This window comes from Paenibacillus sp. V4I9 (assembly GCF_030817295.1).
GTDB lineage: Bacteria > Bacillota > Bacilli > Paenibacillales > NBRC-103111 > Paenibacillus_E.
This window is the reverse complement of record NZ_JAUSZE010000001.1, coordinates 1670700-1728370: the sequence shown is the minus strand read 5'-3', so window position 1 is coordinate 1728370 and position 57671 is coordinate 1670700. Positions and strand designations below refer to the sequence as shown.

Annotated in this window: 55 protein-coding genes and 7 pseudogenes (2 of these 62 cut by a window edge); 22 read left to right on the top strand and 40 right to left on the bottom strand. The window is 42.4% G+C overall.

Annotation, left to right across the window (positions count from 1 at the left end):
- Positions 1-319, bottom strand: partial view of a LysR family transcriptional regulator gene (locus QFZ81_RS08135; protein WP_307445780.1) — the 5' end (the start) only. The gene continues 560 nt to the left of window position 1, outside the view; 319 of the gene's 879 nt are visible here — the first part of the coding sequence; it begins with the start codon at positions 317-319; its stop codon lies off the left edge, out of view.
- Between the two features lie 85 nt (positions 320-404).
- Between QFZ81_RS08135 and QFZ81_RS08130 the strand changes: the two genes are divergently transcribed.
- Positions 405-1292 (top strand): transposase, encoded by an 888-nt coding sequence (locus QFZ81_RS08130; RefSeq protein ID WP_307445782.1) that lies wholly within the window; start codon positions 405-407, stop codon positions 1290-1292.
- A gap of 305 nt (positions 1293-1597) precedes the next feature.
- A complete protein-coding gene (locus QFZ81_RS08125) occupies positions 1598-2482 on the top strand; it encodes a LysR family transcriptional regulator (RefSeq protein ID WP_307445784.1) in 885 nt (294 codons plus the stop codon).
- Positions 2483-2599: 117 nt separating this feature from the next.
- Here the strand turns inward: QFZ81_RS08125 and QFZ81_RS08120 are convergent, their stop codons facing one another.
- Genes QFZ81_RS08120 through QFZ81_RS08110 form a run of 3 tightly spaced genes read right to left on the bottom strand, consistent with a single transcriptional unit; the run spans position 2600 to position 4895 of the window.
- Positions 2600-2794, bottom strand: a complete 195-nt coding sequence (locus QFZ81_RS08120; protein ID WP_047685744.1) for a CDGSH iron-sulfur domain-containing protein — start codon at positions 2792-2794, stop codon at positions 2600-2602.
- A 52-nt stretch (positions 2795-2846) separates the two neighbouring features.
- Positions 2847-4679 (bottom strand): amidohydrolase, encoded by a 1833-nt coding sequence (locus QFZ81_RS08115; protein WP_307445787.1) that lies wholly within the window; start codon positions 4677-4679, stop codon positions 2847-2849.
- Positions 4680-4724: 45 nt separating this feature from the next.
- Complete coding sequence (locus QFZ81_RS08110) at positions 4725-4895, bottom strand: DUF1427 family protein (protein WP_084595459.1); 171 nt, start codon at positions 4893-4895, stop codon at positions 4725-4727.
- A 266-nt stretch (positions 4896-5161) separates the two neighbouring features.
- Here QFZ81_RS08110 and QFZ81_RS08105 point away from each other — a divergent pair, with 266 nt between their 5' ends.
- The 8 genes from QFZ81_RS08105 (at position 5162) to QFZ81_RS08070 (ending at position 11684) form a co-directional block, all read left to right on the top strand.
- Positions 5162-5803, top strand: a complete 642-nt coding sequence (locus QFZ81_RS08105) for a hydrolase (RefSeq protein WP_307445790.1) — start codon at positions 5162-5164, stop codon at positions 5801-5803.
- Positions 5804-6070: 267 nt separating this feature from the next.
- Complete coding sequence (locus tag QFZ81_RS08100) at positions 6071-6661, top strand: hydrolase (RefSeq protein WP_307449985.1); 591 nt, start codon at positions 6071-6073, stop codon at positions 6659-6661.
- 303 nt (positions 6662-6964) lie between these two features.
- Positions 6965-7555 (top strand): hydrolase, encoded by a 591-nt coding sequence (locus QFZ81_RS08095; RefSeq protein ID WP_307449985.1) that lies wholly within the window; start codon positions 6965-6967, stop codon positions 7553-7555.
- A gap of 116 nt (positions 7556-7671) precedes the next feature.
- On the top strand, positions 7672-8565 hold the full coding sequence (locus QFZ81_RS08090; protein ID WP_307445792.1) for an S-layer homology domain-containing protein: 894 nt from the start codon (positions 7672-7674) through the stop codon (positions 8563-8565).
- A gap of 12 nt (positions 8566-8577) precedes the next feature.
- On the top strand, positions 8578-9897 hold the full coding sequence (locus QFZ81_RS08085; RefSeq protein ID WP_307602205.1) for a multicopper oxidase family protein: 1320 nt from the start codon (positions 8578-8580) through the stop codon (positions 9895-9897).
- A 48-nt stretch (positions 9898-9945) separates the two neighbouring features.
- Positions 9946-10116, top strand: a complete 171-nt coding sequence (locus tag QFZ81_RS08080) for a hypothetical protein (protein ID WP_307445797.1) — start codon at positions 9946-9948, stop codon at positions 10114-10116.
- Between the two features lie 12 nt (positions 10117-10128).
- Positions 10129-11079 carry a ring-cleaving dioxygenase gene (locus tag QFZ81_RS08075; protein ID WP_047685668.1) on the top strand — a complete coding sequence of 317 codons (951 nt, stop codon included), beginning with the start codon at positions 10129-10131 and terminating at the stop codon, positions 11077-11079.
- The gene (locus QFZ81_RS08070; RefSeq protein WP_307445800.1) at positions 11076-11684 is read left to right on the top strand and encodes an alpha/beta hydrolase; all 609 of its coding nucleotides are present in this window, start codon (positions 11076-11078) and stop codon (positions 11682-11684) included. Before QFZ81_RS08075 ends, QFZ81_RS08070 begins: the two co-directional genes overlap by 4 nt.
- Positions 11685-12015: 331 nt before the next feature.
- On the opposite strand, the gene QFZ81_RS08065 is transcribed toward QFZ81_RS08070, so the two are convergent.
- From QFZ81_RS08065 to QFZ81_RS08055, 3 genes and pseudogenes are all read right to left on the bottom strand, one after another.
- The gene (locus QFZ81_RS08065; protein ID WP_307445802.1) at positions 12016-12939 is read right to left on the bottom strand and encodes a LysR family transcriptional regulator; all 924 of its coding nucleotides are present in this window, start codon (positions 12937-12939) and stop codon (positions 12016-12018) included.
- Positions 12940-13154: 215 nt separating this feature from the next.
- Entirely contained in the window at positions 13155-13343 is a 189-nt protein-coding gene (locus QFZ81_RS08060) for a hypothetical protein (protein WP_307602203.1), read from the bottom strand.
- A 34-nt stretch (positions 13344-13377) separates the two neighbouring features.
- A pseudogene (locus QFZ81_RS08055) lies at positions 13378-13560 on the bottom strand (fibronectin type III-like domain-contianing protein); the annotation flags it as partial.
- A gap of 154 nt (positions 13561-13714) precedes the next feature.
- Here QFZ81_RS08055 and QFZ81_RS08050 point away from each other — a divergent pair.
- Positions 13715-13990: pseudogene (locus tag QFZ81_RS08050) on the top strand (IS5/IS1182 family transposase); the annotation flags it as partial.
- 158 nt (positions 13991-14148) lie between these two features.
- Here the strand turns inward: QFZ81_RS08050 and rbsB are convergent.
- The 8 genes from rbsB to QFZ81_RS08010 form a co-directional block, all read right to left on the bottom strand.
- Positions 14149-15102: a ribose ABC transporter substrate-binding protein RbsB gene (gene rbsB, locus QFZ81_RS08045; RefSeq protein WP_307602201.1), complete on the bottom strand. Its 954-nt coding sequence runs from the start codon at positions 15100-15102 to the stop codon at positions 14149-14151.
- Between the two features lie 23 nt (positions 15103-15125).
- On the bottom strand, positions 15126-16037 hold the full coding sequence (locus tag QFZ81_RS08040) for an ABC transporter permease subunit (RefSeq protein ID WP_047673457.1): 912 nt from the start codon (positions 16035-16037) through the stop codon (positions 15126-15128).
- 34 nt (positions 16038-16071) lie between these two features.
- Positions 16072-17580, bottom strand: coding sequence for a sugar ABC transporter ATP-binding protein (locus tag QFZ81_RS08035; RefSeq protein ID WP_307602199.1), 1509 nt, complete (start codon positions 17578-17580; stop codon positions 16072-16074).
- A 14-nt stretch (positions 17581-17594) separates the two neighbouring features.
- Positions 17595-17990 carry a D-ribose pyranase gene (gene rbsD, locus QFZ81_RS08030; protein ID WP_056839153.1) on the bottom strand — a complete coding sequence of 132 codons (396 nt, stop codon included), beginning with the start codon at positions 17988-17990 and terminating at the stop codon, positions 17595-17597.
- On the bottom strand, positions 17987-18928 hold the full coding sequence (gene rbsK, locus QFZ81_RS08025; protein WP_307602197.1) for a ribokinase: 942 nt from the start codon (positions 18926-18928) through the stop codon (positions 17987-17989). Before rbsK ends, rbsD begins: the two co-directional genes overlap by 4 nt.
- Entirely contained in the window at positions 18921-19919 is a 999-nt protein-coding gene (locus QFZ81_RS08020) for a LacI family DNA-binding transcriptional regulator (RefSeq protein WP_307445819.1), read from the bottom strand. The genes rbsK and QFZ81_RS08020 overlap by 8 nt, the downstream gene beginning before the upstream one ends.
- A gap of 283 nt (positions 19920-20202) precedes the next feature.
- The gene (locus QFZ81_RS08015) at positions 20203-20679 is read right to left on the bottom strand and encodes an extracellular solute-binding protein (RefSeq protein WP_307445821.1); all 477 of its coding nucleotides are present in this window, start codon (positions 20677-20679) and stop codon (positions 20203-20205) included.
- Between the two features lie 104 nt (positions 20680-20783).
- Positions 20784-21464: an alpha-L-rhamnosidase-related protein gene (locus tag QFZ81_RS08010; protein ID WP_307445823.1), complete on the bottom strand. Its 681-nt coding sequence runs from the start codon at positions 21462-21464 to the stop codon at positions 20784-20786.
- Between the two features lie 162 nt (positions 21465-21626).
- On the opposite strand from QFZ81_RS08010, the gene QFZ81_RS08005 reads away from it, so the two are divergent.
- Positions 21627-22016 (top strand): helix-turn-helix domain-containing protein, encoded by a 390-nt coding sequence (locus tag QFZ81_RS08005; RefSeq protein WP_307445826.1) that lies wholly within the window; start codon positions 21627-21629, stop codon positions 22014-22016.
- On the opposite strand, the gene QFZ81_RS08000 is transcribed toward QFZ81_RS08005, so the two are convergent.
- The 4 genes from QFZ81_RS08000 to QFZ81_RS07985 all read right to left on the bottom strand — a co-directional run bounded on the left by QFZ81_RS08000 (position 21982) and on the right by QFZ81_RS07985 (position 25426).
- Positions 21982-22350, bottom strand: a complete 369-nt coding sequence (locus QFZ81_RS08000) for a carbohydrate ABC transporter permease (protein WP_307445828.1) — start codon at positions 22348-22350, stop codon at positions 21982-21984. The two genes, QFZ81_RS08005 and QFZ81_RS08000, sit on opposite strands and share 35 nt — an antisense overlap.
- A 271-nt stretch (positions 22351-22621) precedes the next feature.
- Positions 22622-23302, bottom strand: a complete 681-nt coding sequence (locus QFZ81_RS07995) for a DUF4405 domain-containing protein (RefSeq protein WP_307602195.1) — start codon at positions 23300-23302, stop codon at positions 22622-22624.
- A 25-nt stretch (positions 23303-23327) separates the two neighbouring features.
- Positions 23328-24008 carry a cytochrome P460 family protein gene (locus tag QFZ81_RS07990; protein ID WP_307602193.1) on the bottom strand — a complete coding sequence of 227 codons (681 nt, stop codon included), beginning with the start codon at positions 24006-24008 and terminating at the stop codon, positions 23328-23330.
- Positions 24009-24487: 479 nt separating this feature from the next.
- Positions 24488-25426 (bottom strand): AraC family transcriptional regulator, encoded by a 939-nt coding sequence (locus QFZ81_RS07985; RefSeq protein WP_307602191.1) that lies wholly within the window; start codon positions 25424-25426, stop codon positions 24488-24490.
- A 164-nt stretch (positions 25427-25590) separates the two neighbouring features.
- Here QFZ81_RS07985 and QFZ81_RS07980 point away from each other — a divergent pair.
- Both QFZ81_RS07980 and QFZ81_RS07975 read left to right on the top strand, forming a co-directional pair.
- A pseudogene (locus QFZ81_RS07980) lies at positions 25591-25821 on the top strand (MFS transporter); the annotation flags it as partial.
- Positions 25822-25885: 64 nt separating this feature from the next.
- Positions 25886-26734 carry an aldo/keto reductase gene (locus QFZ81_RS07975; RefSeq protein WP_307445837.1) on the top strand — a complete coding sequence of 283 codons (849 nt, stop codon included), beginning with the start codon at positions 25886-25888 and terminating at the stop codon, positions 26732-26734.
- A 77-nt stretch (positions 26735-26811) separates the two neighbouring features.
- Here the strand turns inward: QFZ81_RS07975 and QFZ81_RS37280 are convergent.
- From QFZ81_RS37280 to QFZ81_RS07960, 3 genes and pseudogenes are all read right to left on the bottom strand, one after another.
- Positions 26812-26874: pseudogene (locus QFZ81_RS37280) on the bottom strand (hypothetical protein); the annotation flags it as partial.
- A gap of 130 nt (positions 26875-27004) precedes the next feature.
- Entirely contained in the window at positions 27005-27214 is a 210-nt protein-coding gene (locus tag QFZ81_RS07965; RefSeq protein WP_307445839.1) for a hypothetical protein, read from the bottom strand.
- A gap of 533 nt (positions 27215-27747) precedes the next feature.
- Positions 27748-28326, bottom strand: coding sequence for a DJ-1/PfpI family protein (locus QFZ81_RS07960; protein ID WP_307445841.1), 579 nt, complete (start codon positions 28324-28326; stop codon positions 27748-27750).
- A gap of 387 nt (positions 28327-28713) precedes the next feature.
- On the opposite strand from QFZ81_RS07960, the gene QFZ81_RS07955 reads away from it, so the two are divergent.
- Positions 28714-29625 (top strand): LysR family transcriptional regulator, encoded by a 912-nt coding sequence (locus QFZ81_RS07955; protein ID WP_307602188.1) that lies wholly within the window; start codon positions 28714-28716, stop codon positions 29623-29625.
- Positions 29626-29798: 173 nt separating this feature from the next.
- Here QFZ81_RS07955 and QFZ81_RS07950 read toward each other — a convergent pair whose 3' ends face one another.
- From QFZ81_RS07950 to QFZ81_RS07935, 4 genes and pseudogenes are all read right to left on the bottom strand, one after another.
- Positions 29799-30278, bottom strand: a complete 480-nt coding sequence (locus tag QFZ81_RS07950) for a hypothetical protein (RefSeq protein WP_307445845.1) — start codon at positions 30276-30278, stop codon at positions 29799-29801.
- A 307-nt stretch (positions 30279-30585) separates the two neighbouring features.
- A pseudogene (locus QFZ81_RS07945) lies at positions 30586-32384 on the bottom strand (reverse transcriptase/maturase family protein).
- Positions 32385-33149: 765 nt separating this feature from the next.
- Positions 33150-34577 (bottom strand): group II intron reverse transcriptase/maturase, encoded by a 1428-nt coding sequence (gene ltrA / locus QFZ81_RS07940; protein WP_307602173.1) that lies wholly within the window; start codon positions 34575-34577, stop codon positions 33150-33152.
- A gap of 1087 nt (positions 34578-35664) precedes the next feature.
- On the bottom strand, positions 35665-35802 hold the full coding sequence (locus QFZ81_RS07935; RefSeq protein ID WP_307445847.1) for a hypothetical protein: 138 nt from the start codon (positions 35800-35802) through the stop codon (positions 35665-35667).
- 488 nt (positions 35803-36290) lie between these two features.
- Between QFZ81_RS07935 and QFZ81_RS07930 the strand changes: the two genes are divergently transcribed.
- From QFZ81_RS07930 to QFZ81_RS07920, 3 genes and pseudogenes are all read left to right on the top strand, one after another.
- Positions 36291-38645: an outer membrane protein assembly factor BamB family protein gene (locus tag QFZ81_RS07930; RefSeq protein ID WP_307602186.1), complete on the top strand. Its 2355-nt coding sequence runs from the start codon at positions 36291-36293 to the stop codon at positions 38643-38645.
- A 137-nt stretch (positions 38646-38782) separates the two neighbouring features.
- Positions 38783-38908 (top strand): annotated as a pseudogene (locus QFZ81_RS07925) (oxidoreductase); the annotation flags it as partial.
- A gap of 199 nt (positions 38909-39107) precedes the next feature.
- Positions 39108-39455, top strand: a pseudogene (locus QFZ81_RS07920) (AAA family ATPase); the annotation flags it as partial.
- A 599-nt stretch (positions 39456-40054) separates the two neighbouring features.
- On the opposite strand, the gene QFZ81_RS07915 reads toward QFZ81_RS07920, so the two are convergent.
- The 7 genes from QFZ81_RS07915 to QFZ81_RS07885 form a co-directional block, all read right to left on the bottom strand.
- Positions 40055-40876: a hypothetical protein gene (locus QFZ81_RS07915; RefSeq protein ID WP_307602184.1), complete on the bottom strand. Its 822-nt coding sequence runs from the start codon at positions 40874-40876 to the stop codon at positions 40055-40057.
- Between the two features lie 364 nt (positions 40877-41240).
- A complete protein-coding gene (locus QFZ81_RS07910; RefSeq protein ID WP_307445855.1) occupies positions 41241-41774 on the bottom strand; it encodes a DUF1572 family protein in 534 nt (177 codons plus the stop codon).
- Positions 41775-41882: 108 nt separating this feature from the next.
- Positions 41883-42419, bottom strand: coding sequence for a GNAT family N-acetyltransferase (locus tag QFZ81_RS07905; RefSeq protein ID WP_307445857.1), 537 nt, complete (start codon positions 42417-42419; stop codon positions 41883-41885).
- A gap of 427 nt (positions 42420-42846) precedes the next feature.
- Positions 42847-43869: an aldo/keto reductase gene (locus tag QFZ81_RS07900; protein ID WP_307445858.1), complete on the bottom strand. Its 1023-nt coding sequence runs from the start codon at positions 43867-43869 to the stop codon at positions 42847-42849.
- Positions 43870-44190: 321 nt separating this feature from the next.
- Entirely contained in the window at positions 44191-44583 is a 393-nt protein-coding gene (locus QFZ81_RS07895) for a hypothetical protein (RefSeq protein ID WP_307445860.1), read from the bottom strand.
- A 53-nt stretch (positions 44584-44636) separates the two neighbouring features.
- Positions 44637-45146 (bottom strand): GNAT family N-acetyltransferase, encoded by a 510-nt coding sequence (locus QFZ81_RS07890; protein WP_307445863.1) that lies wholly within the window; start codon positions 45144-45146, stop codon positions 44637-44639.
- 339 nt (positions 45147-45485) lie between these two features.
- The gene (locus tag QFZ81_RS07885) at positions 45486-45890 is read right to left on the bottom strand and encodes a hypothetical protein (RefSeq protein WP_307445865.1); all 405 of its coding nucleotides are present in this window, start codon (positions 45888-45890) and stop codon (positions 45486-45488) included.
- 444 nt (positions 45891-46334) lie between these two features.
- On the opposite strand from QFZ81_RS07885, the gene QFZ81_RS07880 reads away from it, so the two are divergent.
- The 3 genes from QFZ81_RS07880 to QFZ81_RS07870 all read left to right on the top strand — a co-directional run bounded on the left by QFZ81_RS07880 (position 46335) and on the right by QFZ81_RS07870 (position 47530).
- Complete coding sequence (locus tag QFZ81_RS07880) at positions 46335-46742, top strand: VOC family protein (protein ID WP_307602182.1); 408 nt, start codon at positions 46335-46337, stop codon at positions 46740-46742.
- Between the two features lie 129 nt (positions 46743-46871).
- Positions 46872-47300, top strand: coding sequence for a hypothetical protein (locus tag QFZ81_RS37275; protein ID WP_373463652.1), 429 nt, complete (start codon positions 46872-46874; stop codon positions 47298-47300).
- Between the two features lie 80 nt (positions 47301-47380).
- Positions 47381-47530, top strand: a complete 150-nt coding sequence (locus QFZ81_RS07870; protein WP_307602180.1) for a hypothetical protein — start codon at positions 47381-47383, stop codon at positions 47528-47530.
- Positions 47531-47542: 12 nt separating this feature from the next.
- Here the strand turns inward: QFZ81_RS07870 and QFZ81_RS07865 are convergent, their stop codons facing one another.
- The 3 genes from QFZ81_RS07865 to QFZ81_RS07855 all read right to left on the bottom strand — a co-directional run bounded on the left by QFZ81_RS07865 (position 47543) and on the right by QFZ81_RS07855 (position 48738).
- Positions 47543-48013, bottom strand: a complete 471-nt coding sequence (locus QFZ81_RS07865; protein WP_307445871.1) for a DinB family protein — start codon at positions 48011-48013, stop codon at positions 47543-47545.
- A 169-nt stretch (positions 48014-48182) separates the two neighbouring features.
- Entirely contained in the window at positions 48183-48458 is a 276-nt protein-coding gene (locus tag QFZ81_RS07860; RefSeq protein ID WP_307602177.1) for a hypothetical protein, read from the bottom strand.
- 109 nt (positions 48459-48567) lie between these two features.
- Positions 48568-48738 carry a hypothetical protein gene (locus tag QFZ81_RS07855; RefSeq protein ID WP_307445875.1) on the bottom strand — a complete coding sequence of 57 codons (171 nt, stop codon included), beginning with the start codon at positions 48736-48738 and terminating at the stop codon, positions 48568-48570.
- A gap of 612 nt (positions 48739-49350) precedes the next feature.
- Here QFZ81_RS07855 and QFZ81_RS07850 point away from each other — a divergent pair.
- Positions 49351-50244, top strand: coding sequence for an SMP-30/gluconolactonase/LRE family protein (locus QFZ81_RS07850; RefSeq protein ID WP_307602175.1), 894 nt, complete (start codon positions 49351-49353; stop codon positions 50242-50244).
- 652 nt (positions 50245-50896) lie between these two features.
- Here the strand turns inward: QFZ81_RS07850 and QFZ81_RS07845 are convergent.
- The 4 genes from QFZ81_RS07845 to QFZ81_RS07830 all read right to left on the bottom strand — a co-directional run.
- Positions 50897-52060, bottom strand: a complete 1164-nt coding sequence (locus QFZ81_RS07845) for a serine hydrolase domain-containing protein (protein ID WP_307445877.1) — start codon at positions 52058-52060, stop codon at positions 50897-50899.
- 578 nt (positions 52061-52638) lie between these two features.
- On the bottom strand, positions 52639-54066 hold the full coding sequence (gene ltrA, locus QFZ81_RS07840) for a group II intron reverse transcriptase/maturase (protein ID WP_307602173.1): 1428 nt from the start codon (positions 54064-54066) through the stop codon (positions 52639-52641).
- Between the two features lie 1324 nt (positions 54067-55390).
- Entirely contained in the window at positions 55391-56068 is a 678-nt protein-coding gene (locus QFZ81_RS07835) for a hypothetical protein (protein ID WP_307445878.1), read from the bottom strand.
- Between the two features lie 278 nt (positions 56069-56346).
- Positions 56347-57671: the 3' portion of a peptidase G2 autoproteolytic cleavage domain-containing protein gene (locus QFZ81_RS07830; protein ID WP_307602171.1), read on the bottom strand. 388 nt of this gene lie beyond the right edge of the window; only the last 1325 of its 1713 coding nucleotides appear in the window; the start codon falls outside the window, past its right edge; it ends in the stop codon at positions 56347-56349.

Genomic DNA, 57671 nt, shown 5'->3' with positions numbered 1-57671 from the left:
GCATTAAATAGGTCAGATCACTAGGAAAGATACCAATGATCATCTCGAGTTTCTGACCATTTATTAATTCAGATGTTTCTATTCGGGAATCTTTAATAAGCTGCATTACACTAATCCCCTTCTCATAAAGGATTTTTCCAGCCTCATTAATCTCTATCCCTCTTCCGACTCGATCAAATAATGGAGTGCCAAATTCTTGCTCCAACACACGAATTTGTTGACTTAATGTGGGTTGAGAAACCATCAACACTTCTGCAGCTTTAGTGAAGCTTCCTTCTTTGCAGATCTGAATAAAATATTCTAGTTGTCGAAATTCCATTTACTCACCCTGTTCCATGAATATTTGATGTATACAAACTACGAATGACCAAAGTATTCGATAGGATCGTTGACGGAGGTTTTTTATGCCCTTACCTAAAAATCGAATCGTGCCTGATAAGAAAATATACTTCCGCACGGAACTGCAAAATTGCCCTCATTGCGGAGCAACCTTAAAGCGTAGTCATACCGCTTGGAAGAAAAATATCTCTACCTTAACCGGGGTTATTCAAGCTTGGAATATGGCCTATAAATGTACAAATCCACAATGTAATTATCCTAAAGCGTACTACAAATCCGCCGAAGCTGATCTGCTCTGCATGAAGCATACCTCTTATGGATTTGACGTTCTTGCTTTGGTTGGACAATTGCGATTTAAGCATCATATGACGATTGCTGAGATTACAGAGGAGCTAAATAGCCGAGGAATCACAACCTCGGAGCGAAACTCTCAAAGGCTTTACGAACGTTATCTAATGTTACTCAAGTCTAGTGTTACGGAACATGTCAAGAACGTCCTCAATCAAACCGTTAATGATCACGGCGGAATTATAATCTCCATGGATGGTGTCGAACCGGAGAAGGGAAATGAAACCCTCTATGTCATCCGGGAGATTTTTAGTGGCACCATTCTTGTCGCGGAAAATTTGAAAAGCAGATCCGCGGAAGAATTAAAGAAACTGATTCAACCTGTCATTGACCTCGATTTTCCGATCATCGGAATCGTAAGCGATTGCCAACAATCGATCCGAAATGTAATGCAATCCCTTTTACCCGAGGTTCCCTATCAGTACTGCCAATACCACTATCTGAAGGACATCGCCAAGCCTATCGTCGACCTGAACCGGAAACTGAAAACAGGTTTGAAGAAAAGCCTTCGCGGTATACGGGAAGTGGAAAGAAAGATCGAACAAGATGATTCTCCGGAAACCGAAGTGGCCAAGGATTATATTGCGAAAGTCCGATCTTTATAGTTGAGAAACGTTATTGTGAGTTAATTGGTCAGTCGTAGTATATAAATGATATAATATAACTTAAAGTTAATAAAATGAGAGTTAATCATAAGGGGCATACCAATTTTGTTATGACAATGGACATTAAAAAAAGATGACTCCCGACGAATTCAGGAGCCACCTTATGGCAGTATAGCACTGGGTGTTAGTTGTCGAAATTCCACTTACTCACCCAGTTCCATGAATATTTGATGTAATAAATGATATAATATGACATAAAGATAATAAAATGAAAGTTAATACATAAGGGGCATATCAATTTAGTTATGACTAATTGCCAAATACAATTATTTGTAAAAGTCGCTGAATCCGGTAGTTTCACAAAAGCAGGCCAAGAACTTAATATGACCCAACCTGCTGTCAGTCGTGCAATTCTTGCTCTAGAATCAGAGTTGGATGTAACGCTTTTTATCCGTGATCGAAAAAAGGGGCTGATGCTCACCGATATAGGAAATCGGATCCTTATTTTGTTTCGAAACATATTGAAAGAATTCGAGAAAGTTGAACAAGAGGTGGCCGCCGAGAAAGGGCTCGAAGTCGGAATGATCCGAATCGGAATATTTCCGACTGCTTCAGCCGTCATTTTGCCTAAAATCATTCGTGAAATTCGGGATAGATATCCTAATTTGAAGTTTATCCTTCATGAAGGAACAATCATCCAAATTAAAGAATGGTTGGTATCACGTATTATTGATATCGGACTGATTATACCTCCGAACGATGAGCTGAATATAATCCCCTTATACAATGAAGAAATGTTTGTAGTCTTTCGAGATGACCACCCATTACATAGCCGTTCTACAATCCAGCTTCAAGACCTGGATAATGAACCGATGATTTTTTGCAAAGGAGGTTATGACACATTTATTTTTGAACTTTTTGAGAAAGCCAATATAACTATTAATATAAAATATGCGTTCCAAAACGTTAACATCGTACTATACATGATACAAGAAGGACTGGGTTTGGCTATCTTACCAAAGCTTTCATTGTCAACGTTGCCGCCTAATGTTATAACTCGCAGCCTAGATCCTATACTGTTTAGAGAAATTAACCTGGCAGCTCCTTCATTAACAGAATCTTCGATTGCTGTAAAATTGTTTATCAAAACCATAACAGATCTCTTTCCGCATACTGGGGAAATTCAGTAACATGCAGAAGCCAAGAAAGAATAAAGAATAAGCTTAGTCCGGTTAAAGTCACCGGACTAAGCTTATTCTTTATTCAACATCATTATCGGCTATCGGTTGATATTTCATTCCGATTTCTTAAGCACGAGGTGCACTTTCAAACTTGCCTTTGTGCGTCAAATCACAGAAAGGTTTTTGACTTGATAATCCACAACGACAAAGAATGAAAGATTCTGTTGTCTCAAAGCGATTCCCTTCTGTATCCACCATTTCTACCTTACCCATTATTCGTAACGGACCGTTATCAATTACTTTAATCGTTACATCGGACATATATCCCAAACCCTTTCTATCTCGAATCTATTTATTGTCTCCAACAGTTCCATCAAAATACGAAGCAATCCAAGTCGCAGAAACCGGGGCCATGATGATGGTGATTGCAGCTATGATGATGATGTCCCTGTTGCGGCACATGCAGCCCAGTACCACCGCCTCCATGATTGTAGGCATTATAGTAACCGCCATAGTAATTGTGTGGCGCCCAATCCGGACTGGCTTTAGGAGCTGGGGGCGACAGTTTTTGAAACTCAAACGTTCCATAAACAATCTTTCCGCCTACGACTGTAAGCACCGATTCGATGCGTTTGATTTCTTCATCTGAAACGCGGAAGAAGTTGTCAGACAAGATCGATAAATCTGCATATTGCCCTTCCTTAATTTGACCCTTCACGTCCTCCTCTTTCGAAAACCAAGCATTTCCGGTCGTATACATACGAAGTGCTTGGTAGCGATCAACTCGATTAGAAGCGGGGTACAAGCTTAGCCCACCAAGAGTTTTTCCAGTCACTAGCCAATAAAGTGCAACCCACGGGTTATAACTAGCTACCCTTGTAGCGTCCGTACCCACACCTACACGCAATCCGGCAGTAAGCATCTTTGTGATAGGTGGCGTGTTTTCGGCTGCTTCAGCTCCGTACCTGTCGACGAAATATTCCCCTTGAAAAGCCATCCGGCTTTGGACTGCAATCGAACCGCCCAATGCGACGACACGTTCCAAATCCTTCTCTCGGATTGTTTCGGCATGATCTAAAATCCAGCGTATATCTTTGAATGGAACTTCTTTATTTACACGTTCAAATACATCGAGAAAGCGCGAGATGGACTCACCATACGTTGCGTGGAGCCGGAATGGCCAACGACTCTGTACCAGATGCCGGGTAACCCCATATAAATCATTTTCTAATACAGCAGGCAATTCCGGACGGGGTTCGACAAAGTCTTCAAAATCAGCCGCGCTGTACACAAGCATTTCACCGGCGCCGTTGTGTCGATAGTAAGGGCTTCCTGTATATGGCTGCGACGTGGACGTCCATGATTTAAAATCGTCCAGTTCGTGATTTGGATGTTGTGTAAACAGGTTGTATGCCGTGCGGACGGTAATCTCCCCACGTTTGTCCAGTTCCTCATAAACTTGATAATCATCGGGGTAATTCTGGAAACCGCCGCCTGCATCAATAACGCTAGTAATTCCAAAGCGATTCAATTCCCTCATGAATAACCGTGTGGAGTTCATTTGATCATCATATGAAAGTTTTGGTCCTTTTGCTAGGGTAGCATACAGGATCGTTGCATTCGGCCGTGCTATAAGCATCCCTGTTGGATTGCCATTGCTATCCCGCTGAATTTCTCCACCTGGCGGATTCGGAGTATCCTTTGTATATCCGACCACACGTAAAGCTGCTTTGTTTAAAAAAGCTTGGCGGTATAAATTAAGTATGAATACGGGAGTATCTGGAGCTATTCGATTAATTTCATCCAATGTTGGCATCCGGCGTTCCCTAAATTGAAACTCTGTCCATCCACCTACAACCCGAACCCAATGTGGTGCAGGCGTACGGTCCACTTGGTTTTTTAACATACGCAAGGCGTCAGCCACCGATGGCACTCCATCCCAACGAAGCTCCAAGTTATAGTTCAATCCACCACGTATTAGATGCATATGAGAATCATTCAAACCTGGAATCAAAAGGCGCTTGTTCCCATCCACAACTTGAGTAGTTGGTCCTTTATGCCGCATAACGTCGGAATCGTTACCTACGGCGATGAAACGGTCTCCTTTAATAGCAACAGCTGTTGCGACGGGATTAATTTCGTCCATCGTCACAATTTCAGCGTTGTGAATCAATAAATCAGCCTCTACAATAGTCTCTTGCGGCATATTTTATTCTCCTTTAATGGTGATGGTATTAAAATAAATGATGATTTAACTATGATTTAACAGTAATTTAACCCACGGGATAAGTCGTTGTCCTAAAAACATACCGAATAGACCTATCAACCCCAACATTGGTGGTGCGGGAGACGGTATGCGGAGGGTCTGAAAAACAATCCCGATAGCGAGTCCAGTACCTAAAGCTAATAATACAGACCACATAAATATGCCTCCTTTCTTGTAGACCTTGGACTAATTCTATTAGCAAAACAAAGTATCTATCAATATGCTTTTCTCTATGTAACATATAGGGAGTACTTATATTTATGTAGACGAACGATATTATAGTTTCAAGCTATAGAACGTATAGAAAAAATAGAATTGATTGATATATCTCGTTTTCAATAATATAAAGGCATACGACGGACTTCATAACTAGTTATCTCGAAATGCCGTCGTAAAACAATAAAAGAAAGTTGGGATTCTATTTGTTTAATGACAAAAGCGATTTGCTGACTGCAGACAACTCTGCCGTCATCCTTATCGACCATCAACCACAAATGCTGTTCGGCGTGCAAAGTGCCGATAGACAGACCGTCATCAATAATACGGTGGGACTGGCTAAAACGGCAAAAGTGTTTAATGCACCCATCATATTAACTACCGTTGCGGCTGATACCTTCTCAGGTCCACTCCACCCGCAGATTCAAGAAGTTTTTCCCGATCAAAAACCTATCGATCGGACAAGTATGAATTCGTGGGAAGACGAAAACTTTTTAGCTGCAGTCAAAAAGACTGGCCGCAGGAAGCTTGTCATTGCTGCACTGTGGACAGAAGTATGCCTAGCTTTCCCCACAATATCCGCAATTAAGGACGGTTACGAAGTTTACATTGTAACCGACGCTTCGGCTGGAACCTCTGTAGAGGCGCATAATATGTCCATTCAACGTATGATTCAAGCAGGTGCGATTCCGGTTACTTGGGAATCTGTTCTTCTCGAATATCAACGCGACTGGGCTCGTCAAGAGACTTACGATGCTGTTATAGAAATTGCCATTCAACATGGCGGTGCTTACGGCGCGGGTGTATTTTATGCCCATACGATGTTTGGCGCGCACGAAGGGGCATAATGTTTGCCAAAATATAGACAAGTTGATAAGGTATCTGTTATTTCCATATAAAAGGAGCTAAAAACCATGAAAAAATTACTTACAAGCCGCACAGTAACAACACTTGCACTTTTAACTGCTGTCGTATCGACAAGCGCATTCGGATCTATGCTCGTTGCAAAGGCGGAAACGCCTGCTGCCACTGCCGCTAGCAAAGACAAAGCTGCCATTAAGGCAAAGGCGGTTCCGTCTCCACGATTGCTGACGCCAACGAACCATACGCTGCTTATGATCGACCACCAACCGCAAATGGCATTTGGTACATCGTCTATTAACATCCAGGAATTGCGCAATAACGTGACTGGTCTTGCCAAAGCAGCTAAAGCTTTCAACGTGCCAACCGTTCTAACTACTGTTGCTGCAAAGTCGTTCAGCGGACCGATTTTCCCTGAAATTCAAGCGGTATTCCCTGATCAAGAGCCAATTGACCGTACGACAATGGATGCCTGGGAAGATCAACGAGTTGTTGATAAAGTGAACAGCTATGGTAATAAAAAGCTCGTCGTTTCTGGTCTATGGACAGAGGTTTGTGACTTATCTGCTGTACTTTCTGCGATCGATCAAGGATATGAAGTATACATCGTAACCGATACTTCAGGCGGCGTATCAAAAGAAGCGCACGACATGGCCATTCAGCGCATGATTCAAGCCGGCGCAACACCAATCACATGGGAACAGTACCTGCTAGAATTGCAACGTGACTGGGCACGCTCCGAAACTTACAAAGCGACAACAGATATCGCTAAAGAACACGGCGGCGCATACGGTCTAGGTATTATTTACTCGCAAGAAATGTTCGGCGGTAAAGAGGGACATTAATCTCTAAGAGACGCGTTAGACAGATATAACGACCTTATAGCTGATATCTTAAATATATTTAATGTAAAGATTAAATTCATTAATAAAAGGAGCTAACTTAACATGAAAAAATTACTTACAGGCCGTACAGTAACAACACTTGCACTTTTAACTGCTGTCGTATCGACAAGCGCATTCGGATCTATGCTCGTTGCAAAGGCGGAAACGCCTGCTGCCACTGCCGCTAGCAAAGACAAACCTGCCATTCAGGCAAAGGCGGTTCCGTCTCCAAGATTGCTGACGCCAACGAACCATACGCTGCTTATGATCGACCACCAACCGCAAATGGCATTTGGTACATCGTCGATTAACATCCAGGAATTGCGCAATAACGTGACTGGACTTGCCAAAGCAGCAAAAGCTTTCAACGTGCCAACCGTTCTAACTACCGTTGCTGCAAAGTCGTTCAGCGGACCGATTTTCCCTGAAATTCAAGCAGTATTCCCTGATCAAGAGCCAATTGACCGTACGACAATGGATGCCTGGGAAGATCAACGAGTTGTTGATAAAGTGAACAGCTATGGTAATAAAAAGCTCGTCGTTTCTGGTCTATGGACAGAGGTTTGTGACTTATCTGCTGTACTTTCTGCGATCGATCAAGGATATGAAGTATACATCGTAACCGATACTTCAGGCGGCGTATCAAAAGAAGCGCACGACATGGCCATTCAGCGCATGATTCAAGCCGGCGCAACACCAATCACATGGGAACAGTACCTGCTAGAATTGCAACGTGACTGGGCACGCTCCGAAACTTACAAAGCGACAACAGATATCGCTAAAGAACACGGCGGTGCATACGGTCTAGGTATTATTTACTCGCAAGAAATGTTCGGCGGTAAAGAGGGACATTAATCGATTAGCAAGAGAAAATTCACGGAGCAAGATATTGCTTCGTGAATTTTTTCATCAATGAAATTGATTGGTTCGAATAAGTGTTAAATTCAAGATATTAGGAGATTACAAACAATATGAAAAAGCGTCTATCACTGCTACTTTCTTCAATAGTTGCACTTTCGATGTTTTCTTCCGTCGCATTCGGTAAAACATCAGATGACTTCACGGATTTGAAAGATCTTGATGCATCGACAAAAGTGAAATTTGATGCAATGTTCAGCGCCGGTATCTTTAACGGCGTAAGCGAGACCACATTTGGTCTAAAAGATGAAATGAACCGTGCGCAGTTTGCTAAAGTAGCAGCATTGATCATGGGTCTTGACATCAACATGGACCTGCATCAATCAAGCTTTACTGACGTTAGCATGAATGATCCGGCTAACGGCTATGCGCTTCCTTACATCGAAGCTTTGAAGGCTGCAGGTGTGACGGACGGCTATAGCGAAGGCACGTACAACCCGGCGGGTAAAGTATCCAAAGAACAGCTGGTGACATTCCTGGTTCGTGTACTTGGCAAGGATGCTGATGCCAAAAGCAAAACCTTCACAGACAAAACCGTTTCTGACTGGGCGCGAGGCTATGTAGCTCTTGCTCTTGAATTGAAACTTTTCCCGATTCCTGAAGGTAGTTTCGGTGGGGCATCCAACGCGACTCGCGATCTGCTTTTGCTTGGCGCCTACGAGGCGAAGCAGCAGCTGATGCCAGCCGGGGAACAAATGATTCACATTAAAGACTTTGCTTTCAATAAAAATGTCTTGACTGTGAAGACTGGCACAAAAGTAACGTTCATGAACGAAGAAGATGTCCCCCATACAATCGTAAGCGATGGGTTATTCGACTCACGCAAAGAAAATAGCGCTGGAATCAAAAAAGGCGAGAGTTATAGCTTCACCTTTGATAAACCAGGTGTATACAAAATCTACTGTTCCTATCATCCTTTTATGACTATCAAGATAACTGTTCAGTGAGGGTGCAATCCTATGAAAAAAATACTAATTGCAGTCGTCTTATTATCAGGCTTTTTACTGACAGGGAATTCATACATGCGGTCACCGGCTACAGTTATGGCGGCCGCACAACTTGAGCCTAACTGGACGTTTGACGATGTCGTTGAACAGATGCATCAGGATTGGATCGGCGGGACTGTGAAACCGGAAGAAATGACTGGACAAGTTCGAGAGTTTAATGTGCACATTGAAGAGATCGAACATGAGTTGACCGATGGCGTCAAGATCAAAGCATGGGCATATGGTTTAGAAGGGCAGCCTGCCACTGTGCCAGGCCCTCAAATCCGCGTCAAAAAAGGCGATCTGGTCCGAATTGTGATCAAAAACAATTCGACACAGCCGCACTCTTTACACCCACACGGTATTACCAGCGTAGATATGCTGAATGATGGTGTTCCTCACATCACAGGTAACTACATTATGCCTGGAAAATCTTATAATTATGAGTTTGTAGCCAAAGAAGCAGGTACTCACTGGTATCATTGCCATGTGCAAACATCCCTTCACCAGGATATGGGAATGTACGGTTCATTAATTATTGAAGATACCGAGAAGCCAAGCTGGGACAAAGAATTTACAATGATGCTGGACGAGTGGGACACTCATCGCGACCCGGCAAATGCAACTGCGAGACCAACCTACAATTACTTTTCCGTCAATGGCAAATCGGGGCAATCTGTTCCCGATATGGTGATTAAAGATGGCGAGATCGCTCGCATTCGCCTGATCAACGCAGGCTTTGAAGCTCATGCTATGCATCTTCATGGAACGCACTTTATCGTCATTGCGAAGGACGGATACAAAGTGCCTGAGCCTTATAATATGGATACTGTGAATATCGCTCCAGGTGAAACTTATGACGTCCTTGTAAAAGGACGGGACGGTGTATGGCCATGGCACGACCATAACTCCTTGGCCGCGACGGATGACGGCGTGTACCCAGGCGGCATGCTGATGCATGTACGCGGTTCAGGCGATAATAAGTTCAACCCAGATACGAAACCGACGTTAGTGTCAGTTGAAGGCCACATTCATGCTTCTGATGAACATGTGCTGACCACACATGGAGATCCTTTATTCATCAAAGAGAAAATGACCTACAACAGTGAAGAATGGCTCAATGCTTCTCCAGAACGAAGAGCACAGCTCCACGAGCAAAACATGGAATGGGGTCAATCTATCGATGCCGTTTACAATACAGTTTCCGGCACATGGTCATTTCATGGCAATGTCAGTGAAAACACACAGCATATTGACGCCACAAGTGGAGCCCTGCCCTATCATCATCACTGATTAATGGGTGATTGATAAATGAAGCCATGAAAAGGAAGTAAATGAAAAGTGACACCAATTCAGGTAAACGAATGGCTGGACGAATACAATGATTATATGCTGCTCTATAAAATATTCGGTGATCAAACTTATATTGATGAAGCAGAAGAAATATTGAAGAGCATGAAAAAGTATGTTTGTAGAATGCTAATGCTTGAAAACTTTAAACTTACAGCATAGGAGGCATTTTTCATGTCAAAACAGACGACAGGTATCCATCACATAACTGCATTTGCAGGTGATCCTCAAGCAAACGTTGACTTTTACGCCGGAATCCTCGGCCTGCGCTTAGTAAAGAAAACAATTAACTTTGATGCTCCCGATGTATATCACTTATACTTTGGTAATGAAGCAGGGAGCCCAGGCACTATCATCACGTTTTTTCCATCGGCTGGATCACCCAAAGGGAAGATAGGCGGCGGCCAAGTCGGTATTACCACCTATATCGTACCTCAAGGTTCGCTAGACTTCTGGGAAAACCGTCTGATAAATTTTGGAATTACAGTTAAGAGAGTGAGCCGTTTTCAAGAAGATTATCTGCAATTCACGGACAATGAAGGACTGGGCCTTGAATTAGTTGAACGAAATGAGGGACCCAACAGCAAATGGGCATTCAATGGTATACCAGCAGATAAGGCGATTAAAGGGTTCGGAGGAGCTGTGTTGTACAGCGTCAATGCAGAGAGCACTATGGATACGCTGCAAAACATCCTCGGTCTGACTAAAGTCGCAGAAGATGGCGAGTACGCTCGTTTTCAGGCAACCGGAGAAATCGGCAACATCATTGACGTACCTCTTGCTAGCATGGATTGGGGCGAAGGTGGGGCTGGAACGGTTCATCATATTGCTTGGCGTGCAAACAATTTTGATGATCATAAAGAATGGCAAAAGGAAGTAATGCGCAAAGGATTCCGACCAACTCAAATTATTGACCGTCAGTATTTCAATGCCATTTATTTTCGTGAATACGGTGGTATTCTTTTTGAAATTGCTACAGATCCTCCAGGCTTTGCAAAGGATGAGCCTGCTGAATCGTTAGGCGAGAAAATAATGCTGCCAGATTGGTATGAGAAGCATCGTGCTCAAATTGAAGCGAATCTGATACCTATTCAAGTAAGAGAACTGGCGGGGGAACAGTCATGAAACATATATTTGAAAAAGGTACCAGAATGGATGTTCCGACATTAGTTCTTTTTCATGGTACAGGCGGAACCGAACGCAGTTTGCTTACTTTAGCCAAGCGAATTTCTCCGGAATCTTCTGTCCTAAGTCTGAGAGGTAATATATTAGAAAACGGAATGCCGCGTTTCTTTAGACGACTTGCCGAAGGTGTGTTTGATGAGGAGGATTTAATTTTCCGCACAAAGGAAGTCTACGAATTTCTCGATACAGCCGCAGCCGAATATGGATTTGATCGAGGCAATTTAGTGGCTATTGGTTATTCTAACGGAGCCAATATAGCAGGAAGCCTTCTATTCCATTATCAAAATGTATTAAGAGGTGCTATTCTTCATCATCCAATGGTTCCACGAAGAGGCATTAAACTACCGGATTTATCTGATACCCCAATATTTATAGGTGCTGGTACTAATGATCCGATCTGTTCTGCGCAAGAAACCGAAGAGCTTCAAAACCTGCTTCGTGAAGCCGGAGCATCTGTTGATGTACATTGGGAGCATTTTGGACATCAATTGACAACTAGTGAAGTGGATGCAGCCGCGGTTTGGTTTAAGGAAATTTTGTTGTAAATTTGTTTAGAGCATTCGATTTTAATAAAGTCTTATATGTTTTTGAATGGAGCGTTCATACGTTGTCTTCAAAAAGAAAAAGCGCTCCCGGATCGCACCCCTGATATCCCGCTCTGTTGCAATCGTTGTGGGCGTTGCTCGATACATAAACATGGAAACGAGTCTTCGCCTATTTAAAAGCTTTATTTTGGTATGGGTGTAACCCGTCAACGTGAGTCTAGAGCACGTGTCGATTTTAAGCTGTCTGACATACAATTTGTGCAAGCACACCCTCGATAAACTGAACAAACAAATACACATGCCAAGCAAGCTGCTTAATTTTTTTCAAACGTCACTCTATTTTTGGGCTAGTCTCGCCTCGGATAAATTGAATTATGAAATTGAGTCTTGCTTGCATTAGCATTATTTCAATAAAAGTTCGAACCGCAAGTTTTTGAAATGTATTTTTACGATAGCTAAGCTTTATTTCTCTTGTAGGTATAGGATCAGTTACTCGAATAATTTTTACTTTGGGATGGTTATAGCTTTCAACGAGTGGTAAGGATAATAATGCTGCTCCATATCCATGATGCACCATACAAAGAAGGGATGACGATGAAACTGTTACAACCGTTGAGTTTAAGGTCATACCTAATTTCATAGCATAAGAATCAATAATTTCCCGGCACATGGTAGATTGAAAAAACAATAAGGTATCTAATTGTTCTAGCTCGTGAAATGAAATCATCGCTTTTTCTGCCCAGGGATGGTTTTCTGAAACAATAAGTACCTGCTCTTCTTTGGTTAAGTGAATACTATCTATATGCTTGTTTTGTTCCGAACCCGTAGTTATTCCGATATCGATTTTATTTTGCAATAACTGTTCCGAAAAGTCTTCAGTTTCTACAAATTTCAGAGAAATATCTGGATACTGTTCACGAAATTGAGCAAAGTCTGGCATAAGATAGAAAAGATCACCTGGTAATACGCCGATTATAATCTCGCCTCGCTGAATATTTTTTAACTCATAGATTTCTATTCGAGATTCTTCAATAAGTTGCTTCACTGAAAGTCCCTTATCAAGCAGAATTTGCCCTGCCTTCGTAATCTGAATCCCTCTTCCGACTCTATAAAATAAAGGAGTGCAATATTCATCCTCTAACACACGAATTTGTTGACTTAAAGTAGGTTGGGAAACCATCAATACTTCAGCGGCTTTAGTGAAGCTTCCTTCTTTACATATTTGTATAAAATAATCTAGTTGTCTTAATTCCATTTGATACCCCATTTATATGATTATGAAATTACCTGTTAAGTGAAATGAAAGCATGCAAAAAGAACTTAACTTTGGAATGCGTGAACCATTCCCTTAAACTTCAGTACACATCATTCTATAAGTTAGCCTACTATCAATCAATATCAGTTTAACTATGTGACGTATAGGCATTGCTTATGTTTTCCATCTGCTTAGTCCAGTAACGAATGCGGCATTTAAGGATTTCGTAAAGAAAAACTTTCTTTCAACATGATCCCTTGAAACACTGCTTTGGCAATCTCTTCTTTTCTACCCTCGGTACGTTTAAGCGGCCATTCCATATTAGACTGTCCGCCTACTATCCATACTTCTCCTATCAAAATATCATCCAGCACAATCGTGTCTTCACTGCTAGAGATGGTCATTGTAAAAGGCCCGCCAGCTTGTTTAGGAGCAAGCTTAACAAACCATTGCCCCCGCCTCAATTATCCATTTCATATCCACATCCAAAAATGCAAACTGATTCACTTTAATCATGAAATCAACGGTTTTCGTTTGCCCCGCTTCAAGCGCAATTCTCTTAAAGCCGGCCAGTTCCATATTGGGACGCAGCATACTTGAAACTTCATCGGTTACATAAACCTGTACGACTTCCTCACCATCCTCCTAAAGGAATCATTAGTCTGCTACTATAGGGACGAATTCGCTAGTGTGACCTGTCTTTTTTATTTTTTGGATGCTAGCCAGCTGGCCAACGTTTCAATTTCTTGCTTGTTCAGTTTATCTTTGAAACCACATGGCGCCGGAAGAGACAGTAATTGATTCCAGTTCGTTAACTAAGTTTCGTAAACTACGGCTAAAGAACCTGTATTTGTTCGACATGCTGATCAATAAGACCGTTGAAATCGCGATTGAAAAGGGGATTATTCAGAGCAAAGCGATTATGTCGATGCGACCATACGAATGCGCGTTACAATCAGAAATCCCCTCGAGAAATTTTGCAGACCGTTCCCGAAAGCAGAGAAAAGCCATCTACATGGCCAACGAATCCTTGAAAACCAAGTTCGGCGATTCCCTCCCTTTTGTACTTTAATAGGCCAGTCATGATTGGGCAACGCTATTTTAGTGAGGTAAACATGAATTCGAACATAACCTGCCCAAGAGGTAATAAGGCTGCCGCTTGAACCTGCGGCAGCCTCATCACAGCTTTGATGAAACATATACGGGTACTTATTTTTTCGTGATCAATTCTAAATCTACCGGAATAAATTTTTCAACTTGTTCGCCTTTTAGCACTTTCAATGCTGTTTTTACAGCTGTGTCTCCGATGGATGCCGGTTTTTGAGCTACTGTTGCGGCAAGTTTCCCGTCATTTACGGCTTTAACCGCGTCATCTGTAGCATCGAAACCAACTACAGCAATATTTTTACCAGAAGATTGAATCGCTTGAAGGGCACCTAATGCCATTTCATCATTATGAGCAAATACAGCCTGAATATCTTTATTTCCTTGCAAAATATTTTCCATAACGGAAAGCCCTTTTGCTCTGTCGAAATCAGCAGGTTGAGAAGCAATCACTTTTACCCCAGCTTTTCCGTCAACAGCATCATGGAAACCTTTTCCACGATCACGTGCTGCAGAAGTTCCTGCGATCCCTTGAAGTTCAACAAGATTACCTTTGTCACCAAGGGTTTTCAAAATAAAGTCGCCTGCCATTTTACCGCCTTTTACATTATCTGAAGCAATGTGAGTAACGACTGTTCCGCCATTGGCTGCACGGTCAACCGTAATTACAGGAATATTGGCCTTATTTGCAGATTGAACCGCAGTAACAATAGCATCGCTATCTGTCGGATTGATAAGAATTACGCTTACCTTTTTCTGAATTAAATCTTCAATACCGCTAATTTGTTTCGCTGTATCGTTTTGAGCATCTACAACGACCAGTGTAGCACCAGCTTCTTTTGCCGCTTTATCCGCACCGTCTTTCAAGGTGACAAAGAATGGATTATTTAAAGTGGAAACGGAAAGCCCAATTGTCATTTTGCCTGCAGCTGCTTTGCTATCAGTGGTAGCTGATGGTGCAGCAGTAGCTCCTCCCTCAATTTTAGATTGTGTCGAACAACCAGCCAGTATCAGGAACACCGCTACTACGGCAGATAATACGAGATTCATTTTTTTCATGGTAAACTCCCCTTTGATGTGTTTTATTTTCGAGCCTTCGATCGGTCTAACAATACTGCAATTAAGATGACTACCCCTTTAACCACCTGTTGATAAAAGGATGAAACATTTAATAGGTTAAGACCGTTATCCAATACACCAATAATCATGGCACCAATCAATGTACCGACAATCCAACCTCTTCCCCCAGATAAGCTGGTTCCGCCAAGAACCACAGCTGCAATCGCATCCAACTCAAACGCTCCTCCTGCTGTCGGCTGAGCGGAGTTAAGTCTGGAAGTTAGAATGATACCGCTAATTGCAGCTAATAGACCGCTAATCGAGTAAACCAAGATTTTTACTTTCGATGTGTTAATACCTGAAAGCCAAGTCGCCTCCTCGTTGCTGCCGAGCGCGTAGACACGTCGACCAAAAGTTGTATGCTTTAAAATGATATATAAAACTGCAAATGCAATAACCATCCATATAATTGGCATTGGAATCTGCAGAAAATACCCTTTCCCTAACAAAGCGAAATCCTCTTTGAAGCCCGTGATTGGCCTTCCCTGCGTATAAACTAAGGTAAGTCCGCGGAATACTGTCATCGTTGCCAGTGTCGCAATAAATGGAGCTACCTTGCCTTTCGTGATTAATAAGCCGTTGATCGCACCCATGACAAGACCGCCAATTAGACCGATTCCTACAGCTAGCCACGTATTCATTCCGCTTGCCATTAAACCAGCCGTAAAAGCACTTGATAAGGCCAGTATGGATCCTACAGAAAGATCGATTCCCCCAGTCAGAATGACGAATGTCATACCGAAGGCAATAAGAGCATTAATCGAAATTTGACGTAGAACGTTAAAAATATTACCAACGGTTAAAAAGTCACCGTTCACTACCGACAAAATGACTACAATTAGAACCAATCCCAATAAAGACCCCAGACTCTGCATCTTACCGATTTTGGGTCTGCTTAAAGCTTTACCGTCAACCTGCATGTCGGTTCCCTCCCCCTGTTGCACTTAACATAATTTTTTCCTGACTAGCATCTTCTTGTGTAAATTCACCGCTTATTTTCCCCTCGTGCATGACAAGTATGCGGTCGCTCATTCCTAAAACTTCCGGAAGCTCGGAAGAGATCATAAGAATGGCTACACCTTGCGAAATTAGTTCATTCATTAGATCATAGATTTCTTTCTTCGCACCGATATCAACTCCGCGTGTAGGCTCATCCAATATCAATACTTGCGGGTTCGTGGCCAACCATTTCCCGATGACCACTTTTTGCTGATTACCTCCGCTTAGAGAGCCGACCTTCTGCTCACTGTTTGGTGTTTTAATCAGCAGTTTTTTTATCATGGAATCCGATAGTTCCCGTTCCTTCGAACGATTCATGAAACCAAATGATGATAATATCTTCAAATTCGGAAGAGCTAGATTGTCGTTGACCGAAAGGGGGAGGAGCAGTCCCTCATCTTTCCGATCTTCCGTGATTAAGCCAATACCAGCGTGAATGGCATCAATTGGTTTCTTAATTGAGACTGGTTTTCCGTTAATGGAAATCGTTCCACGATCAATAGACGTCACTCCGAACAGTGCTTTCGCCAGTTCTGTTCTTCCAGCACCCATAAGTCCGGCGATGCCTACGATCTCTCCAGCCCTTACAGATAAGGAAATGTCATGGAGCTTCCCTTTTTGAGTCAACCCGTTGACCGTCAGTTTTTCTTCTCCTAGGGTGACTTTTACTTTAGGAAAACGGTCTTTAATTTCCCTGCCAACCATCATTTTGACGAGATGATCCATCGTCGTATTGGCAATGTACTCGGTTCCAATATAATGTCCATCGCGCATCACCGTAACTTGATCGCAAATCCTAAAGATTTCTTCCATCCGATGGGAAATATAAATCATGCCGACACCCTTTTCCTTAAGGGAAGCGATGACCAGGAATAATGCCTCAATTTCACGGTCCGTGAGAGCCGCCGTCGGCTCATCCAAAACAAGAATTTCTGCTTTCATAGATAACGCTTTCGCAATTTCGACCATTTGCTGTTGACCTACAGAAAGCTCATTAACTAACGTACCCGGATCAATATTCAAACCCAATTGAGATAAATAACGATGAGACTCTTGTCTCATCCGTCTCCAGTTAATTAGCTTCGACTTCCCATAAGTGAATTCTCGGCCAAGAAAAATATTTTCCATGACCGTTAAATGGGGAACCATATTTAGCTCCTGATGAATAATAACGATGCCTAAGTTTTGCGCCATGGAAGGTGATGCAATATCGTAAACGTTTCCATTAACAGTAATGGACCCACTATCCTTTGTATAAATTCCACCTAATATTTTCATTAGCGTAGATTTACCAGCCCCATTTTCCCCCATCAACGCATGAACTTCTCCGCGATGCAGGGTAAAATCAACCTGCTCTAGCACCTTAACTCCAGGGAAACTTTTACTGATTCCCTTCATTTCTAACAATTTGGACGTCATTCCAATTCCTCCTTTCAGAAGATAACTCCAGCCTGAAGAATGACATTGGCATATGGAGTAAACTCACCTGTTCGTATGATTGCCTTAGCCTGATGAGTCATTGTCTTCAGTTCTTCATGACTCACCTCGTGCACAGTTACCCCGTTTAAGGAAGTTTCCATTTGCTTCTTTAGCTTTGGAGTTACCTGATCCATTTCACTTGCAATGAAAGCCTGCTCAACTTGCATTTCTAGAAGTACGGTTTCCAAACAATCCATAAAAGAAGGAACACCTTGTTTCAAAGCCAGATCAATTCGCTTTACGTGAGCAGGAATAGGCAACCCGCTATCACAAATGACAATCGTGTCGGTATGCCCAAGTTCACTGATCACCTTGGAAATTTCACTATTTAAAATTCCAATCTTTTTCATGTAGGTTCTCCCTTGGAATTTTTCGCAAACACTTCCACATCCTTCATGCTTGGCATACCAGCTTGAGCACCAAACTTAGTAACGGCTAGTGCTGATACCTTCGCTGCAAATGATACAGATTGTTCCAAGCTGTTTTGCTTGGCAAGCGAAAAAGCTAATCCGGCATTGAATGAATCCCCAGCGCCTGTCGTATCAACAACAGAAACCTTATAACCGGGAACTTTTTGAAGTTTCCCTTTTTCTAAAAAAGCGGATCCATCAGCCCCCAACGTCGTGACAACGTTGTTTGCTCCCCTTTGTATTATGCTTGTCATCGCAGTTTCCAATTCATCACCTTCCGCCTGAATCCCAGTAAGCAAACTCAATTCCGACCGGTTGGGAGTGATGTAATCTACATTCCTCAATAGTTCATCCGGCAAAAACTGAGCGGGAGCCGGATTCAAGACAACAGTCTTCCCAAACGACTTTGCCTTTTTCGCTGCATGAATAACCGTATCTAAAGGAATTTCCAACTGAAGAAGAAGGATGTCCGCATTTTGGATGATTGCATCATATCTATCGATATCGTCTGGCAGCAATTGATAATTAGCACCCGGAACAACCACAATGCTGTTATCCCCATTTGAAATAAAGATGGAAGCTATCCCCGTTGCAGTGCCATCCACGAGTTTAACCGAGTTTCTACTGATCTTATTATCATCTAAAGCTTTCAGCAGCTCTTGACCAAAACTGTCTGTGCCGACAGCTCCAATCATTGTTGTTTTGGCTCCGAGCCTTGCAGCCGCTACCGCTTGATTTGCACCTTTGCCACCTGGTATGAACCGGGCGTTAGATCCAAGAATCGTTTCTCCCAGTTGTGGGTGTCTATTTGCTTCAATTACGATATCCATGTTTAAGCTTCCGATAACAACGATATGAGGTACCTTCAATTTACCCACTCCTCTTCGTAGATTCTCTTGGAATTAACGTGACATCCAGTTCATAAATTTGATCCTCTTCGATGGTGCCTTCGATCTTCTTAATTAAAATCCTTGAAACCAAAGCTCCCATATCATAGATGGGCTGTGCGATTGTCGTTAATTCAGGTTCTGTAATTTCGGTCATATTTATTCCATCGAATCCACAAACGGCTACTTGTTCAGGAACTTTAATGCCCATTCTATGCAAAGCTTTCAAGGCTCCAACGGCCATCAAATCATTTCCTGCAAATATAGCATCAATATCAGGGTGCCGGCGCATAAGTTCACCTGTAGCTTTTATACCACCGCTAATCCCAAAATCCCCTTGAACCAATAAGCTTGGGCTGAACCAATCAAAAGCTCTTACGGATTCCTCATATCCAATTAATCTCTCTTTGGCAGGGATCAGATCCTGAGGACCATAAATATGCCCGATTTTCTTGCTTCCTAATTCAAGAAGATGCTTTACTGCTAATCTGCCTCCCTCACGATTGTTCGAACGAACAACGCTGCAGGACTTGTTGGTAGGCGCTCGGTCTAAACAAACAAACGGGATGTTAAAAGACGCCAATTTGTCTACATCTTCTTGACCCAATGTATTGGATGCAAAAATAATGCCATCGATATTTTTGCTCTTTAATATGTCAATATAATTTTTTTCTTTACCAATTTGACCGTCAGAATTGCATAAAATGACGGTAAATCCATAAGTAGAAGCAACATCTTCAACCGCCCGGGCTAACTCTGGAAAAAAGGGATTTGAAATGTCGGGTAAGATTAGCGCAAATGTTTGTGTGCTTTTTCCAGCAAGCCCCCTTGCTACAACACTAGGTAAATAATTCAGTTTTTCAATCGCATGTTTTATATTCAGTTCCGTATCTGCGTTTACATATCCACTTTTGTTTAAGTAACGAGAGATAGTGGCAATAGAGACTCCGGCTAACTTGGCTACATCACGAATGGTTGCCATCCTAGTTTCACTTCCAACTTCATATTTATGGTAACGATACCTTATATTCATATTAAAGCCCATAATACCAACGTTTAATCATGTGGTACCGGTTACACACAAAATATATCACAGTTTATTTTCGTCCGCAAGCTAAATATTTTAACTCCCGCAAAAATCGGAAAAGCCGCAATATTACGCGGCTTCAGTTTATGTTTTCACCTTTTAATACCAAAAGGTACACGAAAAATTTATAAAATAAGATCGTGAAATCGTGCCTATAAACAGTAACTATTTCAGATGATCAATAATAGCAGCAATAATCTGCGATAATAAGAACGATGGGAAGTACTATAGCATAAACTGCATAGTAACTAAATAAGTATTTTTGGATCCATTCGATGTTATCTACTATAAAATCGGAGGTGAAATTGTTGATAACATCCGGACCTTCTCCTGCGGCAATCGCAACGTTCACCTTTTGAATGTAACCGGTTAAATCCCCGGGTACCCCCAAGTAGTTAATTGTAATATTCGGATTTTTGGCCATGAAATCTTTTGCGACCCCTTGCCAGAACGTATCTCTCTCCGGCGTTGTAGCTGCCGCCCAAAATGTAATCGTCGATTTCTTGCCTGAATCCTGCCCTGCAGCTGCATTAGTTGGCCCAGCACTGGCGCTGGCGTTTGATCCGGAACCGGAACCGTTGCCCCCGCAAGCTGTCAGTACGATTCCAGAAAGCATGACCGCGGCTATTCCAAGCCCCCACAGTCTTTTCTTCATTTCAATCATCTCTTCATACCCCTTAATTATTTGGCAAATCTGACGAGAAATTTCGTCTTGCCTTTAGTTTAGCGTGGGCACTCAAATTTCGACATAAGTTTTCTTTAACTCTTTGTCTGTGTCAAAGTTGGTTCAATTATAATCTTTCGATACCCTGGTGCTGCCATTCGTATTCCTAATACATAGGTAAGCCACTCTTTTACATGCCCCATCATGGCATGATTTCTTGACCTCACCATCCCTTGCCATAACTCCTCGTAATTCCAGTATTCAGGCAAAGTAGTTAATTTATTATCAACAAAGAACTTATAACTAGGCTGCGTATCATTCATAACCATTTTATACACAATATCGTTCTTCCCATACTTCCCGAGCGAAGCAAACACTTGTTTTAAGCCTACTTCGCCTGACGAAAGGTGATAATCACGGATTTGGACGGCTTCTACAAGTCGATTAACCGCAATCTCATTATTTTCTTCTAAAATGATGCCGCTAAATAGCACACATCCATAGCTTGTTTGACTACCATTACCATAAATGCGGCTTTCCGGTTGGTAGCACTCCGCATGCAGGTGAAATTGCTCCTTTACTTTTTCAGCCTTAGCGGCGAAATTCATTACATCCCCGGAATGCCCTGTCAATGCTGCAATCTTAGCCATCGTGCTCAGTAAGTAATAGTAAGCGCAATTTTCTACCAGTGTTACTGGGGTGTTTTCATGTAACTGCCCCCAGGCGATCAGTTGATCGTCTATAATTGTCTCTTTGATACCCAAATGATAGATCATCTATCTCTCCTACTTCATGATTCTCCAATCAGGGAACATCTCAGTTCTCTTGCGGACGGTACTTCGACCTATTTCTCTATCTTCGATAGCGATAATTCATTTGAAAACATTATAATGAGGCTTTACCGTGAAGTCTCTGCTCCCTGTATGGGTTCTACTACCATGCTTCAAACACTCTTAGCCCAGTTAGTCGTTGCCGTTTACAGACAGAAATTCGGAGAAATAGAAAAGCCGACAACAGAAGCTGCCGACTTTTCTAGAGTACTCCAGTACATTGAGAACCATTTATACGAGCCAATTACGCTTTTAGATTTGGCGTCATTATCACGGTGGAGCAGTCGACATTTGCAGCGCATGTTCATGCGGCATACCGGCCAATCCTTCGGTTCCTATCTGCAAAATTGTCGCGTCCAAAGGAGCTGTTCACTGCTTCGAGACTCCGATTACAAAATCACTGTAATTGCAGAGCAAGTCGGCTACATCGGAAGCTTTATCGTTCATAGATCGATCTTTCGATCTATCCCTTTACTGCGCCACCCACGATGCCTTTAATAAAATGCTTTTGCAAGATCAGAAAAGTAATAATTAACGGTAATGTTCCCAGCAAGATAGCTGCAAAAATCATGTTCCAATTATTATTGTATTGACCCGTGAAGGTGAAAATAGCCATCGGAATCGTACGACTTGTTCTTTCCTGTAAAAAGAGAAGCGGAACTAAAAAGTCATTCCATATCGAAAGACTGTTCGTAATAATAACCGAAGAGGTTACAGGTTTCATCAATGGGAAAATAATATTAAAAAACGTTCCAAAAGGACCACATCCATCAATTAATGCTGCATCTTCCAGTACGTTCGGCATCGCTTTCTTTAACTTAATAAATTTCAACTTCCGCAAATTGCATCCTGTACGTATTGTAGTCACTCGGGTTCAACCATAAATTCGTGCCGGTAACCTTCATATATCTGACTGATTGCAGGGTGAAACTTAAACTTTGAACGTTATACTCTGGTTACGCATCCCCCGTTTTTGATACCACGGTAGTCCAATTTATTGTAATAGAACCAGCGGCAGCCATGGACGAGATAATAAAGTTCTAGACTGCCGCCGTTTTATTGAACTAACGTTCCTTATCTCCGCTTTATCATTGATCTACTTTTTAAGCCTTAGCCTTTTCATGTTTCTGAATATATTTCAAAGTATAATGAGTCCCGCAAATATAGATCCCCATGATAGCTAGGTAATCTATTACAAACCTCAAGGCGGTTTCATCGAAGCCCCAATACCCAAATGGATTATAAATGAGCAACCTAGAACCCATATCTCTTTCAAAGGAAATTTGCACACCATAAACAACAATTAACACCGCCAAGAAACGAAACGCAATTGTGCGTACACGGCTGGTAGTGATGATTCCCGTCATTTTTCTCGCTGCATTAATAATCCTTCCCCACGAGATTCCTATATGAACAGCCATGAGTATAAATCCCCAATAAGCACTCAGAACATGTATCTGCCTTACGGTCATGTCATTATTTATCGGAATAAATGGAAATATGTCACGTGAAATTGGCACGGAACTAATCAGTGCAACAGCGATCGTTAATAGAAATAGCAAATTTACCGCTATGCTAATAATTTGTTGTACCTTGTACTTTCCCCTAAAAATCGTTTTATACCACCGTCGATTCAAGATATTGTGAACCATAAACAATACAAACAAGAAAACACCAACCAGTTCGTGGATCATATTTCCAGTAATATGATAAGCCATCGCTACCAACATGGATACTGTCATAATAAGGTCAATGACCAGCTTAATAAACATATTTGGATTCAAAAGCTTACCTCCATAACTTATTATCTTATGACTTTTTTTCGGATGATAGAGTAGCCATGTAATCTTTTAATGCATTTAACTCCCAATCTTCTAAAGAGATACCTGCAAGCCTCGATTCCGTATTGTTATCCTGCGATCCCATAAAAGTCTCAAGTTTGAAACTCTCCATTTGGTTGGATGTGTACACGAAGTCATCCCGCTCCTGACTTGCATGACAAGAAATGCAGCTCTCGATGTTTCTCTTGGTATTAACTGACTTGTCAGCAGTGAATGCCTGGTATCGCCAATCTCCGTTGCTCTTCTTTGGAGAGTTCTGATCGCCCCACCCAGTGCGCTTTTCCGAAACAAAAATGTCGGATAGTACTCCATCCCTGTATATCTCGAGAGTCAATGCGGTTCCGCTGGGGAACGGTTTGCCTGCTTTCACCGCTTCGATCGTTTCCTTACTCGCGTAAAGCAGCTCTTTGGCATTTCCACGAGTCACAGTCGTATAGAGTACGCCCTTATCGTAGTTCTCAGGGAGTTTAACTTGTTCACTGTCAGTTCCAGGAGGTTCCGCCTGCCGAGTACTGTTTGTCATGTCACTGTCAGTTCCAGACTGTTCAACTTGTCGAGTATTGTTTGCCATGTCGTTATTGTTACTTCCACATGCAGAGAATGTGAAGGCAGTAACTAATCCGAGGGCAAGTAATAATAGCTTTTTCAATGTTTTTCCTCCTCCAAAATAAGCAATTACGGCTTCCTCAAAATTCCAAGATGAGCGTCCAGCGTTTTTGACCAGTATGTCCAAAATGATTTAGCGCTTGTTTCATGCGTAACCTTATTATGCAACAATTCAAAAAGGGATCGATATCCCGATTATCTTAAATGATTGCCTATTTCTCTTACATGAACGAACACTCATGAATTTGTGATTTTTATCACTAACTTTCGCAGTTGCATCTTAACCGGCCAAGGATGCCGCTTACCATTTCTTAAATGCTCCACCTATATTTAACTAATAAAAAAAACCAAATAGATTCCCCATCTGACATTGATGAGAGAGTTTCTACTTGGCCTTTTCTAGATATAGCTCGAACTAACTGCTTAAGGATAATCGGAGGAATTTCCGTGCCGTATCAGCAGTGTTACCGAGCGGTGATTTCCAAACCTATAGGCTGATTAAGGTGGATGTCAGAATGCCTCTCACACATTGGATACTTGCTCAGTAATTACCTGTGTCTGATCATATGTTTCCTTCAGACGCTTCATATCAGCTTTGGGAGGAAAACCAAACATGCGAGAATATTCACGGCTAAACTGAGATGCACTTTCGTAGCCTACCCGGTAGGCAACCTCAGAAGCATCCGCCGACTCCGTTAATAATAGGCGCCGAGCTTCTTGCAACCGAAGCTGTTTTTGGAATTGAAGAGGGCTCATAGCAGTGATTTCTTTAAAGTGTCTATGTAACGAAGAAATACTCATATTTGCTATTTCGGCAAGTTCTTCAATCCGTAAGAGACTGTCATAGTTATTCATTATTTGTTCAATAACATCTTTGATTTGATGGGTTGAGCTTCCTTCCATTACAATTTGCTCCAAAATAATCCCATTCTGACCTTGCAGTACCCGATAAAGAATTTCCTTCGTAAACAGTGGAGCAAGCACCGGAATATCTTTTGGATTATCAAGCAAACGAACTAACCTGATAGCCGCATCTAACAAAGATGATTCCATCTGGCTGACAAACATTGCTCGCTTAGGATTTTCTTTCGGATCAACTCGAATTTCAGACTCATGTAAAACCTCTAAGATTTGACTCGGTGTAAATTCAAGTTTGAAACCCAAATATGGAACATCGGGAGTGGCTTCAGTGACTTTGGCGGTAACTGGCAAGTGAACGGATGCAACAAGGTAATCGGCAGGACTGTATGTAAAGCGCTCCTGCGCTAGCCATACCTCCTTCTCCCCTTGAACTACCATACAAAAGGAAGGCTTGTAAACTCCGTGGCTTTGTCCGGCCGCATTCGAGACACGCATGAAAAATAAGGATGGAATAGCAGTTGGGTGAACACCGTCCTTTTCTGAATAGCGTTCAATGATTTTGGCGAGCTCTTTCTGCTGTTTAGTGATTATTTCACACATTTGATTCTCCTTGTTCTATTCTTTATAGTTCGATTATAGTCCATATTCATCTGTTATATAAGTGGTAGTGAGAGGATTAGGCAAACATTTGGCACGAATGGGATAACGGTCGCTTTGTCATCTGGTGCATAATAAGGATGTGAAAAGGAGGAGAATACATGGCAATGAGCAACACCTGGAAAATTTACATGCTGACCCTTATCAGCTTTTTGGTCGGTATGTCACAATTCGTGATCTCAGGCATTTTAGATGAGGTCGCTAATTCCGTCGGCGTATCGTTATCGGCGGCTGGACAGCTTATCACTGTATTCGCGCTTGCCACTGCAATTGGTACCCCTGTAGTCATGGTGACGACAGCGAAGATGGGGCGGCGTAAGCAACTGTTGCTGGCTCTTTATGGGTGTAATGGATAAGATCAAATCGATTTACAAATAATTTTAAAAAACTGGAGGATTTTATATGCAAAAAGTAATTTTGAACAATGGTGTTGAGATGCCTATACTCGGTTTTGGTGTTTTTCAGATTGCAGATCAAAATGAATGTGAACAAAGCGTTTATGACGCTATTATGGCAGGCTATCGGCTGATTGATACCGCTGCTTCTTATCAAAATGAAGAAGCAGTTGGCAGAGCGATCAAACGGAGTGGCGTGGCAAGAGAGGAATTATTTATCACTACGAAGCTTTGGGTTCAGGATGCTGGTTATGAGCGCACAAAAAAAGCATTTGAAAAATCAATGGAAAGACTGCAATTGGATTATTTGGATTTGTATTTAATTCATCAGCCATTTGGCGATGTGCATGGCTCTTGGCGCGCTATGGAGGAATTGTATCGTGAAGGGAAGGTCCGTGCAATTGGCGTTAGTAACTTCCAGGCGGATCGTCTGATCGATTTGATTATTCATAATGAAGTAGTTCCTGCCGTAAACCAGGTTGAAACGCACCCTTTCAACCAGCAAATCGAAAGTGCAAAATTCATGAAAGAGAACAACGTTCAGATCCAATCCTGGGCGCCTTTTGCTGAAGGAAAAAATAACTTGTTCCAGAATGAGGTATTGGTATCCATAGCTGAAAAGGTTAATAAATCCGTTGCTCAGGTGGTTTTACGTTGGTTGACACAAAGAGAAGTCGTTGTGATTCCAAAGTCTGTTCGTAAAGAAAGAATTATCGAAAACTTCAATATCTTTGATTTTGAATTAAGACATGAGGATATGGAGTCGATTACTACGTTAGATACGAAACAAAGCCTGTTCTTTTCACATCGCGATCCTGAAATGGTGAAATGGATCGGTACCCGTAAACTTATATAGCAGTAGGAAAACTGCATAAAATTATTACATTTTTTATGTTCCTCGATATAGCCCAATTCATGAATAATTTCAGCTTCATAACCTGTTTCTTCCTTGATTTCACGTAAAAATGCAACATCAGTATTTTCGCCTTCATCTATCCCTCCACCAGGTAACTTGAATTGAATATTTCTGCCCTATAACGAAATAGGGCCGCCAAATTATCGGCAGCCCTACGTTATTGAACTAGGTTTACAATTATGACCCATACGACATTCCCGAAACTCTTTCTTATCTTTTTCTATTAATTCTTTCCAGCGACCTATAATACTCATCTGAATCATTTTGTTTAGATCCTTCGATAAAGTTAAGTATTTTTAAAAAAGCTATACCTGCAAATATTAAAATAAATGGAAGCATATAAAGTGAAAAGCCAAAGACGATTGTATAAGCAATGATTAAAACCACTATCAAAAATATTAGCCAAAACCACTTTTTCATAGGATTACCCCAATCTTGTAATAACTTCAACAACTTTCTAATTTCGTAATTTGATGTTGAATACAATGGTTTCATTAAGTTATATCGCTATCCTATAATACCATATTTAGGAATAAATCAGTGTAAAATTTATCAAGAATATACATATATCTTCACATCACATAACTGCCCGTCCCTCAATCGTTGGACTTTCCAGCTTACGTTTTGAATTTCATCTAATTTAACCTGTTGTTGAGAAAGGTTTTCAATTACGCATAACAATACAAGTTCTTGGCATCATTCGGCAAACGATATATGTTCTTGTCATTGGCTTTTGACAAGAACATATATCGTTAAAACAAAAAAAGCCGCAACTACACGACTTTTAAGCTTATATGTTCTTGTCACCCGAAAGTTGGACAAGAATATATATCCTTAAAAGACAAGAACATATATCCATACCCCTTATAAACCCCTTATATCCATACCCAACCGCAATTTATAAATAGAATAACCGCCGATTGGCGGTTATTCTTAAAACCTTAATTTCATAATTACAAAGCAATCTCAAGCCCCTGGCCGACAGGCTGAACCGTCTCCAGAACACGCTGGGTCATTTCATTCCCCATCAAAGAATCAATCACCCAAGCGGACAATTCTTGTCCGGCCAAACACCCGGCAGCCGTGCTGATGTTACCGTTATTTACAAAGCTCTCGTTAACGACCTCTACGCCAAACGCGGCTAACTGTCCGGCCGCAGTCGGATAAGTGGTAGCCCGCTTTCCTGTCAAATAACCCAAAGCTCCCAAGAGCAAAGCACCCGAACACATGGATCCGATCAATTGCCGATCCGGAGAAAGTTGAAATCGGCTTAGATAAGCCGGGTCCTTGAACAAGGGTTGCACCCCTCTTCCGCTTGCGAACAGGACGGCATCCAATGTATTCGCCTCCTCAACCATCCCATGCATGGGGATTCTTAATCCCGCCATAGACACATGCGAAGATGCGGTCCCCAGCAGCTTTACTTCCCAATCGGCGATACCACCGACCAATCGCACTCTATTCAACAAATCCCAAGGCAGGAACACATCAAGATCCGTAAATTCATCAAAGCAAATGATAGCTATTTTCATTTGTAAACAGCCCCTCTCACCTTTTTTTTGGGAAACGATACCAAATCCCTAGTATAGCGCATCTTTACGAGTTTACAATTCCAAATTTTTTTCTTTTTTTATAACAAAATTTCTATATAATTATCAGATGCTTCAAAACACTAAGGAAAACGGAGATTTTTTAAATGCTTACTGTTTTAAAAGAAAAGAAAAAACCTATGAACTACGCGACTTTTAAAATTTTCTCATGATTGCCGGCTTCATCTATTAACCTCCATTCCCAAGAAAATCAAACTGTGCTTTTGTTGATGATTACTTTACTACAGTTAAATTGATAAGAAAAAGACATATATGTTATTGTAGCAATATGATTTACTTATATCTTGAAAATTAGGTGATCTCGGAAATATGGAGTTTAGACAATTAGCTTACTTCGTTGAAGTCGCGAGATTGAACAATTTAACACGAGCGGCTGAACGGCTGAAAGTCGCCCAACCGGCGCTCTCGCAGCAAATCAGAAACCTGGAACGAGAACTTGGTGTAAGGCTGTTTAACCGCTCTGCCCGCGGTGTAGCGCTTACTGAGGTAGGAAAGATATTTTTTATTGGTGCAGAAAAAACATTAGCTGAGGCGGAACGGGCCAAAGATTCCGCCAAAGGATTCAACAACCAGCTAAGAGGGAAGGTAACTGTAGGTGCGCTAGAATCCGTAGTGCAAACCAGACTACCGCGAATGCTGGCAACCTTCGGGATTGAGTATCCGGGGATTAAAGTATTTATAAGGGAGAATACAACCAGATCGCTTCTTGAGGCACTTAAGAAGGGCGAATTGGAACTCGCTATTGCACATGAATGGGATGATAAATATTTTCCACAGTTGGAAGATTCAAATCCTCCGTCTGGAATTTGTGCGAAATCGCTGTATAATGACGAGTTAGTTCTTGCCGTTGCTAAGGGTCATCCATTGGAGAAACATAAAGCGGTTTCTATCCGGGAATTAAGGGAAGAATCGTTTATATCTTTTAAAGAGGGATCGAGGTTACGTTCACTTGTATATGCGGCGTGCATCAGAGAGGGTTTTGAGCCAATCATTACCTACGAATGCGCTTCTCCGCGGATACTGGTGGCAGAAGGCCTCGGGATTTCGATACTCCCTAGGCTGATGGCAGAGACGCCAGGGCCATCTATTTCGATTATCCCACTGGATCTTCCTCTATCTCGTTCGGTGGCCATCTTTTCCTTCGAGGGACGTTATCTCTCGCCGGCAGCCGATATTTTTATGCGTTATGCAGAAAAGTATCTAGGTACGGGTATTCCATGAGGGGATAGACTCACACTCTCATCAACACTCCCGCACTTTCCCCAACAAATTTTTTATGGTAGGGTTCACCTTAACGGTCATAACGGCGAAAAAGCTACCTCGGCAGCTCCCTTTTTAGTTGCTATACTTATTACGCTATTGTTTCCGTTAGTTTAATACTCAATATACATACTTTATGAAACTTTGATTTTAAGAGGCTGTGATTCGATTTCAAATTCATAGTATTTATCAACATGTTTAATTCTGAATTTTGCCTTTGAAACGACATCATAGTTTCCTGCTTGTAATATGAATTCATTATTTTTTGGATTAACATGCCCTTCTCCATCGTAACTATATTTCGCATCTGGCTTCAAAGACATCATTAATCCGATGTCATTAACGACTCGTAGCTTTACATCTTGCAGAGCAGGTTCACCATTATGATAAACAACATAAGTGAACATATCTGCACCATGTTCTACTTCCCATGAACTGTCGGAATTATTAACCAAAGTACCTTTTACAATAAAAAGTTCATCCGCTTGTAAATCTTTAGGTGCATCAACATTAATACTGAAAATCTTAGCATTTGGTATCGTCTCTATATCATTTTGACATCCAACAAGTGTAATTATTATGACTAATAAACTTACTAAAACATAACGTTTCATAAACATAACCTCCTTCTCATGAATATATAAACGAAATCATATTTAGAAAGTTGCTACCGTCCCATTTTCTTTTTTCACTATCCTGCTCGTTACTTCAATAGAAAAGAGGAGCTGCCACATAGCAAACTCCTCCACTATCGGTAACAATAGGTAAGCGTTTGATGCTATCTCCAGCTTTTCCCCTGTCCCACACGGAGCGTGCTGTAGAGTAGGAAGCCAGCGAGTTACCACCCGAAGATAGCACTTTTCCAACATCCCCTCCCAGAACGGAGCATGCAAGTTTCCTATGCACTCCGCTCGCCAGTAATTATAAATCAGCGATTTTCTTTCCTTGGTATTTACCTGAATGGATTAAAATGTGGCATGTACCACAAACTGCTAGTGTTTTCCGACTCATAGCAATCATACGTTTCATCCATTCTGGTTTATCTTTTCTACCATTTTGGGCTAGGTCTTTTAGTTTTCGAATATGATGTATCTCAATGTTTCCTTTCGAACTGCAAAGTTCGCAAGTGTCATTAAGAAGTCGCTGCACTAACTGGCTTCTCTTCACAAAGATTTTGCCAATCAATGGGGCATCTTCAATACGAATGTCTTTCTGGTAACCTAACCTGATGCCTCCAAAGTATGCTTCTAATGGCTTCTTCCCTTCACGGTCAACAACAACCTGTAGCACTTTGTATTCACCATCTTTGGTCTTGCGATATTTTCCATACTTAGCAAAGACTTTATTAATAGTGGTTCTATGCTTGTTAGCTAACGTGTAAGCAAGAGAAAGTTCCATCGTCCGTTTTAACTTCGCGAGTTTATGGGCATTGTACGCCAAGAGGTAATATTGAACGAAACCGCGGAATTCAGATTGGTATTGACTGATAATGTCGAAATCCCCGTTAATAGTTCGTTCTTTGCGGTGTGTTGCTCTCCCATTGGACATATAATTCTTAGCCTTGTTTCTAATCTTTTCATCTGGAATACTTAAGCCAATAGCGCCGTTTATACTACGTGTCCACGATCGTCATGTTTTGCATCACAATGCAATACGTGTACGTCATATCCAAGGAATCTAGCCTTTTCAGTCTTAGCGTGGGTGATCAAAGTTTTCTCCTCGCTAAGGGATAGTTTCAAGTTTTTAATAAGGAATTCACGAATTCGCTCTTTTATCATTATCGCTTCTTCCTTACTTCCTGAAATTCCTAATAACCAGTCGTCAGCATACCGTACGTAGTAAAGTCGCTTAAAGTACGGATCGTTCGGATCTTTGGAAGGCATAGCCTGAAACTGTTTCCTTATGTGCTTTACCATTTGCCAATCTTTATGTCTTTGAAATTTCCTGATTTGGTTTTTCAGTCGTACGTACTCTTTGTTCTCAGTACGTTTAACACCAACTGTAAACTCAGGCATTAGCGTAGTTTCAACAAATTGGTCTAAGCGATCCATATAGATGTTAGATAGTAATGGACTAAGAATGCCCCCCTGCGGTGCGCCACTCAAAGTGGTATGGTGTTTAAATTCCTCTATGTATCCGCTTTTCAATAGGTTGTTGATTAATCTAAGGAATCGATTATCTAGAATCTTTCCGCCAATGATCTGAATGAGGATATCATGATCTATGCTCCCGAAACAGTCACTAATATCCCCTTCTACAAACCATTTAACACTTTTCCAACCGTTAGTTCGAATTGTTTCGAGTGCGGTTTGGCAACCTCGGTTTTTACGAAAACCATGCGACCTGTCGCTGAATTGAGGATCATAATAAGCATCGAGAATCAATCGAATAACTTCTTGTAAAAGCTTATCTGACCATGATGGCATACCTAGCGGACGCATTTTTCCGTTCTTCTTTGGAATAAAAACTCTTCTAACTGGCATCCATTTGTACGTTTCCATTTGGAGTCTTGATATAATGTCATCTATTTTCTTTAGTGACATTCCATCAACGGTCTCACTGTTGACTCCTTTGGTCATCGCACCATTATTTGAATAGATGTTATGGTATGCAATTAGATAAAGTTCTCGATTAAAAAGCATGCGGTAGATTCTTTCAAGTGGAAGGTTCCTTTTACCTCTGTCGCTGATGATATTCAAAACTTTTTCGGCTTCCTGCATTTCGCATACCTCCAAGAATTGATATCATAATTACCTGTCTCCCTTCCCCTACTCAGTAATTGAGTCAATGGCACATATTACAGTCCATCTGTGCAGAATCCATTACAGACCTACATTGGGTACTACGGAAACTCCGTTCCCATAGGAGTCGCCTCCCTTAGGGAATCCCATGTTCTTCCTATCCGAAACGTTAGTACAACTTAGGTTCTTCACTCATTACCTTAATTGAGCTCATTGCTCAACGTCCCGCAATCTTGGATTTCCTCAAACGAAACTAGTATTTGAGTATATTGGGGCAGGGAGTATTTAAGCTGTGTATCCCTGAATGTACTGTTCCATCACTGGTGATTGAAGTTCAAGCAATTTAGCTTTAACCATATTGTACAGAACTAGCAAAGCAATACCTTAAACAGCTTTCAAATATTCTCTGCGTTCCCTCCATGCTCTTGTCCCCTCGCCCTTTCGAGTCTAGGTAAGGAGGTTGTTCTCAAAGCACTTCCAAGAGCTTTGATCCGATATTCGAATAATTCCAGGTCAGGAATGACATGGCGCACAGTTTCCCAGCACTCCGCGTTCCCTCTAACTGAATTTACTAGATCATAAGTTCCTCGTTACTCAAGGATATGGACCGTTAAGTCATCCCAGTAGCTTGGTCGAGTAGGCGGGGCCTCTCCTTCTCGGATTGTGCCCCATACCCCTCCCAGATCCGTACGTGCGCAATTAACGCATACGGCTCCTCACAGCTATCATTCGCAGAGTTGATTATTAGTCGTAGATGTTGACGTAGATTTTGGGTTTTGGTAATCCGGAGAACTTGAGGAAACGGAGAAACTTCTCCTTGGTAAAGCTGTGGCGCTGGCCCCTGCGGTTTAGCCATTTAAACAATAGGTTGTGAACTTGGAACTGGAACGCTCCCAGCTTGCGGGTATTGTCTGTCATTCCGTAGTATCGGTAATGACCCATCAACTTCGCTCGAACGATCTTCATCAGTTCCGGCGTTCTCATGTGTCTGTTTTGTCTAACCCATGTTTTGAACGCCTTGACCTTTTGTTTAAATTTCTTGCTGCTTGTTTCGCGAATGACTCGGAAGTTACCCTTTCGGCTTTTCCCACAGCGATGGGTGAATCCAAGGAAGTCGAATGTTTTCGGTTTACCTTCCCCACGTTTCTCCATGTTTTCCTCCGCATACCGACCGAACCGTATGATCTTTGTTTTCTCTACTGCTACCTCAAGGTTGAATTTCTCCAATCTAAGCAGGAGAGCGGCGTAAAATCGTTTCGCATCCTCTTTGTACTGGAAGCAGCATACAAAATCATCGGCAAAACGCACCATTTCCGCTTCTCCCCTACACTGCTTTTTTACTGCGATCTCAAACCACAGGTCAAGAACGTAGTGTAGATAGACATTCGCTAACACCGGAGACACGACAGAGCCTTGGGGCGTGCCTTCTTCTGTCGGCTCGAATATCCCGTCCTCTTGAATGCCTGCTTTCAGCATTCTATGGATGAGACGATGAATATTGGGGTCGCCAATTCGCACTCCAAGAAATTTCTTCAGCCATTCGTGATCTACGTGATTGAAAAATCCCTTGATGTCGGCATCCACCACATATCTTGTCTTCCCATCCTCAATGATTCGGTTTAGCCTCTTTAGCGCTTGATGCATGCTTCGTCCCGGTCGGAACCCGTAGGAGAAATCTAGAAAATCTTGTTCGTAAATCGCCTCAAGCAGGTTCTTCAGCGCCTTTTGCACTAGCTTGTCCTCGTATGCCGGAATCCCGAGCGGACGCATGCTTTTCTCATCCTTCGGGATGTAGGTTCTTCTGGCGGGCAGCGGTCGGTAACTCTTCTTCTTCAACCGGTCCACCAGATTTCCCACATTGTCTTCTAAGTTCCGCCCATACATCTCTTTCGTTACGCCGTCTACTCCTGTTGCTTTGCCTGTGGCTATCCCCTCGTAGCATTGCTTCAACGCTTCCGCGTTGATCAGGTGCCCTATGGAGATGAAACGTTCTTTCGAATTGGCCTTGGCCATCTCTGCTATTCTTATTAATTTCGTTTCCATTTTGGTTCCGCTCCTGTGTGCAGAAAATGTATCCTTAATAAAATCGATATCCGTGTCGCACGCCTTTCCTCCGCCGGCGTTACCCGGTTTCATTGGTACTACGCGGCGATCCGACTCCCTGATTGCCATTTGGCTTTCTCACGTCTTTACCGCTTGGCCGCCATACTCCCGCAGATGTTCCTAAATAGTATTAGTCTTGCGGAAGAGCCGTCAGGGCCTCCCAAGTTGCTGAACGGCCATTGGTGAACATGCCTGGCTCTTCGACCCCGGGGAAGTCTCTCGCAAGCTTGCCCGTATCGCTTGCGGGGGATGCTGTCTTCCAGTAACAGTGAAACTGTCGACCTTCCCGATGCATGCATTTCGAGGCTCAATCACTTTCAGGCCTGTACCCTATCTGTCTACGCTTAAACGAACATGTTACCATCTTCGCTCCAAGACTCGTTATTGGTGGCGTGGCTAGCGCCTTTCCAAGCAGGTTTCTCACCTGCTAAGCTCGTTCAACCTAAGCTTGGTCGCTCCACTGTGGCATCCATTGATGTCCCCACGTTCCTACCTGATCGGTGCAATTCACGCTTGGAAAACAATCTTTCTTTTCAGTTAGACTTGGGCCTGTTCCTCCACTCCCATTACAGGAGATTCATCAGTCGTGCCCCTACCCTCACAAGGATTATTGTATTTCGGCATGTGCCTTATAACAAATGTTTTGGGTAACAGCCCTTGTTGCAACGTCCCTTGCTTTCCAAGTCCCTTACATCCTAGCTATTCTTTCTGGACTTAGGTGCTTCCTCTTAGCGTATTTCATAGAAAAAATTTTTACTTTACGCCGCCCACCCCATCGTTTGATGGTACATATGTTTCCCTATGCTCTAACTTTAGACCTGTACATTCGGAAGTTCGTCAGTTCAGTCTGTTTGAACATTCTCACCATATCCAGTTTTTCAGCCACGCGGCATATCCGTTAGCATACCTTTTCTATTCGAATGGCTCTAGCCTTCGTTCTGCCGAATCTACCTGTACTTCACACCACATGACCTGTTAGTCATGACGCGCGCAGGAGTATTGGCGGAATGGTTTCGGGATACATGGTTCCGTCATTCCCATCCTCGGTTGTAAAGTTAAGATTACTCATTGTAATCTCCTGCTTTTCACGAAGTTAGTCGCTTATAGCAGAACTTGTCATACTTCTTCGTTAGTGCAACCTTCCTGTTCATTACAATCATTCGATAATAATGACTTCTCCATCCCTCAAAGCTTTAAAAAGAATTTTATTATCGATCATATATTCAACTGCTTTATCCATATCTTCAGATTCTCTATGATCTGACTTATAATGTGGGGCAATTACATAATCCAAAATATTTAATCCTTCCCAAATTGTTTGATATTGTGAATGATTCGCTATCTCTACGGTATCGAAGAAACGAAAACAAGGAAAGAAAAAGAGAACAACCGGAACGCAGTTCAGTCGGTTCTCCCTATCCAAACAAAAAGTGAATTTCATCTGTTTGCAATGTAACGAGCAAGAGGAGATTCCGCTTGATGTAGTAATGGATATGGACCGAATGGATGATCGGAACCCGACAGTTCCGCCACAATTCTCATGTGAACAATGTAATGGGGTCATGTATCCGGAGTATTACAAAGGAGTCCGGGGGTACGAGTACAGAATTACCGATATCCGCCCAACTTAAAAAGGACCTAGCGGTGGCTAGGTTTTTCTCATTGTGGCCTCTTGGAAACATTGTTAGCCTGGAGCATAAATACAAAAACTGTCAACGCACCTTGCTGGGCACATTTACATAAGATGATTAAAGCATAAAAACGGAGGTGTGTTGTTCAAAAATGAATTATAACAATTACTATAGAAATAATTCAATCATTACTTATGGGCAATATGTTCCTGTTACGGCCTACTCCGCAGATCATCCCATATATATTAATGGGGTGGATATAAATGGGGGAAGATATCCTGTTCTATTTTTCCACCCCCAACAAACACAGTATCCAATTCCTTATGTACCGATTACAGATGTTAATAGGGTAGGCGCTACCGTACCCTGGAATGCAAACCAAATAGTGGATCCACAATCCAGTGTGTTTGATCCATTAATGTCCGAAACTTATAAATTAAGACAAAGGGCAACGGAAATAGATGCTCTAACCAATACTGGAATCATAAGGGCCAATGAACTAAATTGGCAAATGCATTTTGGCGACCAGGGAAATACAAAATATTCTGATGCCACAGTGCCAGTGCAATTGACCTTAAGTACCAATCCTTTTACCAATGCTTCTTCCTTGTTTAGTGTGGACCAGAATCAACTGTATTCTGTAGAACGCATTGAGAAAAAAATTCTTTCGGCTACCGATTTGGCGACCAATCAAGAGAAATGGGTTTTTTCAACGGACAATAAGGATGCCTTTCTTGATTTGATCGCAAGAGATGGTGTCGTATACGTTTCCACCATGAATACACTTTATGCCATCCAAGATAACGGTACATCAACACAAACACTTTGGACAGTTAATACACTTGCCAACCGTCTGTTAATAGATCAAACCACATTGTACTATTACACCAGAGATACTGTGCAGGGAATCGCTGCAGTAGATACAAAAACAGGTCAATTGAAATGGAAATACAGCCTAAAAACAAACGAGCAGGTCGAGGGAGTTTTCGCTGCTGGCGGAAACCGGCTCTATGCCAATATACGGAATCCGGTTCAAATCACCTCGAAAATGTATGCATACGATGCAGCTTCAGGTACTGTTCTTTGGGCATTTGATGTGCCTGCTGGCAACCCCATCTATGGTAATCCTGTCTATAAGGATGAGAAGCTTTACATCGAAACGATCACAAATGCAGTAAGAACCATTTGGGCACTTGATGCGCCTACAGGACGGACATTATGGAAGTTTAACCCAACGGGGACCTATGTGGTGCAGCCAATTTCTGTAACGAATGATTCCTTAATTGTCCTTGATGAATCCAATGTCATGGCCATTGATAAAAATACAGGAACACAAAAATGGAAGACTATGTATGCGGATCAGGTCACTCTTGGTGGCTCTCAGACGATTTCTGAGTCAAGGGGAATGCTCGTGGCATCTGACAAAATTATTGTGGAAAATGCAAACAAAATCAAATTTTTCAATACTGCAACGGGCCAGCTTATTTCTTCGTCACTTCCACTTTCCACTCCTACTGGCGGCATTGGCGTTCGGCCTATCGGTGTGATTCAAGACACCATTTTTGTAACAGAGTCCAATCAAATTCTTTACACCTATGCAGTGCCAAAGCCAACTCAGCCAGATACAGTAAAGCCGACGGCAACGATTAATTTGCCGGCTGTCAGTCCGCTTGCTGAAGATGGGAAACTTACGATTCCAGTGACAATTAGTGAAGATTCGGATATGAATGCAACGATCGTCGATCAAAGCGGTCTTGTGGTTCAAACCATTGGCGCGGGAAGATTTTTGAAGGGTACGGCCAATTTTTATTGGAATGGAAAAAATAGCCGGGGATTTAACGTAACCAGAGGTAATTATAATCCTGTTATAAAGCTTACAGACCTCGCGGGAAATGTGAATGTGTATGATGCGAGTGAAAAGGTGATTCAGGTGACGGCGGGGTTTGGGTTAACTTTAAAAAATTCCAACTTGCGCACAGCAGCAGATCCATCAAGTACCATCCTAAGAGTGATTCCTTTCGGATCCGAAGTGACCATCACAGGTGAAACAGGTGATTGGTATCAGGTAGAGTATCGGATTGTGAGCTCGGTGCTGAAAGGATATATTGCCAAGACGTTGATCAAAGTTCCATCCAACCAAGAGATTCTAAACATTTCAAGTGCCATAACCAGGACGAATGTCAATGTAAGAACATCAGCCGGAACGCAATACGGCACAAAAATAGTGCTCCCGATGAATACCGCTATCAAGATTATTTCTGCTTTAGGAGACTGGTATTTAATCGAATACCAAAAAGATACCATTTATATCGATCAGGGCTATGTGGCAAAATATCTTGTTACGCTTCCAACCGTATCTACTTTCATTTATACCGTTGTTGCCGGCGATACCCTCTGGAAGATTTCCCAAAAATTTGGTGTCACCGTCGACTCCATCGTCAAAGGCAACAACCTTAATATCAATCAGCCGCTTTATATTGGTCAAAAATTGACGATAGTAAAATAAATCCAATCCGTGGGGACAGTTCTAATGGCACAAAAGCCTACAGAACCGTCCCCATGTCTAATATCTTGAAAGATTATTGGCTTTGTTGAGAAGATAATAGTAAATATTCAAATTAAATAATAAGGGTGAGAAGCAAAATGATACGGTTTGGAATAGTTGGAACCAATTGGATTACGGATCGGTTTTTAAAAGGAGCTCTTAAAGTAGAGGGATTTTCATTAAATGCTGTTTATTCACGAAGTGAAGAAAAGGCAGATAATTTTCGCTATGCTCAAGCTAAATCAAAGCTTAATCGGGATAATTTCTAACAATTACAGGTCACGGAATGGCTTTCCGTACCCTAGTAGGCGAGATTGGGGACATTCCTCATGCAGCGCAAAGAACAAGAAGCCCCTGCTGTGTCCTACCGTGCTGTACGGAAGGAGACAGGTCATGTTTGAGACATTCTATGGGCTCCATCATTCCCCATGTCCGATGACGCTTATCTTGGTGGGGCAAAGTGAACTTTGGGATCGGTTAGGACTTCAAGCTTACGCTGCGATCAGGCAACGAATCGACTTGCAATGCAAGCTTCCGCATTATGACCTGGCACAGGTTGGGGATTATATAAAGCGTCATTTGACGTATGCTGGGGCTGAGAATGAGATCTTCTCGGATGGAGCGATTGAGGATATTTATCGGTTTTCTAGCGGTTCAGCTAGGCTCGTCAATAAAGTTTGTACACACAGTTTAATCTACGGTGCTCAGAATGGGCATCGCATCATCGATGATCACATGGTCAAACGCGTCATCCAAGGAGAATGTTCATGATTCCCCCTTTTTTTTAACAATCGACTGGACAGCTTGTCCGTCAGGGTTAGGACAACATACGCCGTCAATTGGCGGACAGTATGCTTTAGCAGTAACAATATTATGAAACGAGTAATCTATAATCTTATTATTTGTTATTGCTAGATGAATTGCATGTGGGTGCCATTTGAAGGATGGACATGTTACCACGCCCCGTTTCATTATGAAAATTATCCTCCTCATTTTACCATATGCTTCATTTAGCGTTAATCATAATCCCTTTAATGACCGTTAACGCGGAGAAGGCTAACGGATCCAATCTGCCGGTAGCCTTAATCTGATGTTATTGAACTTTCGTTCTCCGTCCCTCGGTTTTAAGGGTTTATCTCACGTATGCTCACTCCATGACTCGTTGATGATCCAACATGCCAAACGACAACAATACCGGTATTCAACTATTAACCTCCATGTTCCCTAATTTACGATGTACAATTTTCTTGTTTCGAATTGATGTTCATAAAACCGTTATTACTACTAATAAGGAGCATTGCAAACCATTTAACAGGAACCTCCAATAATATTTTTAAACTAAACTGCCCCTTCGTTGCCTACTATTGAAATTAAGATGCTGACAACTTCGAAATAATTTGATTTACATCTTCATCCTCGAGGTCATACCAATTCTCTCCATTGTTATATTTAATCTGTGCTTTCCCTTTATACAAGTTCAATTGGATTTCTTCGCCGTAATAATAAAATGTCATATTCAGCTCGGCAGCTAAAGTATTCTTTGGTTTTACACTTTCGCGTTTATTCGAATTAAAAAAAGCAAGAGCGACTGATCGTACTCGTCCAGCAATAAAAACATAGAATGTATCTTTTTCTCCAACCTTTATTAGACCGCTGTTTACCATTTTTGCAATTACTGGCTCATTTGACATATATGAAGGTCGATTCATAAACGCCTTTCCGAGCTGATAAGCATTATTATCGACTTCAAAATATATGCCAGGGTAAAGATCTTCAAATGTTACAACACCTTGTTGTACGATATTGACTTTTACTGTTCCATGGGGAGTTGTCAGTAAATACTGAATTGGTTCGATATCAGCTTGAGGTCCACTGCCGAGCAAAGCTTCTTTTTTTATAATAAACAAATTAGAAATGCTATTGAGAAGGACAGGTTCAGTAATTTTTATAGTTCCTTTTGAGTCATTTAATTCGATTTTTATATAATCCTGAGCAGTAGTAAAAACAGCCAATCTAGGATATATAACCGGAATAGGTTGTTCCGCAGATTGCTTAGACTCATTAGAGCTTTGTAATTCTTTGTATTTTACTTCTATCTCCTGGATTTGCGACTGTAATTGGTTGACTTGATCATGTAAAATCTTGTTTTCACTTTCAATGGCAACGTAAGAATTCTTATTGCTATCCGTCACGGCAGGTTTATTTCCTTCCATACAGCCAGTAAGAATCATTACAATTGCCATTATTAATGAAATATATATTTTTCACGCAACTCTTCCCCCCATATATGACTATTCTACATACCATTCAGCGTAATAGATGCCGATTACCTTATTGCTTGGTGAACATAAAATAAACGTTTTCAAAACTCATCACTCCCAAATTTAATTCTAATGAGTTAGACGAAGCGCACTTGTAATAAGTTTCCATTTATAATTTTATTTCACGAAGATTATTTCATTAAACTGCCCATTCGCGAAATAGGCTGCCGCAATTAATTTCTGCGGCAGCCTGTATTATTATTATGCTATAGTTTTCCGATAGTTGAATGAATGATCAATGATACTGTCCTGTTATGTGTTCATTCGAATCTTTCAGTAATTTGGAGAGTAGCACAATTTGCCCTGCATGATATCCGTAGTGTGCCGAAACCTGAACAAGAAGCCGACTGATTAATCTCACTTCATAGGTTTCATCTTCTGAAGCATTAACCCGAAGCATTCTGTTCCAATCCTCCAAGTCATAGCGGATTATGACTTCCCTTTTTAAATCCTCCTCAGACAATGCTGATAATATACTTGCCGATTCGGACCGTGTCTTCGAAAGAAGAATAATCAATTCATCCTTCGATATGCCGCCTTCAGAATTAAATTCTCGAGTACGTTCCCGAATGAAAGGTTTGTTTCCGATTGCACTTATGAGGTTTTGATATTCGTTTCCCGCTAAATGTAAGCAAAGATTACCTATGCTGTTCATGGAATCCTTCATTTTTTTCCAAATCAAATCATCATCAAGTTGGTTTATGCTCTTTATAATCCGATCGAGTTGCTTTTCCATGTCTTCGAGTACGTTTCTTGTCAGTTCTAGCATGATTATCCCCTCTTCATATTTTTTTATTTTTTACTTAAGTAAGCAAAATAAGAACCGCTGTTAAAGCGACTCTTTCACAAACGTTATCCTTTAGTTTAATAAAGCGTATTAAATTAACTCTTTTTTTTCAAACCATTCATTTTCTAAAATACTCATTTCCCACAGACTCCAGAATTCGTTCTCAATCTTTCTTGCTTCTCGAAGTAATCCTTCTTTTACAAACCCAGCCTTCTCGTAACATGCAATTGCAGAAAGGTTGAAACTAAACACACCAAGACTAACTCTGTGTAATTTTAATTCTTCGAAAGCAATATTTAAAACCTTTTCTATCATCAATTGTCCAATGCCTTGTCCTCTCTTGCTTTTTTCTCCAATCAAAACTTTTCCTATCCTTGCCGATTTATTTATCCGATCAATTTGTAAAGATATATGTCCAATAACCTCATCATTTTCTTCATGCATCACCCTATATATTAGGGTCTGACTAGCATAAGTATTAGCACTTTTAATGTAATTTTCCAATTGTTGTTCATCTAAAGGAAAGCAAAAAGTTTGACCTCCCCATTGAAGTAAAAACTTCGGTGAATCAATCCAATCAATAAGCTTTTTAAAGTCGGTACGTTCGAAATGTACAAGTTTTATCACTAAAATCTTTCCTCCCCATGCGATAATACGATGTATTGCAAGGTTTTCGAACAAGTTATTGAAAATAAATAGATGTTCCCCCGCTTGATATTTATTATACAAGTTAGAGAATAGAACAGATGCAAGATAGCAGAACAGATTACTGGGGCTAAGCTTCCCAAAGCACTTCCTGTGGAAGATTTTTTGAACGAAAGCTTCCGGCAATCTGTGAGCTACGTTGTTCATACATAAATAACAATAGGATCTCCCAACGCTTTTCATAGACGACTTCAACTATGCTGCCCTTTAGTTGAATAAAAACGAGCAGGCTGCGGCAGCACCTGCTCGTTGATGTTTTGTTTAAAAATCGTTCGCCGTTAGCGCAATTCCTTATTTTACGTTTCTCCGAATAGGAAGTTTAAAATAATACTTTGCCGATCCACCCCAATTAATACCCCAGAACTTCCGCGATTTGCGAATCATTCGTCATGGCAGTAAACCAATTTGGATACAAGGAAACTGGTCGCGTTATTTCATCCAGTCTCGTAACATCTTCGGTGCTCAACTGAAGCTCTACCGCGCGCAGATTATCTTCCAATTGGGCTAGTTTACTGGAGCCGACCAATACGCTACTAATGTGGGGCTGGGCCAGAAGCCAAGCCAGCGAAACTTGTGCCGGTGTCGCTCCATATACTCCAGCTATTACGCGAACAGTGTCCAAAATCTTGAAGCCCCATTCTTTGTCATGCGGCAGAAAGTCAAAACCGCTTAAGCGGTTTTGATCGTCATTCAAGTTCTCTTTGGTATATTTTCCGCTCAAGAAGCCGCCAGCGAGCGGACTCCAGACAGTTAATCCGATTTTGTTTCGGACCGCGAATGGAACCGTCTCATGTTCAATGTCACGGCCAACTAAGGAATAATATAACTGACCGTTAATAAAGGTCGCCCATCGGCGCTCACGCTGCATCGATACGGCTTGCGCCGCCTGCCAGGCCGGCCAATTCGAGTACCCGATATAGCGAATTTTCCCTTGCCGTACCAGATCGTTTAGCGCTTCCAATGTTTCCTCGAGCGGTGTGTATGGGTCTGTTTTGTGTACGATATAGAGATCTATGTAATCAGTGTTTAAGCGACGTAGACTAGCTTCGCAAGCTTCGAACAGATGCTTACGGGATAAGCCTGCTTGTACGAGCCCCGGACCGACGCGAAAGCCGCCTTTCGTAGCGATGACGGTTTCCTTGCGCCGGGAACCGAGCAGCCGTCCAAGCATCTCTTCACTTTGCCCGTCCGCATAACCGTCAGCGGTATCAAAGAAATTGATGCCCGCGTCTAAAGCGCGGTCAACAAGCTGCTGCGCGCCGCTTTGGTCCACCTTGTAGACACTGGGATTGTTCCCTGATCCGAAAGTCATCGCCCCGAATGCCAGCCTAGAAACAATCAATCCTGATTGACCCAATATTGCGTATTTCATCCTCTCTCCTCCTCGATCCCCCTAAATTGGAATACAAATCCAGTATATCAATAATGTAAACTGATAGTATGAGACTTAAGTCGATGAGTCGAAAGACACTGTCCATCGACTTATATTGTGCCTTCGATGGAGCCTCTCATTTTATTGATCTATCCTGTCCGGAATAGGCTGCCGTCACCGGAAGCCTTGGTACTAAAATATTATTGAGCTATCGTTGTCCGTTAGCTGAATGAAACGACTGTATTCGTAGAACGATGACCATGACCCAAGGGTTAATAATAGTGTTAGCATAGTTGCATTCGACATTGAGAATCTATATTATTATCCTTCAACTAATTGATAAAATCTAATGTCTCCTCTTTCTGTTTCAGCTATTAGTATGTCATTTCGCTCTTTGACACGAAAGATCTTTGTTCCGACTGCCAGTTTATTTGCTGTTCCGTTTTTAAAAGCTTTACCATTATTACTTTGGTGAGTAATTTCAGTTACTTGTATGTCTTTGGTTAATTTCAACTCGTCTACCCAAGGAATTCCTGCATTATAAATGGTGTCTTTACACATAAAAACATTAGCATTCGGATCCATTCTTAAAACTTCTTGTGCAGTTGGATTTCCAATTGTTTTAGTCTGTTCTGAAGTAATTAATATTTCATCTTTCGTGCACCCTGTTGTAATGAAACACATTAACAAAAGAATAAACACAACTATTCTCACGCACTTCCCTCCTTCAATTAAAATGATGGGGTAATATTCTATACATAAGGACGCTAGACGTTAATTGCAAATAAACGGACTTCTTCATCTGTATCCGCATATCTTATCATGCTTTCAAAATGCAACCCCAGTTTTTCTAATAGTTTGGCCGAAGCATGATTATCTTCAGAGGTAATAGCCACAATGCGTTTTAGTACTAAAACGCATTGTGCATAACTCATCACTGCGGAAGCAGCCTCAAAGGCGTATCCTTTCCCCCAGAACCTAGGAAGCAAAGCAAATCCAATATCTACATCTTCTAAGAAATCTCTTTTTACCAATCCGCAGATGCCGATCGGAATGCCTCCTTCCTTCAACTCCGTCAAATAAAATCCGAAACCCAAACGGGCATACATGTCTAGAGCTCCTTTTAAAATATAGTCCCGCGCATCATCGATGGTTCTCACGCCTCTATCGCCTATGTACTGGATCCAAGAAGGATCATTCAATAGCTCAAGGATAAAAGCGGCATCCTCTATTTTTTGGTGACGAAGAATTAGCCGTTCTGTTTCTAGTACTATCATGATAGATGCCCCCAAACGCTTAAAATAGTCTATGTATATAATTATAACAAAAAAAATCCGCCCAATCCCACAAGAGCGCTCTTTCTTTGCTTGCTGTTAATCTTCTCTTTACAGGTGCTGCTTGACGGCAGGCTCTTATTAAGCAAATCTGCCCATTCGTTGAGAAAAGGCAGCCGATCATCGGCTGGCTGCCTTCATGCTTTACAGATTGAACTATCGTTTTTTCCGTTAGCGTAATGAGTTACCCTATTAACCGGGTTTTTACCACTTTATGGTCTGACAGTTGGCTAACTGTAGTACGAATATGATGTTATCTGATGTGCTATGAAAATGAACCATTCACTCATTAACAAACGCTCTATATCTAACTAGTACCATATCATCTTCCTCATCAAACCTATAAATAACCCAGTATCTTTCGTAATCCGTTTGCATTTCAGCAATCCTGTTATTGTAACAAATTCGAATATCTTCATTCAGTCTGTCAGTTTCGAGGTTATATCTGTCTAATATCTCTATTAAAATTCTAATGAGAACCTCGTCTTTAGCATTTAATATATCAATACTAAAAAGGGCATGGTCTGGAGTCATCATACATGAAAAACCACTTTGTTCGTTTTTGCTTATTACCCCAAATTCTATTTCCGGGTCTAAATTTGTATCAATCTTATATTCTTTAAAATTGCTAATAATATTCATCAGGCTTTCTATGGTTGGAACTGTTACTCTTTGTTCGTTAAGCATAGTAATCTCCTTTGATTTGACCTACATTTATTTTATTGTGTATTCAATGACCTGCTGTAGAATCCTGCCAGTTAGTTGTCGGGTGACAAGAAGATAGTCCGATTAATATCCGCCTAATTGGCGGTTTTTTTGTTTTATCGGATTATTTTCTTGTCATTTCTCAATGTCAAGAATATGATCCGATTGCCGAACCAGGCCAAGAATATCGTCCGATTGCCGACAAAGGGACATAATAAATATATGCTGGGTCAATCCGAGGAACGGGCAGAGTAGTTGAATCAAGAAAGTTTATAAAAAATGACATACACCAACTTAATTTTTTTGGTAAAATATACATGAAAGCAAGCCTCTCCTCGTCCTTCGGGCTGCGGAGCAGATGCTCATCCTGAACAATTACGGAAATTCTTCGAAAAGATTCTAAAAACTATATGAGGAGAGTGGATCTTGCTCACATCGCTTGAACACATGCAAATTCCTGTGCGTCATATGGACCGGGCCATCTCATGGTACACCGAACAGTTGGGGTTTCAATTGAGCAGCCGCGATGGCGACCGCATCGCTTTCCTCACCTTGCCGGATGGGCCGCTCCTGATGTTATGGCAAACCTTTGAGGATTCGACGTATGCACACTTTACAGTGAATGGGACAGATTTTCCGGTGTTGTTATACCGGACGATCCGGATTCAAGAGCTCTATGAACGCTTGACAAAACTCGATACCCCGATCCAACTGTATCAGGATGAAGGATTCGCCTGGGTGCTCAAATTTTATGATCCAGAGGGGAATTTATGGGGTGTCCTTCAATTTAACCCGTCTTCTGACAAGGACGACAATAACAAGAGTGCAACATAATATCCACGAGGCTGCCGCAGGAAACAATCGGCAGCCTCGTTAAAGCTATGACGGTCATCGGCAAGGATGTCGCGTCACACGGTGTACCGGAGGAGATTTTAGCGGAGCTAAAGGAGAAGGGGATCGTCGATGACTATCTTGTCAATAATGCCGGCTTCGGTTTGTACGGGACATTTTAATGTGGCTTCATTGGTGGCTTTTTTTCCGGGACCTATGATGTCGGTTTACTACGCGACTAAGCCGTATGTGCTGTCGTTCACTGTAGAACGACAAGAACATATATACTTTTGGATCCGCGCTCTGCGCGGCTTTTTTGTTTTATGGATATATGTTCTTGTCTTTTACCGAGGACAAGAACATATATCCATTGCCGATTCTAGACAAGAACAAATATCCTTAGCCGCTGAAGGTACCCCAAACTGCGGTAGCTTTGCTCGTACCTTTTTTACAGGCGAATTTGTGGACCGGCTAGCTGAACAGTCGCTCAACTGGCTGCTTGATCGGGGTGCTCGTCTTGCAGGCGGTCCCCGGTGGGGTTACGGCCACATACCATTTTGACGGCGATCTCGTCTCGTATGTGACCGATAGCGGGCACGGTTTACTGGTCTGCTTATGACCACGAGGGAACGCCAATCTTCATGAACTATTTAGTTCAGAAAACGGCAGCCATTAATGATACGCTGCCGTTTCTTCGTGTTTATTCAGCTATCGATCCCGTTAGCCATCCATGCCGCACAAGCGCGGCACCACAGAGAATGAAAGTTCATCCGTTCTTTCATGGTAGTTGAAGAACAGATCCGTTATTTGAGGAGTCCTCTTCCAATTAAATTCGCCGAAACAGGTTCTCTCCCAATTTCCCTTGCCCATACAGATAATTGACCGATGTGATGAATTTCGTGGGCGATAACATGGCGTAGAGCCTCGCCATACTGAAATGTCTGTTCTTTACCTGTCAGCTTAACTGTCACCGTCCTGCGTTCCTGCGTATCGGTCCAGTTTGTAACGAAGTCACGGACTACAGGATGAAGTTTTCTGGATAGTGAGACCACGTTGTCGAGGCTCACTTGTCGTTCCCACCTATCCTCAATATCAGGGTGTCCTGTTAAATCACAAATCCAACTATATTCGACCACAATAACGTGAAACAGTGTCTGTAGAATTCCACCAACCCCACCGACCCGCGGTTTGAGCAATTCTTCTACTGAGATGGTTTCACACCAAGAGAACCATTCATCACGAACCTGCCAATTGTATTGAAACAGCGACTTCATTGAACGCCTCACTCTCCCTTGACGGGTTACTTCGTCACTGACCTGCAATTTCCTCTTTCGCAAATACCCCTTTAGCTTAATAAAACCAAGGAGCAGCTGTTCAGCAACATAACTGCTCCTTGGTTTTTTTCAACTATACTTCTGCGTTAGTTGAACTATCACTCTCATTCTAATCGATACTGTAAAAAGCCCTTAATCCGAGCCAGGCCTCGTACCAAAATGTTTTATGTTTTTGTGGCACCGTCACTTCAATTGCTTCGCCATTTTTAATGACATAGACCTTCTTGTTCTCAATCTGGAGCTTATCTCCAAACCCAAAGACAATCTCAAAACAATACTTTTCAAAACTTTCTTCTCGTGTAACCGACCATTCAGACTTTTCGATTGAAGATCTTTTTTTGATATCTACGTCCTCCTTCTGAGCCTCAGTTTTATACCATAACATAACAGCTCGATAGGTGATATTATGGCATATTCGCTTCTCCCACGATTTCTTTTGTAAGGGGGGCAATTAGGATGTTTCCTTCTACTCCGTTAAGTAGGTATCCAACCTTTCAATAATGAGTTAATTTGAACCAAACTATTTCAGTACCAGTTACAACGTAATTACTTTCTTCACCATGAAACACAACAGAAATAACTTCTTTTTTTGCAGAAGAATAACCCAAACAAGCTATTATAACAATGAGAATGAATATAATTGATAATTTTATTTTCTTTCTCATAAAGACCCCTTTTTTTAATGAACTTGGCAATATGATAATTTAAGAATGTAATTTCAGTCAATCAATGACTATTACCATTGTTATGTAAATGTTTATTTTACTCCGACAGTTGAGCCCAAACTACAAGGTTTACTAAAGTAAACTGCCCGTCCCTCGGAGCGAAGGTAGTACCACTAGGCAGCTTTATATATTTAGCTCTCGTTATCCATTAGTTCAATAAACAATCCAACCTTTTCTTATGCTCTTGTTTTTATGAAATACAATTTCGGATAATAAAAGCGATATTGCCGATTGGGTAAGTTTTTAAAAATGACAATGTGTACAGATTTGCAACGTTCAAAATAATCATAACTGTCAAATTGATGGTAATGTACACTTTTGATTTACTCATGTTAGCGAAGATAGTTGATACGATAGCAGTGAGACAAGCTATTGTACCGTTCCAATACAAACTCTCTTTTTTAATCAATTGAATGAGAATTCGACTCTCGCCAAAGCCTCCCGAAAAATTTAGTTTAAAATTGACGACGAACATGTTTCCTGCATATCCTAAGAAAAAACTCATCCTGGGTCTTAAAGGAGAAATACATTTGGATATTGCAGGTAAAAGAAATGAAAGCTAATATTGCATCTAACGTATTTTATGATTTGTTTCCTCAGATCACCTGTCTCGAACAGGCGGCCACCGGATTTATTTTTACCGAGGGTCCAGCTTGGGATAAAACGGACGGCTCGCTTGTATTCAGCGATATTAAGGCAAACACGATTTATCGCTTGAAGGAGCAGGACCATCTCTCCGTAGTGCGGCGTCCAAGTGGAATGTCGAACGGACTGGCGTTTGACGCCGAACAGCGGCTCATTGCTTGCGAACATGCTGGTCGAAGGCTCTCTTTATATTCCCTGTATGATCCGATTGGACCGATCGTTACGCTGGCTGACCGCTATGAGGGAAAACGCTTGAACAGTCCGAACGATGTGATTGTAGCTTCGGACCGCTCCATTTACTTCACAGACCCCAATTACGGTTTAGTGAATGAATTGCAAGCACCGAAAGCGCAAGAGCAGTTGTTTCAGGGAGTCTACAGGTTATCTCCGTCAGGCAAACTGACACTACTGATCAATGACTTTGCTGGTCCTAACGGTTTAGCGTTATCGCCTGATGAACGAAAGCTGTATGTCAGCGACACGGAACGTCAGCATATCAGAGTGTTCGATCTTGATGAGCAAGGCCGATTGGTGTACGGCAGACTGTTCGCCAAGCTGGACGTGAGCAAGGGAGAGGGCGTCGCCGATGGCTTGAAGGTGGACGCAGAGGGGCACGTGTACTGCGCAGGACTGGGAGGAGTATGGGTGTTTGAACCAGACGGAAGCGTTATCGGATTGTTGAAGATTCCTGAATTAACTACCAATTTAACGTGGGGAGGAGTATCAGGACGGACCATGTATATTACCGCCACTTCCTCCGTATACAAGATACCCGTTGGGGTGACTAAAGCAGGATTTTGATCCGAAGCGAATAAGGAGAAGCTAGTACCCTTTCGAACCTGACGAATCCTACTACGGAAAAACGATACGCGTATCTCCTTTTGTTGGAGATACTATCACCTTATAAGGACAAGTTGGACTCCAAGTAAGCCCATTATATACGGTGCATGTTTATGAGAATTCATTATTAGACCTTTGTCAATGTGGGGAATTCCTCCCAAGTTCTACCCATAGTTCTTTAATGTCTCTAGGTAAAATCCCGAAATTCAACACGAATATGAGAAACAGAATCAAAAAAGCTATTAGTCCAACAATAATGCCCATAATAACTCCCATACATATACCCCTCCATAGTTCCCTATTAATTGGTATTCCCCAATTAACATTGAAAGTATCCTGCCAGTTAGTTTAGTCGCCGGGGCGGCCATCACTTTACAATCCCGCCTAACAAAGATTCTTCATCTAGAATAATTATCACTCCCACCCTACTAAAAAAGCGTTCACTCAGTAGAGTGAACGCCTAATTACTTCAAACTTTATTGTTCTTCAACACCTGTTATTTATCAGTGTCTCAATAAAGGAAGGGATTATCTAATTCGATGCTTCTCAGTTTTTGAATCATTTGCTGTGATTATGGCGCCAATGTATTCTCTCGCCACCGTTAACCCCGAACTTAGTCCAATGCCCCGTAAATGGCAGCCCGCAACCGGGGATGAATGAAGGGCTCAAGGCTCGGCAGTAGCTGCTGCATGTACACGACGGACAGTTCTTCCTTCGGATCGATCAACAAGTACGACCCGGCTAGACCGGCCCAGCCAAATTCACCGATCGAGCCGTTGATGCCGCCGGCTGCAGGATCGATCATGACACGGACCCCCAAACCATAGCCATAACCACTCATATGCGGCCAGTTGAAATCCTTGAGCTGCTGCGGACTTAAATGATTGGTTGCCATCAATTGAACCGTCTTGGGGCTAAGAATCCGCACTCCGTCCAGCTCCCCGCCCTTCGCAAGCAACTGCGCAAACCTGCTGTAATCGCCGATCGTCGAAAGCAGGCCGCCTCCGCCGCTTTCATGACGGCTTCCCGGTTGATAGCGGGTGTCCATCCTGGTATTAGGAGTAAGCGTGCCGTCTTCTGCACGATCGTACATGGTGCATAGACGATCCAGCTTGTCCTTCTGTATCCGAAATGAGGTGTCGGTCATCCCCAACGGATCCAAAATTTCCTTCTGCAGAAACTCTCCGAATGTTTGTCCGGACAGCACTTCGATCAATGCAGCCAAAACATCGTGGCTTGTACCATACTTCCAGTGCGTGCCGGGATCAAAAGCCAGCGGAACGGACGCCAACGCATTGGACAAAGCCTGCATGTCCACGGTCGCTGCAGCGTTCTCCATGAATGTACGGGTTTGCCGTTCGGTTTCCGTGCTGTCCCCACCGTATGTAAGCCCGGAGGACATCGTGAAAAGATCCTTGATCCGGATCGGACCCGCCGCAGGAGATAATGACTTGGCGCCATATTCGTTATATCGGTACACCTGCGGATTTTTGAACTCCGTCAGGTATTCCTCCAACGGATCGTTAAGCAGACAAAGTCCTTTCTCATAAAGCATGAGCGCCGCTGCGCAGGTAATCACCTTAGTCATCGAATAGATCCGGTAGATAGTATCCGGAGTGATCTCCTTCTTCTTCTCCAAATCCGCATAACCCAGGGTTTCCTGATAAACAACTTCTCCCCTCCGCACAACGGTACAGGCACAGCCGGCAGGTCCCTTTTCCATGACGCTCTTAAGCAGCGGAGTCAACCGTTCATTCATTCGATTACTTCGGTTCATTTTCTATCCCCTCCCAGAAAACGTTTTCAACTATAATTATAACATAATCTTCCATAAGGATTAGAGCAATTCCTTTTTTCTCTCGGTATTGGGCGGGAGTCATCCCCATGAGCTTACTGAATGTACGAATAATTCCGGTTGAAGTTACAACATCATTCCGATTTAGAAGCGATCGCTTGTGTAATAATCTGATGCTACCATTAGACGTGATCGTTTGCGCCGATAATGATATGTTGACTGAATCTGCCCGGTAGCTGAGAAGGCCGCCGATCGTTTGAAGTCGGCAGCCTTCTCTTGATGTTATTTAACTAATGGTAACAATAGGTAAGCGTTTGATGTTATCACCAGCTTTTCCCCTGTTCCACACCGGACATGCCAGTTTCCCGGCATCCGGCGTTCCCTCTAACTGAATTTACTAAATCATAAGTTCCTCGTTACTCAAGGATATTTCATCCTAGTAGCTTGGTCGAGTAGGCGGGGCCTCTCCTTCTCGGATTGTGCCCCATACCCCTCCCAGATCCGTACGTGCGCAATTAACGCATACGGCTCCTCACAGCTATCATTCGCAGAGTTGATTATTAGTCGTAGATGTTGACGTAGATTTTGGGTTTTGGTAATCCGGAGAACTTGAGGAAACGGAGAAACTTCTCCTTGGTAAAGCTGTGGCGCTGGCCCCTGCGGTTTAGCCATTTAAACAATAGGTTGTGAACTTGGAACTGGAACGCTCCCAGCTTGCGGGTATTGTCTGTCATTCCGTAGTATCGGTAATGACCCATCAACTTCGCTCGAACGATCTTCATCAGTTCCGGCGTTCTCATGTGTCTGTTTTGTCTAACCCATGTTTTGAACGCCTTGACCTTTTGTTTAAATTTCTTGCTGCTTGTTTCGCGAATGACTCGGAAGTTACCCTTTCGGCTTTTCCCACAGCGATGGGTGAATCCAAGGAAGTCGAATGTTTTCGGTTTACCTTCCCCACGTTTCTCCATGTTTTCCTCCGCATACCGACCGAACCGTATGATCTTTGTTTTCTCTACTGCTACCTCAAGGTTGAATTTCTCCAATCTAAGCAGGAGAGCGGCGTAAAATCGTTTCGCATCCTCTTTGTACTGGAAGCAGCATACAAAATCATCGGCAAAACGCACCATTTCCGCTTCTCCCCTACACTGCTTTTTTACTGCGATCTCAAACCACAGGTCAAGAACGTAGTGTAGATAGACATTCGCTAACACCGGAGACACGACAGAGCCTTGGGGCGTGCCTTCTTCTGTCGGCTCGAATATCCCGTCCTCTTGAATGCCTGCTTTCAGCATTCTATGGATGAGACGATGAATATTGGGGTCGCCAATTCGCACTCCAAGAAATTTCTTCAGCCATTCGTGATCTACGTGATTGAAAAATCCCTTGATGTCGGCATCCACCACATATCTTGTCTTCCCATCCTCAATGATTCGGTTTAGCCTCTTTAGCGCTTGATGCATGCTTCGTCCCGGTCGGAACCCGTAGGAGAAATCTAGAAAATCTTGTTCGTAAATCGCCTCAAGCAGGTTCTTCAGCGCCTTTTGCACTAGCTTGTCCTCGTATGCCGGAATCCCGAGCGGACGCATGCTTTTCTCATCCTTCGGGATGTAGGTTCTTCTGGCGGGCAGCGGTCGGTAACTCTTCTTCTTCAACCGGTCCACCAGATTTCCCACATTGTCTTCTAAGTTCCGCCCATACATCTCTTTCGTTACGCCGTCTACTCCTGTTGCTTTGCCTGTGGCTATCCCCTCGTAGCATTGCTTCAACGCTTCCGCGTTGATCAGGTGCCCTATGGAGATGAAACGTTCTTTCGAATTGGCCTTGGCCATCTCTGCTATTCTTATTAATTTCGTTTCCATTTTGGTTCCGCTCCTGTGTGCAGAAAATGTATCCTTAATAAAATCGATATCCGTGTCGCACGCCTTTCCTCCGCCGGCGTTACCCGGTTTCATTGGTACTACGCGGCGATCCGACTCCCTGATTGCCATTTGGCTTTCTCACGTCTTTACCGCTTGGCCGCCATACTCCCGCAGATGTTCCTAAATAGTATTAGTCTTGCGGAAGAGCCGTCAGGGCCTCCCAAGTTGCTGAACGGCCATTGGTGAACATGCCTGGCTCTTCGACCCCGGGGAAGTCTCTCGCAAGCTTGCCCGTATCGCTTGCGGGGGATGCTGTCTTCCAGTAACAGTGAAACTGTCGACCTTCCCGATGCATGCATTTCGAGGCTCAATCACTTTCAGGCCTGTACCCTATCTGTCTACGCTTAAACGAACATGTTACCATCTTCGCTCCAAGACTCGTTATTGGTGGCGTGGCTAGCGCCTTTCCAAGCAGGTTTCTCACCTGCTAAGCTCGTTCAACCTAAGCTTGGTCGCTCCACTGTGGCATCCATTGATGTCCCCACGTTCCTACCTGATCGGTGCAATTCACGCTTGGAAAACAATTTTTCTTTTCAGTTAGACTCGGGGCTGTTCCTCCACTCCCATTACAGGAGATTCATCAGTCGTGCCCCTGCCCTCACAAGGATTAATGTATTTCGGCATGTGCCTTATAACAACCGTTTCGGGTAACAGCCCTTGTTGCAACGTCCCTTGCTTTCCAAGTCCCTTACAACCTAGCTATTCTTTCTGGACTTAGGTGCTTCCTCTAAGCCTGTGAGACCAATACCGCCATTGTTCGGCATAGCGTATTTCATAGGAAAAATTCTTACTTTACGCCGCTCACCCCACCGTTTGATGGTGCATATGTTTCCACATGCTCTAACTTTAGACCTGTACATTCGGAAGTTCGTCAGTTCAGTCTGTTTGAACATTCTCACCATATCCAGTTTTTCAGCCACGCGGCATATCCATTGGCATACCTTTTCTATTAGAATGGCTCCAGCCTCGTTCTGCCGAATCTACCTGTACTTCACACCTCATGTTCTGTTAAACATGACGCGCGCAGGAGTATTGGCGGGATGGTTTCGGGATACTTGGTTCCGTCATTCCCATCCTCGGTTGTAAAGTTAAGATTACTCATTGTAATCTTCTGCTTTTCACGCTGTTTGGCGCTTATAGCAGAACTTGTCATACTTTTCCGTTAGTTGAATGAATGAGTGCTTATATGGCAGTTCTAAATTGGATTATTTCAATAGGTCAGAAATAGCATTTCTACTTGAATAATTCTGTCAGTTAACGGGGAGAGGTAGCCGTTCTTTCAGCTACCTTTATATTTGTATATAGAGCTATTGTTTCCGTTAGGTTGATGTTCGTCCTTAATCAACCGCGTATGATCATTCAGTTGATCTGCGAATCGATGCAATCCGCTTCATTAATGTTTATTGTATAATTTGCTATTCGCCCAAATCAAATCCCCATCCTTTTCTAGTGTCATGTAATCTATATCCTTGTCTGTGGGGTATAATCGCAAACGATCAAAATTGATTTTATTTTCATTTATGCCCGCAATACGATAAACTACGACTTCTTTACTTTCAATTTTTAATATCAAATCATCCATTATAAATACCGCTCTTTCAGGCATATCTTCAACATGATGCTCGGTAAAGCTCTTGATATCGATCCACGAAATAACAGAACGATGGATACCTGATCCGAATGAATAGGCATAAACGATTTCTAAAACCCCGTCTTTATTGACATCGTATGGCACAGCGCTTGTTACACCGAACCCGCCAAACCCATTGCCAATATGAACAGCCTTTTGATTCGTCACGATAAACGTTTCCGAGTTCTTATAATCATCTACAATTTTATAAAGCTGACACTTTGTTTGATCCCAAATATTAGAGGGAGTAATCTCAATCAGTTCAATATCCGTTTTACTCGATTGAGAAATATCTGGAGTTGCTAAAATCAGTTTTTTTGCTTCTTCAATCGATATCTTTTCTTTGGTTTCTTCAATTATTATCTTTTTGGAATCACATGCCGAAAAAAGAAAGCAAAAAATCAACATAGTAATAAGCCCCATTAGCAGCTTGTTTTTCATTTATATTTTTCCTCCAAATACAAATTATCTTCGTCATAATTATCCCACTACTCTTGACATCAACACAAAAACACTAAACTACCCAAAGCAGCATAATAAGGCTGCCGCTTGATCTCGCGGCAGCCTGTTGTTGTACATAGTTCTCCGATAGTTGAATAACTAATCGAACATCATTCATATAAAAAGACCTTTGGGTTACATTCCGGCAGCAAAAAACTTATAAAACTTCTCTTTCATTAATAAAGAGGCTACCCAATCAGAATAGCCTTTAGATGATTCTATTTAAACAACACCAAAATCTGATTTGGACCTGTACGTTTCATCACCCGATACCCTTGATAGGAAGCAGTCGCGATCCCTTCAGCATTCGGTTTACAATATCCACCTGCTTTGCAAATTCCATCATCACGTACAAGCAATTGCCCTAATAGACCAACTGCAACCCATTCTGGTCTTTCTGAACGCGGAAGGTATTCTTTTGTATGATCCCAATTAGGATTCAAAATAGGTTGCCTTTCCGTTCTTTCTGGAAAGATAACATTTCCTTCTTGATCCTTTTCTTCTGGAATGACGACATCATGATATTGGACCCTCCCCCATTCATCGGTGACGTATTTATGCTTCCATCTTAATTCTCCGCTGTTTCCTAATATTGCAGGAGTAGCGCTTGTAATACCCAAAAGATAATCATCTTTTTCATTCGCTTTTCGTATTTTCTCACTCTCATCATCAAAGGTCACGAAGTACCCAACATCAATCGGCTGTCCGTCCACCGCTTCAAACATTTCCGCATAGTCGGCATTCCCTGTAACCCATCCATTATCAGCAATCCCTGTTCCACTACTTAAAATTTTCGCCGCTAATGATCGATTCGTTGCACTCGTCCCGTTTGCAAGATGCCATGAATAAGCGTCTGTTGCATTTCCGAATTTACCCATGACATGAACACCTTCCAAAAAGTTCGCATCCGTCGATTGTCCCTCCGTGTGGGAGAAAAATCCGGAAGCAATCGTGCTCACTCCCTCCGCGTGCGAAGTGAATCCGCTCGCAATGCTAAGAGCGCCTTCTGCATGAGAGTTTTGGCCGAGCGATTGCGTCTGGTTTCCTTCGGCATGGGAAAGATCGCCGGAAGCGATGGTGCGTTGTCCCTCCGCATGTGAAAAAATGCCGCTAGCCACTGTCAAGTTACCTTCCGCGTGAGACGCTCTTCCGCTGGCTGTCGTCTGGTCACCTTCTGCATGCGAAGATTCTCCTTGAGCCATCGTACCCTGTCCCTCCGCATGGGAAACGAGTCCACTGGCTACCGTATTTTCACCCTCCGCATGGGAGGCAATGCCCGAGGCGGTCGTTAGATTTCCCTCTGCATGGGCATGTGAGTTCATGGCTTGTGTTCTCGAGCCCTCCGCATGAGAGGCCGTTCCACTGGCAATCGTACTAATTCCTTCGGCATGAGAAGCACCTCCGCTGGCAATTGTACTGCTTCCTTCTGCATGGGAAGCTCCTGCACTAGCGGTGGTATTGGCTCCCTCCGCATGGGCAGTAAGAGCATTCAAACCCGTTGTTGTGTTTCTCCCTTCGGTATGGGAAGCCTCCCCATTTGCCG

What these genes read in the sequence shown, in the direction of transcription:
- QFZ81_RS08130 (WP_307445782.1), top strand. Translation starts at nt 405, where the DNA reads ATGCCCTTACCTAAAAATCGAATCGTGCCTGATAAGAAAATATACTTC.
- QFZ81_RS08125 (WP_307445784.1), top strand. Translation starts at nt 1,598, where the DNA reads ATGACTAATTGCCAAATACAATTATTTGTAAAAGTCGCTGAATCCGGT.
- QFZ81_RS08120 (WP_047685744.1), bottom strand. Translation starts at nt 2,794, where the DNA reads ATGTCCGATGTAACGATTAAAGTAATTGATAACGGTCCGTTACGAATA.
- QFZ81_RS08115 (WP_307445787.1), bottom strand. Translation starts at nt 4,679, where the DNA reads ATGCCGCAAGAGACTATTGTAGAGGCTGATTTATTGATTCACAACGCT.
- QFZ81_RS08110 (WP_084595459.1), bottom strand. Translation starts at nt 4,895, where the DNA reads ATGTGGTCTGTATTATTAGCTTTAGGTACTGGACTCGCTATCGGGATT.
- QFZ81_RS08100 (WP_307449985.1), top strand. Translation starts at nt 6,071, where the DNA reads ATGATCGACCACCAACCGCAAATGGCATTTGGTACATCGTCTATTAAC.
- QFZ81_RS08095 (WP_307449985.1), top strand. Translation starts at nt 6,965, where the DNA reads ATGATCGACCACCAACCGCAAATGGCATTTGGTACATCGTCGATTAAC.
- QFZ81_RS08090 (WP_307445792.1), top strand. Translation starts at nt 7,672, where the DNA reads ATGAAAAAGCGTCTATCACTGCTACTTTCTTCAATAGTTGCACTTTCG.
- QFZ81_RS08085 (WP_307602205.1), top strand. Translation starts at nt 8,578, where the DNA reads ATGAAAAAAATACTAATTGCAGTCGTCTTATTATCAGGCTTTTTACTG.
- QFZ81_RS08075 (WP_047685668.1), top strand. Translation starts at nt 10,129, where the DNA reads ATGTCAAAACAGACGACAGGTATCCATCACATAACTGCATTTGCAGGT.
- QFZ81_RS08070 (WP_307445800.1), top strand. Translation starts at nt 11,076, where the DNA reads ATGAAACATATATTTGAAAAAGGTACCAGAATGGATGTTCCGACATTA.
- QFZ81_RS08065 (WP_307445802.1), bottom strand. Translation starts at nt 12,939, where the DNA reads ATGGAATTAAGACAACTAGATTATTTTATACAAATATGTAAAGAAGGA.
- QFZ81_RS08060 (WP_307602203.1), bottom strand. Translation starts at nt 13,343, where the DNA reads ATGACCATCTCTAGCAGTGAAGACACGATTGTGCTGGATGATATTTTG.
- rbsB (WP_307602201.1), bottom strand. Translation starts at nt 15,102, where the DNA reads ATGAAAAAAATGAATCTCGTATTATCTGCCGTAGTAGCGGTGTTCCTG.
- QFZ81_RS08040 (WP_047673457.1), bottom strand. Translation starts at nt 16,037, where the DNA reads ATGCAGAGTCTGGGGTCTTTATTGGGATTGGTTCTAATTGTAGTCATT.
- QFZ81_RS08035 (WP_307602199.1), bottom strand. Translation starts at nt 17,580, where the DNA reads ATGACGTCCAAATTGTTAGAAATGAAGGGAATCAGTAAAAGTTTCCCT.
- rbsD (WP_056839153.1), bottom strand. Translation starts at nt 17,990, where the DNA reads ATGAAAAAGATTGGAATTTTAAATAGTGAAATTTCCAAGGTGATCAGT.
- QFZ81_RS08020 (WP_307445819.1), bottom strand. Translation starts at nt 19,919, where the DNA reads ATGGCAACCATTCGTGATGTAGCCAAGTTAGCCGGAGTCTCTATTGCC.
- QFZ81_RS08015 (WP_307445821.1), bottom strand. Translation starts at nt 20,679, where the DNA reads ATGAAGAAAAGACTGTGGGGGCTTGGAATAGCCGCGGTCATGCTTTCT.
- QFZ81_RS08010 (WP_307445823.1), bottom strand. Translation starts at nt 21,464, where the DNA reads ATGATCTATCATTTGGGTATCAAAGAGACAATTATAGACGATCAACTG.
- QFZ81_RS08005 (WP_307445826.1), top strand. Translation starts at nt 21,627, where the DNA reads ATGCTTCAAACACTCTTAGCCCAGTTAGTCGTTGCCGTTTACAGACAG.
- QFZ81_RS07985 (WP_307602191.1), bottom strand. Translation starts at nt 25,426, where the DNA reads ATGTGTGAAATAATCACTAAACAGCAGAAAGAGCTCGCCAAAATCATT.
- QFZ81_RS07975 (WP_307445837.1), top strand. Translation starts at nt 25,886, where the DNA reads ATGCAAAAAGTAATTTTGAACAATGGTGTTGAGATGCCTATACTCGGT.
- QFZ81_RS07965 (WP_307445839.1), bottom strand. Translation starts at nt 27,214, where the DNA reads ATGAAAAAGTGGTTTTGGCTAATATTTTTGATAGTGGTTTTAATCATT.
- QFZ81_RS07960 (WP_307445841.1), bottom strand. Translation starts at nt 28,326, where the DNA reads ATGAAAATAGCTATCATTTGCTTTGATGAATTTACGGATCTTGATGTG.
- QFZ81_RS07955 (WP_307602188.1), top strand. Translation starts at nt 28,714, where the DNA reads ATGGAGTTTAGACAATTAGCTTACTTCGTTGAAGTCGCGAGATTGAAC.
- QFZ81_RS07950 (WP_307445845.1), bottom strand. Translation starts at nt 30,278, where the DNA reads ATGAAACGTTATGTTTTAGTAAGTTTATTAGTCATAATAATTACACTT.
- ltrA (WP_307602173.1), bottom strand. Translation starts at nt 34,577, where the DNA reads ATGGCAATCAGGGAGTCGGATCGCCGCGTAGTACCAATGAAACCGGGT.
- QFZ81_RS07930 (WP_307602186.1), top strand. Translation starts at nt 36,291, where the DNA reads ATGAATTATAACAATTACTATAGAAATAATTCAATCATTACTTATGGG.
- QFZ81_RS07910 (WP_307445855.1), bottom strand. Translation starts at nt 41,774, where the DNA reads ATGCTAGAACTGACAAGAAACGTACTCGAAGACATGGAAAAGCAACTC.
- QFZ81_RS07900 (WP_307445858.1), bottom strand. Translation starts at nt 43,869, where the DNA reads ATGAAATACGCAATATTGGGTCAATCAGGATTGATTGTTTCTAGGCTG.
- QFZ81_RS07890 (WP_307445863.1), bottom strand. Translation starts at nt 45,146, where the DNA reads ATGATAGTACTAGAAACAGAACGGCTAATTCTTCGTCACCAAAAAATA.
- QFZ81_RS07885 (WP_307445865.1), bottom strand. Translation starts at nt 45,890, where the DNA reads ATGCTTAACGAACAAAGAGTAACAGTTCCAACCATAGAAAGCCTGATG.
- QFZ81_RS37275 (WP_373463652.1), top strand. Translation starts at nt 46,872, where the DNA reads ATGACTATCTTGTCAATAATGCCGGCTTCGGTTTGTACGGGACATTTT.
- QFZ81_RS07870 (WP_307602180.1), top strand. Translation starts at nt 47,381, where the DNA reads ATGAACTATTTAGTTCAGAAAACGGCAGCCATTAATGATACGCTGCCG.
- QFZ81_RS07865 (WP_307445871.1), bottom strand. Translation starts at nt 48,013, where the DNA reads ATGAAGTCGCTGTTTCAATACAATTGGCAGGTTCGTGATGAATGGTTC.
- QFZ81_RS07860 (WP_307602177.1), bottom strand. Translation starts at nt 48,458, where the DNA reads ATGTTATGGTATAAAACTGAGGCTCAGAAGGAGGACGTAGATATCAAA.
- QFZ81_RS07855 (WP_307445875.1), bottom strand. Translation starts at nt 48,738, where the DNA reads ATGAGAAAGAAAATAAAATTATCAATTATATTCATTCTCATTGTTATA.
- QFZ81_RS07850 (WP_307602175.1), top strand. Translation starts at nt 49,351, where the DNA reads ATGAAAGCTAATATTGCATCTAACGTATTTTATGATTTGTTTCCTCAG.
- QFZ81_RS07845 (WP_307445877.1), bottom strand. Translation starts at nt 52,060, where the DNA reads ATGAACCGAAGTAATCGAATGAATGAACGGTTGACTCCGCTGCTTAAG.
- ltrA (WP_307602173.1), bottom strand. Translation starts at nt 54,066, where the DNA reads ATGGCAATCAGGGAGTCGGATCGCCGCGTAGTACCAATGAAACCGGGT.
- QFZ81_RS07835 (WP_307445878.1), bottom strand. Translation starts at nt 56,068, where the DNA reads ATGAAAAACAAGCTGCTAATGGGGCTTATTACTATGTTGATTTTTTGC.